59 protein-coding genes (2 of these 59 only partly in view) are annotated in these 55,738 nt (G+C 61.3%); 27 read left to right on the top strand and 32 right to left on the bottom strand.

Features of this window, described 5'->3' with window-relative positions; genetic code table 11:
• On the bottom strand, positions 1-598 hold the 5' portion of the coding sequence (gene hutC, locus N1937_RS30020; protein ID WP_017968266.1) for a histidine utilization repressor. It extends 125 nt beyond the left edge of the window; 598 of the gene's 723 nt are visible here — the first part of the coding sequence; the start codon lies at positions 596-598; its stop codon lies beyond the left edge, outside the window.
• A 95-nt stretch (positions 599-693) separates the two neighbouring features.
• Positions 694-2,040 carry a formimidoylglutamate deiminase gene (locus N1937_RS30015; RefSeq protein ID WP_260060385.1) on the bottom strand — a complete coding sequence of 449 codons (1,347 nt, stop codon included), beginning with the start codon at positions 2,038-2,040 and terminating at the stop codon, positions 694-696.
• A 123-nt stretch (positions 2,041-2,163) separates the two neighbouring features.
• On the opposite strand from N1937_RS30015, the gene hutI reads away from it, so the two are divergent.
• From hutI to N1937_RS29985, 6 genes are all read left to right on the top strand, one after another.
• A complete protein-coding gene (gene hutI, locus N1937_RS30010; protein ID WP_260060384.1) occupies positions 2,164-3,426 on the top strand; it encodes an imidazolonepropionase in 1,263 nt (420 codons plus the stop codon).
• Entirely contained in the window at positions 3,423-4,958 is a 1,536-nt protein-coding gene (hutH, locus tag N1937_RS30005) for a histidine ammonia-lyase (RefSeq protein ID WP_260060383.1), read from the top strand. The genes hutI and hutH overlap by 4 nt, the downstream gene beginning before the upstream one ends.
• A gap of 153 nt (positions 4,959-5,111) precedes the next feature.
• Positions 5,112-5,915, top strand: a complete 804-nt coding sequence (gene hutG, locus N1937_RS30000) for an N-formylglutamate deformylase (RefSeq protein WP_260060382.1) — start codon at positions 5,112-5,114, stop codon at positions 5,913-5,915.
• A 30-nt stretch (positions 5,916-5,945) separates the two neighbouring features.
• Entirely contained in the window at positions 5,946-7,619 is a 1,674-nt protein-coding gene (gene hutU / locus N1937_RS29995) for a urocanate hydratase (protein WP_017968261.1), read from the top strand.
• 5 nt (positions 7,620-7,624) lie between these two features.
• The gene (locus N1937_RS29990; RefSeq protein ID WP_170277626.1) at positions 7,625-8,200 is read left to right on the top strand and encodes a HutD/Ves family protein; all 576 of its coding nucleotides are present in this window, start codon (positions 7,625-7,627) and stop codon (positions 8,198-8,200) included.
• A 175-nt stretch (positions 8,201-8,375) separates the two neighbouring features.
• Positions 8,376-9,005 (top strand): J domain-containing protein, encoded by a 630-nt coding sequence (locus tag N1937_RS29985; RefSeq protein WP_170277625.1) that lies wholly within the window; start codon positions 8,376-8,378, stop codon positions 9,003-9,005.
• Positions 9,006-9,025: 20 nt separating this feature from the next.
• Here N1937_RS29985 and N1937_RS29980 read toward each other — a convergent pair whose 3' ends face one another.
• Positions 9,026-9,727, bottom strand: coding sequence for a DUF899 family protein (locus N1937_RS29980; protein ID WP_170277624.1), 702 nt, complete (start codon positions 9,725-9,727; stop codon positions 9,026-9,028).
• A gap of 293 nt (positions 9,728-10,020) precedes the next feature.
• A complete protein-coding gene (locus N1937_RS29975; RefSeq protein WP_017968256.1) occupies positions 10,021-10,281 on the bottom strand; it encodes a DUF982 domain-containing protein in 261 nt (86 codons plus the stop codon).
• Between the two features lie 254 nt (positions 10,282-10,535).
• On the opposite strand from N1937_RS29975, the gene N1937_RS29970 reads away from it, so the two are divergent.
• Genes N1937_RS29970 through N1937_RS29960 form a run of 3 tightly spaced genes read left to right on the top strand, consistent with a single transcriptional unit; the run spans position 10,536 to position 11,959 of the window.
• Positions 10,536-10,880: an ArsR/SmtB family transcription factor gene (locus N1937_RS29970; RefSeq protein WP_164575646.1), complete on the top strand. Its 345-nt coding sequence runs from the start codon at positions 10,536-10,538 to the stop codon at positions 10,878-10,880.
• Positions 10,861-11,346: an SRPBCC family protein gene (locus N1937_RS29965; RefSeq protein ID WP_260060381.1), complete on the top strand. Its 486-nt coding sequence runs from the start codon at positions 10,861-10,863 to the stop codon at positions 11,344-11,346. The genes N1937_RS29970 and N1937_RS29965 overlap by 20 nt, the downstream gene beginning before the upstream one ends.
• On the top strand, positions 11,339-11,959 hold the full coding sequence (locus N1937_RS29960; protein ID WP_170277621.1) for a glutathione S-transferase family protein: 621 nt from the start codon (positions 11,339-11,341) through the stop codon (positions 11,957-11,959). Before N1937_RS29965 ends, N1937_RS29960 begins: the two co-directional genes overlap by 8 nt.
• A gap of 326 nt (positions 11,960-12,285) precedes the next feature.
• Here N1937_RS29960 and N1937_RS29955 read toward each other — a convergent pair whose 3' ends face one another.
• A complete protein-coding gene (locus N1937_RS29955; protein ID WP_017968252.1) occupies positions 12,286-12,468 on the bottom strand; it encodes a hypothetical protein in 183 nt (60 codons plus the stop codon).
• Between the two features lie 71 nt (positions 12,469-12,539).
• On the opposite strand from N1937_RS29955, the gene N1937_RS29950 reads away from it, so the two are divergent.
• The gene (locus tag N1937_RS29950; RefSeq protein ID WP_170260548.1) at positions 12,540-13,181 is read left to right on the top strand and encodes an alpha/beta hydrolase family protein; all 642 of its coding nucleotides are present in this window, start codon (positions 12,540-12,542) and stop codon (positions 13,179-13,181) included.
• Positions 13,182-13,221: 40 nt separating this feature from the next.
• Here N1937_RS29950 and N1937_RS29945 read toward each other — a convergent pair whose 3' ends face one another.
• The 4 genes from N1937_RS29945 to pcaQ all read right to left on the bottom strand — a co-directional run bounded on the left by N1937_RS29945 (position 13,222) and on the right by pcaQ (position 16,132).
• Positions 13,222-13,893, bottom strand: coding sequence for an RES family NAD+ phosphorylase (locus N1937_RS29945; protein WP_017968250.1), 672 nt, complete (start codon positions 13,891-13,893; stop codon positions 13,222-13,224).
• The gene (locus N1937_RS29940; RefSeq protein WP_170277619.1) at positions 13,890-14,411 is read right to left on the bottom strand and encodes an MbcA/ParS/Xre antitoxin family protein; all 522 of its coding nucleotides are present in this window, start codon (positions 14,409-14,411) and stop codon (positions 13,890-13,892) included. Before N1937_RS29940 ends, N1937_RS29945 begins: the two co-directional genes overlap by 4 nt.
• Positions 14,412-14,505: 94 nt before the next feature.
• A complete protein-coding gene (locus N1937_RS29935) occupies positions 14,506-15,195 on the bottom strand; it encodes a methyltransferase family protein (protein ID WP_170277618.1) in 690 nt (229 codons plus the stop codon).
• A 19-nt stretch (positions 15,196-15,214) separates the two neighbouring features.
• The gene (pcaQ, locus tag N1937_RS29930) at positions 15,215-16,132 is read right to left on the bottom strand and encodes a pca operon transcription factor PcaQ (RefSeq protein ID WP_017968247.1); all 918 of its coding nucleotides are present in this window, start codon (positions 16,130-16,132) and stop codon (positions 15,215-15,217) included.
• A 453-nt stretch (positions 16,133-16,585) separates the two neighbouring features.
• Here pcaQ and pcaD point away from each other — a divergent pair, with 453 nt between their 5' ends.
• The 6 genes from pcaD (at position 16,586) to N1937_RS29900 (ending at position 21,192) form a co-directional block, all read left to right on the top strand.
• Positions 16,586-17,395: a 3-oxoadipate enol-lactonase gene (gene pcaD / locus N1937_RS29925; RefSeq protein WP_017968246.1), complete on the top strand. Its 810-nt coding sequence runs from the start codon at positions 16,586-16,588 to the stop codon at positions 17,393-17,395.
• Positions 17,392-17,796, top strand: a complete 405-nt coding sequence (pcaC, locus tag N1937_RS29920) for a 4-carboxymuconolactone decarboxylase (protein WP_017968245.1) — start codon at positions 17,392-17,394, stop codon at positions 17,794-17,796. The genes pcaD and pcaC overlap by 4 nt, the downstream gene beginning before the upstream one ends.
• Before the next feature lie 9 nt (positions 17,797-17,805).
• The gene (pcaH, locus tag N1937_RS29915) at positions 17,806-18,555 is read left to right on the top strand and encodes a protocatechuate 3,4-dioxygenase subunit beta (RefSeq protein ID WP_017968244.1); all 750 of its coding nucleotides are present in this window, start codon (positions 17,806-17,808) and stop codon (positions 18,553-18,555) included.
• 2 nt (positions 18,556-18,557) lie between these two features.
• Positions 18,558-19,169, top strand: coding sequence for a protocatechuate 3,4-dioxygenase subunit alpha (gene pcaG / locus N1937_RS29910; RefSeq protein WP_260060380.1), 612 nt, complete (start codon positions 18,558-18,560; stop codon positions 19,167-19,169).
• Positions 19,170-19,310: 141 nt separating this feature from the next.
• Positions 19,311-20,357 carry a 3-carboxy-cis,cis-muconate cycloisomerase gene (locus tag N1937_RS29905; RefSeq protein WP_017968242.1) on the top strand — a complete coding sequence of 349 codons (1,047 nt, stop codon included), beginning with the start codon at positions 19,311-19,313 and terminating at the stop codon, positions 20,355-20,357.
• A 67-nt stretch (positions 20,358-20,424) separates the two neighbouring features.
• A complete protein-coding gene (locus N1937_RS29900; protein WP_170256486.1) occupies positions 20,425-21,192 on the top strand; it encodes an SDR family oxidoreductase in 768 nt (255 codons plus the stop codon).
• 58 nt (positions 21,193-21,250) lie between these two features.
• On the opposite strand, the gene N1937_RS29895 is transcribed toward N1937_RS29900, so the two are convergent.
• The 7 genes from N1937_RS29895 to N1937_RS29865 all read right to left on the bottom strand — a co-directional run bounded on the left by N1937_RS29895 (position 21,251) and on the right by N1937_RS29865 (position 26,946).
• Positions 21,251-22,081: a shikimate dehydrogenase family protein gene (locus N1937_RS29895; protein WP_162115211.1), complete on the bottom strand. Its 831-nt coding sequence runs from the start codon at positions 22,079-22,081 to the stop codon at positions 21,251-21,253.
• A 4-nt stretch (positions 22,082-22,085) separates the two neighbouring features.
• The gene (locus tag N1937_RS29890) at positions 22,086-23,153 is read right to left on the bottom strand and encodes a Gfo/Idh/MocA family protein (protein ID WP_222313918.1); all 1,068 of its coding nucleotides are present in this window, start codon (positions 23,151-23,153) and stop codon (positions 22,086-22,088) included.
• A gap of 44 nt (positions 23,154-23,197) precedes the next feature.
• On the bottom strand, positions 23,198-23,962 hold the full coding sequence (locus N1937_RS29885) for an amino acid ABC transporter ATP-binding protein (protein ID WP_311202862.1): 765 nt from the start codon (positions 23,960-23,962) through the stop codon (positions 23,198-23,200).
• Positions 23,963-24,016: 54 nt separating this feature from the next.
• Positions 24,017-24,658 (bottom strand): amino acid ABC transporter permease, encoded by a 642-nt coding sequence (locus N1937_RS29880; RefSeq protein ID WP_162115209.1) that lies wholly within the window; start codon positions 24,656-24,658, stop codon positions 24,017-24,019.
• Between the two features lie 10 nt (positions 24,659-24,668).
• A complete protein-coding gene (locus N1937_RS29875) occupies positions 24,669-25,337 on the bottom strand; it encodes an amino acid ABC transporter permease (RefSeq protein WP_017968237.1) in 669 nt (222 codons plus the stop codon).
• 31 nt (positions 25,338-25,368) lie between these two features.
• Entirely contained in the window at positions 25,369-25,812 is a 444-nt protein-coding gene (locus tag N1937_RS29870) for a type II 3-dehydroquinate dehydratase (protein WP_170256481.1), read from the bottom strand.
• A 303-nt stretch (positions 25,813-26,115) separates the two neighbouring features.
• Complete coding sequence (locus N1937_RS29865; protein ID WP_170260558.1) at positions 26,116-26,946, bottom strand: transporter substrate-binding domain-containing protein; 831 nt, start codon at positions 26,944-26,946, stop codon at positions 26,116-26,118.
• A 248-nt stretch (positions 26,947-27,194) separates the two neighbouring features.
• Here N1937_RS29865 and N1937_RS29860 point away from each other — a divergent pair, with 248 nt between their 5' ends.
• Entirely contained in the window at positions 27,195-29,090 is a 1,896-nt protein-coding gene (locus tag N1937_RS29860; RefSeq protein ID WP_017968234.1) for a bifunctional sugar phosphate isomerase/epimerase/4-hydroxyphenylpyruvate dioxygenase family protein, read from the top strand.
• 95 nt (positions 29,091-29,185) lie between these two features.
• On the opposite strand, the gene N1937_RS29855 is transcribed toward N1937_RS29860, so the two are convergent.
• Positions 29,186-29,860 carry a GntR family transcriptional regulator gene (locus N1937_RS29855; RefSeq protein WP_017968233.1) on the bottom strand — a complete coding sequence of 225 codons (675 nt, stop codon included), beginning with the start codon at positions 29,858-29,860 and terminating at the stop codon, positions 29,186-29,188.
• A gap of 75 nt (positions 29,861-29,935) precedes the next feature.
• Positions 29,936-30,604: a GntR family transcriptional regulator gene (locus N1937_RS29850; RefSeq protein ID WP_064246802.1), complete on the bottom strand. Its 669-nt coding sequence runs from the start codon at positions 30,602-30,604 to the stop codon at positions 29,936-29,938.
• 499 nt (positions 30,605-31,103) lie between these two features.
• Between N1937_RS29850 and N1937_RS29845 the strand changes: the two genes are divergently transcribed.
• The 3 genes from N1937_RS29845 (at position 31,104) to N1937_RS29835 (ending at position 33,324) form a co-directional block, all read left to right on the top strand.
• Positions 31,104-31,934, top strand: a complete 831-nt coding sequence (locus N1937_RS29845; protein ID WP_017968230.1) for an MBL fold metallo-hydrolase — start codon at positions 31,104-31,106, stop codon at positions 31,932-31,934.
• A 128-nt stretch (positions 31,935-32,062) separates the two neighbouring features.
• Positions 32,063-32,437: a GFA family protein gene (locus N1937_RS29840; RefSeq protein WP_162115205.1), complete on the top strand. Its 375-nt coding sequence runs from the start codon at positions 32,063-32,065 to the stop codon at positions 32,435-32,437.
• A 2-nt stretch (positions 32,438-32,439) separates the two neighbouring features.
• On the top strand, positions 32,440-33,324 hold the full coding sequence (locus N1937_RS29835) for an alpha/beta fold hydrolase (RefSeq protein ID WP_260060427.1): 885 nt from the start codon (positions 32,440-32,442) through the stop codon (positions 33,322-33,324).
• Here the strand turns inward: N1937_RS29835 and N1937_RS29830 are convergent.
• Together N1937_RS29830 and N1937_RS29825 are read right to left on the bottom strand one after the other, a co-directional pair.
• Entirely contained in the window at positions 33,321-34,061 is a 741-nt protein-coding gene (locus N1937_RS29830; protein ID WP_170279384.1) for a polysaccharide deacetylase family protein, read from the bottom strand. The genes N1937_RS29835 and N1937_RS29830 overlap by 4 nt on opposite strands.
• Positions 34,061-35,149 carry a glycosyltransferase family 4 protein gene (locus N1937_RS29825; RefSeq protein WP_260060379.1) on the bottom strand — a complete coding sequence of 363 codons (1,089 nt, stop codon included), beginning with the start codon at positions 35,147-35,149 and terminating at the stop codon, positions 34,061-34,063. Before N1937_RS29825 ends, N1937_RS29830 begins: the two co-directional genes overlap by 1 nt.
• A 179-nt stretch (positions 35,150-35,328) precedes the next feature.
• On the opposite strand from N1937_RS29825, the gene N1937_RS29820 reads away from it, so the two are divergent.
• The 3 genes from N1937_RS29820 to N1937_RS29810 all read left to right on the top strand — a co-directional run bounded on the left by N1937_RS29820 (position 35,329) and on the right by N1937_RS29810 (position 39,108).
• Positions 35,329-37,047 (top strand): adenylate/guanylate cyclase domain-containing protein, encoded by a 1,719-nt coding sequence (locus N1937_RS29820; protein ID WP_260060378.1) that lies wholly within the window; start codon positions 35,329-35,331, stop codon positions 37,045-37,047.
• Entirely contained in the window at positions 37,047-37,925 is an 879-nt protein-coding gene (locus tag N1937_RS29815) for an FkbM family methyltransferase (RefSeq protein WP_260060377.1), read from the top strand. The genes N1937_RS29820 and N1937_RS29815 overlap by 1 nt, the downstream gene beginning before the upstream one ends.
• A 196-nt stretch (positions 37,926-38,121) precedes the next feature.
• A complete protein-coding gene (locus N1937_RS29810; protein ID WP_222281449.1) occupies positions 38,122-39,108 on the top strand; it encodes an IS110 family transposase in 987 nt (328 codons plus the stop codon).
• Positions 39,109-39,419: 311 nt separating this feature from the next.
• Here N1937_RS29810 and N1937_RS29805 read toward each other — a convergent pair whose 3' ends face one another.
• From N1937_RS29805 to N1937_RS29770, 8 genes are all read right to left on the bottom strand, one after another.
• On the bottom strand, positions 39,420-40,319 hold the full coding sequence (locus N1937_RS29805) for an RDD family protein (RefSeq protein WP_170256473.1): 900 nt from the start codon (positions 40,317-40,319) through the stop codon (positions 39,420-39,422).
• Positions 40,316-41,392, bottom strand: coding sequence for a stage II sporulation protein M (locus N1937_RS29800; RefSeq protein ID WP_260060376.1), 1,077 nt, complete (start codon positions 41,390-41,392; stop codon positions 40,316-40,318). Before N1937_RS29800 ends, N1937_RS29805 begins: the two co-directional genes overlap by 4 nt.
• Complete coding sequence (locus N1937_RS29795) at positions 41,392-42,711, bottom strand: DUF58 domain-containing protein (RefSeq protein WP_260060375.1); 1,320 nt, start codon at positions 42,709-42,711, stop codon at positions 41,392-41,394. The genes N1937_RS29800 and N1937_RS29795 overlap by 1 nt, the downstream gene beginning before the upstream one ends.
• The gene (locus N1937_RS29790; RefSeq protein WP_260060374.1) at positions 42,712-43,668 is read right to left on the bottom strand and encodes an AAA family ATPase; all 957 of its coding nucleotides are present in this window, start codon (positions 43,666-43,668) and stop codon (positions 42,712-42,714) included. It lies immediately after the preceding gene.
• A gap of 87 nt (positions 43,669-43,755) precedes the next feature.
• Positions 43,756-45,042 (bottom strand): hypothetical protein, encoded by a 1,287-nt coding sequence (locus N1937_RS29785; RefSeq protein WP_260060373.1) that lies wholly within the window; start codon positions 45,040-45,042, stop codon positions 43,756-43,758.
• Entirely contained in the window at positions 45,035-45,790 is a 756-nt protein-coding gene (locus N1937_RS29780) for a hypothetical protein (protein WP_260060372.1), read from the bottom strand. The genes N1937_RS29785 and N1937_RS29780 overlap by 8 nt, the downstream gene beginning before the upstream one ends.
• Positions 45,791-45,793: 3 nt before the next feature.
• On the bottom strand, positions 45,794-46,240 hold the full coding sequence (locus tag N1937_RS29775) for a DUF805 domain-containing protein (protein WP_260060371.1): 447 nt from the start codon (positions 46,238-46,240) through the stop codon (positions 45,794-45,796).
• 254 nt (positions 46,241-46,494) lie between these two features.
• The gene (locus N1937_RS29770) at positions 46,495-47,400 is read right to left on the bottom strand and encodes an NAD(P)/FAD-dependent oxidoreductase (RefSeq protein ID WP_260060370.1); all 906 of its coding nucleotides are present in this window, start codon (positions 47,398-47,400) and stop codon (positions 46,495-46,497) included.
• 131 nt (positions 47,401-47,531) lie between these two features.
• On the opposite strand from N1937_RS29770, the gene N1937_RS29765 reads away from it, so the two are divergent.
• Both N1937_RS29765 and N1937_RS29760 read left to right on the top strand, forming a co-directional pair.
• Positions 47,532-47,987 (top strand): Rrf2 family transcriptional regulator, encoded by a 456-nt coding sequence (locus N1937_RS29765; protein WP_260060369.1) that lies wholly within the window; start codon positions 47,532-47,534, stop codon positions 47,985-47,987.
• 421 nt (positions 47,988-48,408) lie between these two features.
• A complete protein-coding gene (locus N1937_RS29760; RefSeq protein ID WP_222386856.1) occupies positions 48,409-50,199 on the top strand; it encodes an ABC transporter ATP-binding protein in 1,791 nt (596 codons plus the stop codon).
• Between the two features lie 127 nt (positions 50,200-50,326).
• Here N1937_RS29760 and N1937_RS29755 read toward each other — a convergent pair whose 3' ends face one another.
• Positions 50,327-50,806: a class I SAM-dependent methyltransferase gene (locus tag N1937_RS29755; RefSeq protein ID WP_260060368.1), complete on the bottom strand. Its 480-nt coding sequence runs from the start codon at positions 50,804-50,806 to the stop codon at positions 50,327-50,329.
• Positions 50,807-51,030: 224 nt separating this feature from the next.
• On the opposite strand from N1937_RS29755, the gene N1937_RS29750 reads away from it, so the two are divergent.
• A complete protein-coding gene (locus N1937_RS29750) occupies positions 51,031-52,206 on the top strand; it encodes a DUF3095 domain-containing protein (RefSeq protein WP_260060367.1) in 1,176 nt (391 codons plus the stop codon).
• 54 nt (positions 52,207-52,260) lie between these two features.
• Here the strand turns inward: N1937_RS29750 and N1937_RS29745 are convergent, their stop codons facing one another.
• From N1937_RS29745 to N1937_RS29735, 3 genes are all read right to left on the bottom strand, one after another.
• Positions 52,261-52,533 carry a Txe/YoeB family addiction module toxin gene (locus N1937_RS29745; RefSeq protein WP_170277613.1) on the bottom strand — a complete coding sequence of 91 codons (273 nt, stop codon included), beginning with the start codon at positions 52,531-52,533 and terminating at the stop codon, positions 52,261-52,263.
• Position 52,534: 1 nt separating this feature from the next.
• Complete coding sequence (locus N1937_RS29740) at positions 52,535-52,786, bottom strand: type II toxin-antitoxin system Phd/YefM family antitoxin (RefSeq protein ID WP_162115192.1); 252 nt, start codon at positions 52,784-52,786, stop codon at positions 52,535-52,537.
• Positions 52,787-52,919: 133 nt separating this feature from the next.
• Positions 52,920-54,257 carry a nucleotide sugar dehydrogenase gene (locus tag N1937_RS29735; protein WP_260060366.1) on the bottom strand — a complete coding sequence of 446 codons (1,338 nt, stop codon included), beginning with the start codon at positions 54,255-54,257 and terminating at the stop codon, positions 52,920-52,922.
• A gap of 658 nt (positions 54,258-54,915) precedes the next feature.
• Here N1937_RS29735 and N1937_RS29730 point away from each other — a divergent pair.
• On the top strand, positions 54,916-55,738 hold the 5' portion of the coding sequence (locus N1937_RS29730; protein WP_026154574.1) for an adenylate/guanylate cyclase domain-containing protein. Its footprint extends 521 nt past the window's final position; only the first 823 of its 1,344 coding nucleotides appear in the window; the start codon lies at positions 54,916-54,918; its stop codon lies off the right edge, out of view.

Genomic DNA, 55,738 nt, shown 5'->3' with positions numbered 1-55,738 from the left:
TGCGCGCTATGTCGAGGACGGCGGCCACCTCGGCACTGGCCGAGACGGCGTGGATCCGGTGTTCGGCCGTGCTCCACGGCACTTGGTTGAGCAGCCATGGCCCCGGGGCCATCGTAAGAAAATCGGCATTGGCGGCCTCCGGCACCGTCGCAAGGCTGATCAGCCGCTCCTCTAGGCAAAAGGGCCGCATGCCGGCATTGTGGATGCAGACGATCTCGACGACCGACGACGCCACCGGCAGTTCCAGCCTTCGGCTGTCTTCTGCCTTGGCCTTACGGCTCGTCTTCTTCGATACCGCATAGGAATAGGGCAGGTTCAGCGACTGCACCTCGGCCTTGATGTCGTGGATTTCGAGAACAGCCGATTGCGCCTGCGGCTGGGTGACGAAGCTGCCGGACTTCTTGCGGCGCTCGATCAGGCCGGCCTTGGCGAGCTGGGTCAGCACCTTGTTCACCGTCATGCGCGAGCAGTCATACTGCGTGGCGAGATCGACCTCGAAGGGAATGCGGTGCCCCGGCGGCCAATCGCCCGAGACGATACGGCCCTCGATGTCGCTGAGGATGCGCTGATGCAAGGTGGGATCCCTGCCTTGGTTCATCGTCACGTTCCGATTGGTCTCCCGCTATCTCTTTGTTTTTACGCAATTCCGGACGCTAGATCTAATTCGAATGTCCGGACAGCAAAAGCTCTTTTTCAGGCGGCCAGCAATTCGCCCATGACCGCCAGGAAACGCCGGTCGATGGCGTCGCGCCTGAGATGGCGGCCGCCCTCCACTTGCTTGCGGCCATGCGCCCAGACGCAATCGACGGCGACGCCGCCGGCAAACACCCAATGGTCGAGGATCTGGTCGCCTGCGAGATAAGGAACGGCCGTCGTATCGAGCGAAACGATATCGGCGGAATGGCCCACGGCGAGTCCGGCCGGCGCCTTCAGCGAGGCGCCACCACCGGCCAGTGCATGTGTGAACAGCGAAAGCGCCGTCGAACCACCGGGTGCAGCCACGACGTTGCGAGCGCGAAGCGCCAGGCGCTGCGAATATTCGAGCTGGCGCAGTTCCTCCGGCACGGAGATCAGCACGTTGGAATCCGAGCCGATGCCGTAACGCCCGCCGTCTTCGAGGAAAAGCGGCGCGGCAAAGGCACCGTCGCCGAGATTGGCTTCGGTGATCGGGCAGAGGCCAGCGATCGCACCGCTTTTCGCCATCCGCCGCGTTTCGTCCTCGGTCATGTGCGTTGCATGGATCAGGCACCAGCGCTCATCCACAGGCGCATGATCGAGCAGCCATTCCACAGGCCGCGCGCCGGACCAGGCGACGCAGTCCTCGACCTCCTTCACCTGCTCGGCGACATGGATATGGATGGGACCGTCGCCCGCCATCGGCACGAGCTTTATAAGCTCGTCCGGTGTCGCCGCGCGCAGGCTGTGCGGCGCCAGCCCGAGCTCGGCGCCGTCGAGCCGGCCGGTGACTGCCCGGCATCCCTCCATCAGCCTTTCGAAGCTTTCGAGCGAATTGATGAAACGCCGCTGACCTTCGATGGGGGCAGCTCCGCCGAAGCCGGAATGAGCATAGAAGACCGGCAGCAACGTCAGGCCGATACCGGTCTCTTCGCTTGCCGCGCCGATGCGTTCGGCAAGCTCGGCGATATTGGCGTAAGTGCTGCCGTCCCTGTCGTGGTGAAGATAGTGGAACTCGCCGACGCGGGAAAACCCGGCCTCCAGCATTTCCGCATAAAGCTTGGCCGCGACCGCTTCGACATGCTCCGGCGTCATCGCCAGGGCAAACTTGTACATGACCGTGCGCCAGTTCCAGAAGCTGTCATTGGCCGGGCCGCGCACTTCGGCAAGGCCGGCCATCGCCCGTTGGAAGGCATGGCTGTGCAGGTTCGCCATGGCGGGAACGAGGAGAGCGTGGCGTTCATCGCCCGGCCCGGGAGAAGTCCCGATTTCGACCCGCGCGATGCGCCCGGCTTCAAGCGTCAGCCGCACATCTTTCTGCCAGCCTTGCGGCGTCAGCGCCGTGCCTGCGTGAAGTGTGGTCATGGCCTTCCCTCTCCTTTTGCCGCGTCGCCGATCTTTCTTTTCCAGAAAAGCGCGCAAAATTTCTCTTGTCACCCGTCGATTATGTATATACATGTTATTGACATAAGGAAAGGCGCAAAGCTGATGACCGGGAACAATTTTTCAGAGGAAACCTCGTCCGCAGAAGGTCGCCCAGTTCTTTGGCGCAATGCGCGGTTGGCCACGCTGGCGCCTGGCAAACAAGGACTCGGCATCGTCGAAAAGGGCGCCGTGCTGATCGAAAACGGCCGCATCGCCTTTGCCGGCGCCGAAAGCGACCTGCCGGCATCGGCCATCGAACACTCCGAAATCGTCGATCTCGAAGGCCGCTGGGTAACGCCCGGCCTCGTCGACTGCCACACCCATATCGTCCACGGCGGCAACCGCGCCCGCGAGTTCGAAATGCGGCTTGCAGGCGCCACCTATGAGGAGGTCGCCCGTGCCGGCGGCGGCATCGTCTCCTCGGTGAAGGCGACCAATGCGCTGTCCGTCGAAGAGCTCGTCGCCGAGGCGCTGCCGCGGCTCGACACGCTGCTTGCCGAAGGTGTGACGACGATCGAGGTCAAGTCCGGTTACGGGCTGAACCGAACCGGCGAAGTGAAGATGCTGCAGAGTGCCCGCCTGCTCGGCCATATCAGACCGGTCCGCGTCGCCACCAGCTATCTCGGCGCCCATGCGACGCCCGTGGAATATAAGGGTCGCAACGGCGATTATCTCGATGATGTCGTCCTGCCCGGTCTCGACGACATGCACAATCTCGGTCTTGCCGATGCGGTCGACGGCTTCTGCGAGGGCATCGCCTTTTCCACAACTGAGATCGCCCGCGTCTTCGACAAGGCGAAGGCGCTCGGCCTACCGGTCAAGCTGCATGCCGAGCAGCTCTCCAATCTTGGCGGCGCCAAGCTCGCCGCGTCATACGGCGCGCTATCGGCCGATCATCTCGAATATCTCGACGAAGATGGCGTTGCGGCGATGGCTGCAGCCGGCACCGTTGCCGTGCTGCTGCCCGGCGCCTTCTACGCTATCCATGAGAAGCAGAAGCCGCCGGTAGAGGCGTTGCGGCGGGCAGGTGTGCCGATTGCGATCGCCACCGATTGCAATCCCGGCACCTCGCCGCTCACCTCGATGCTGCTCACCATGAACATGTCGGCCACGCTTTTCGGCCTCACCGTCGAGGAATGCATCGCCGGCGCCACCCGCGAAGGCGCCCGCGCCCTCGGCCTGCTCGACAAGACGGGAACGCTCGAACCCGGCAAATTCGCCGATCTCGCCATATGGAATATCGAAAGCCTCGCCGAGCTCGTCTACCGCATCGGCTTCAATCCGCTTCACACACGCGTCTTCAAGGGCGAAAGGAACGGTCGATGACCATCACGCTCCACCCGGGCTCCGTCTCGCTCAAAGATTTGGAAACCATCTACTGGACGGGCGCACCGGCAAGGCTCGATCCCGCCTTCGATGCCGGGATCACCAAGGCCGCTGCCCGTATCGCCGAGATCGCCGCCGGCAATGCGCCGGTCTACGGTATCAATACCGGCTTCGGCAAACTCGCCTCGATCAAGATCGACAGCGCCGATGTAACCACCTTGCAGCGCAATCTCATCCTGTCGCATTGCTGCGGCGTCGGCGCGCCACTGCCTGAGAATATCGTGCGGCTGATCATGGCGCTGAAACTGGTCTCGCTCGGGCGCGGCGCCTCCGGCGTGCGGCTGGAGCTGGTGCGGCTGATCGAAGGCATGCTGGATAAGGGCATCATCCCGCTGATCCCGGAAAAGGGCTCAGTCGGCGCCTCCGGCGATCTTGCGCCCCTTGCCCATATGGCGGCGGTGATGATGGGCGAGGCCGAAGCCTTCTTCGCCGGCGAACGCCTCTCAGGCGCCGAAGCCCTCGAAAGGGCCGGCCTCAGACCGGTCGTGCTCGCCGCCAAGGAGGGCCTGGCGCTGATCAACGGCACCCAGACCTCGACGGCACTGGCGCTTGCCGGCCTCTTCCGCGCCCATCGCGCCGCGCAGGCAGCGCTGATCACCGGCGCCATGTCCACCGATGCAGCCATGGGCTCTTCAGCGCCCTTTCATCCGGATATTCACACATTGCGTGGCCACAAGGGTCAGATCGACACGGCTGCCGCGCTTCGCGCGCTCCTCGAAAACTCCATCATTCGCCAAAGCCACATCGAGGGCGACGAGCGTGTGCAGGATCCCTATTGCATTCGCTGCCAGCCGCAGGTCGACGGCGCCTGCCTCGATCTGCTGCGCTCGGTTGCCCGCACGCTTGAAATCGAGGCTAATGCGGTCACCGACAATCCGCTGGTGCTGTCGGACAATTCCGTCGTCTCCGGCGGCAATTTCCACGCCGAACCCGTGGCCTTCGCCGCCGATCAGATCGCACTTGCCGTCTGCGAGATCGGCGCGATTTCGCAGCGCCGCATCGCGCTGCTGGTCGATCCGACCCTTTCCTACGGCCTGCCGGCCTTTCTCGCCAAGAAGCCGGGCTTGAATTCCGGCCTGATGATCGCCGAGGTGACGTCTGCGGCGCTGATGTCCGAAAACAAGCAGATGTCGCACCCGGCCTCGGTCGATTCGACCCCGACATCGGCCAACCAGGAAGACCATGTCTCCATGGCCTGCCATGGTGCCCGCCGCCTGCTCGGCATGACCGAGAACCTATTCGGCATCATCGGCATCGAGGCGCTGACCGCCGCCCAAGGCGTCGAACTGCGCGCGCCGCTGTCGACGAGCCCGGAGCTTGGCAAGGCGATCGCCGCAATCCGCAGCAAGGTGCCGAGCCTCGACAGCGACCGCTATATGGCCAATGACCTCGCCGCGGCGGCCGAACTGGTGGCGACGGGCGCGCTGAACGCCGCCGTTTCGGATGGCATTCTGCCGGTTTTGGAAGGTTGAGATGATGATGGAAAAAGTCCCCTCCCCAACCCCTCCCCACAAGGGGGAGGGGCTTAACCTGCGGCCCCGGCTGCATTCAATCTTGAACGCAGAGCGTGCGGCTGGCTCTAGCCCCTCCCCCTTGTGGGGAGGGGTTGGGGAGGGGTTTTTGCCATGACCGCACCATACGAAATCCATCGGGGCACCTCCCCCGTCATCCTCGGTTTCCCCCATACCGGCACCAACGTGCCGGCTGAGATTGCCGACCGCCTCAACGACAACGGCAGGATGCTGGCCGACACCGACTGGCACATCCATCGGCTCTATGACGGGCTGCTCGACAATGTCACCACCGTGCGCGCCACCTTCCACCGCTATGTGATCGACGCAAATCGCGATCCGGCCGGCGTCAGCCTCTATCCCGGCCAAAACACCACCGGCCTTATTCCCCAGACGGATTTCGACGGCAAGGCGATCTGGAGGGATAGGCAGGCGCCTGACGAAGCCGACGTCGCGGCGCGGCTGCGGGACTTTCATGCCCCCTATCATGCGGCACTTGCCGCCGAGATCGAGCGCGTGAGAGCAATCCATGGCGTCGCAATTCTCTACGACTGCCACTCGATCCGCTCCCACATCCCCTTCCTCTTCGAAGGCAAGTTGCCGGATTTCAATATCGGCACCTACATGGGCAAGACGTGCGACAGCGCCATCGAGCAGGCGACGCTCACCGTCGTCGAAGCCGCCGAAGGTTACGACAGTGTGCTCAACGGTCGTTTCAAGGGCGGCTGGACGACACGCCACTATGGTCAGCCCGATACCGGTGTGCACGCGATCCAGATGGAGCTTGCGCAATCGACGCATCTCCAGACCGAGGCGGCGCCCTTCGCCTACGATGCCGCCAAGGCAGACAGACTCCGCGTCCATCTCAAAAACATTCTGGTGCGCATCGAACAGATCGCGCCCGACCTGAAACGCTGACGCCCGAAACCTGAGAACAGGGGAACCGCCATGAACAATCCACGCCACAATATCCGCGAAATCCGCGCGCCCCGCGGCAACGATCTCAATGCCAAGAGCTGGATGACCGAAGCGCCGCTGCGCATGCTGATGAACAATCTCGACCCTGACGTTGCCGAAAATCCGAACGAACTCGTCGTTTATGGCGGCATCGGCCGCGCCGCCCGCACCTGGGAGGATTTCGACCGCATTGTCGCGACGCTGAAGACGCTGACGGAAGAAGAAACCTTGATCGTCCAATCCGGCAAGCCGGTGGCCGTCTTCCGCACCCACAAGGATGCGCCGCGCGTGCTGATCGCCAACTCCAACCTCGTGCCGCACTGGGCGACCTGGGATCATTTCAACGAACTGGATAAGAAGGGCCTTGCCATGTACGGCCAGATGACGGCCGGCTCGTGGATCTATATCGGCACGCAGGGCATCGTGCAGGGCACCTACGAGACCTTCGTCGAGGCCGGCCGCCAGCATTACGGCGGCAATCTCAAGGGCAAATGGATCCTGACCGGCGGGCTCGGCGGCATGGGCGGCGCCCAGCCGCTCGCCGCCGTCATGGCCGGCGCCTGCTGCCTCGCCGTCGAATGCAATCCCGATTCGATCGATTTCCGCCTGCGCACCCGCTATGTCGACGCCAAGGCGGAGACGCTCGATGAAGCGCTTGAGATGATCGATCGCTGGACCAAGGCCGGCGAGGCAAAGTCCGTCGGCCTGCTCGGCAATGCCGCCGAAATCCTGCCGGAGATGGTCCGCCGCGGCATCCGCCCCGATATCGTCACCGACCAGACCTCGGCGCACGACCCGATCAACGGCTATCTGCCGAAGGGCTGGACGATGGGTGAGTGGAAAGCAAAGCGCGAAAGCGATCCGAAGGCTGTGGAAAAAGCGGCGCGCGCCTCGATGCGCGAGCATGTCGAAGCGATGATCGCCTTCTGGAATGCCGGCGTGCCGACCCTCGATTACGGCAACAACATCCGCCAGGTCGCCAAGGACGAAGGCCTCGAAAACGCCTTCGCCTTCCCGGGCTTCGTGCCGGCCTATATTCGCCCGCTGTTTTGCCGCGGCGTCGGCCCCTTCCGCTGGGCGGCCCTTTCCGGCGATCCGGAGGATATCTACAAGACCGATGCCAAGGTGAAGGAGCTGCTGCCTGACAACAAGCACCTGCACAACTGGCTCGATATGGCCAGGGAGCGCATTGCCTTCCAGGGCCTGCCGGCGCGCATCTGCTGGGTGGGCTTGGGCGACCGCCACAAGCTCGGCCTCGCCTTCAACGAGATGGTGAGAACTGGCGAACTCTCCGCCCCGATCGTCATCGGTCGCGATCATCTGGACTCCGGCTCCGTCGCCTCGCCGAACCGCGAGACCGAAGCGATGAAGGACGGTTCAGACGCCGTCTCCGACTGGCCGCTGCTCAATGCCCTGCTTAACACGGCATCGGGTGCCACCTGGGTGTCGCTGCATCACGGCGGCGGCGTCGGCATGGGCTTCTCGCAGCACTCCGGCATGGTCATCTGCGCCGATGGCACGGATGATGCCGCAAGACGCCTCGAGCGCGTACTCTGGAACGATCCGGCGACCGGCGTCATGCGCCACGCCGATGCCGGTTACGAGATCGCCATCGACTGCGCCAAGGAAAAGGGCTTGCGCTTGCCCGGCATTCTCGGGAACTGAGCCCCGTGAGGATCCTGCGCGCCGGCGATCACAAACGCATGCCCTGGAAAAACGGCAAGGGAGAGACGGTGGAGATCGCCGTCTTTCCACCCGGCGCTTCGATCAACGACTTCGACTGGCGCATCAGCATGGCGACGGTCGCAGAGGATGGCCCGTTTTCGATCTTTCCCGGCATCGACCGCACGCTGGCGATCCTTAATGGCAAGGGCATGGTGCTCGGTATCGCAGGCAGCACGCCCGTGCTTCTGACAATGGCAAGCGATCCCCTGGCCTTCCCGGCGGATATCCCCGTCGCAGCCAGGCTCCAGGACGGAGCGATCACCGATCTCAACGTGATGACGCGCCGTTACGGGCTTAGCCATACGCTGATCCGTATCGACGTCGATGGCAGCAAGACCGTGCCGCTGCCGCCCTCGACATGCCTGTTGCTTTGCCATCGCGGCGCATTGTCATTCCGGCGCGACGGCGAGACTGGCGCGCTTGCGGCCGGCGATGCGCTGCTGATCGAGGACGCGGCCGCAACCGTGCTGAAAGTCGATGGCGAAGCCAGATGTTATCTCGCTTCGATCACCACAGGCTGAGCTTAGAACAACAGATTGAAAACATTAAATAATCGAGGATTTGGCGACGCATGTGCATAAACCATCGCCATCTCGGGCCATGGACGTCATTCCTCGTTTCGGTCTAAACTTCGCCCTTCTGATGCAGAAGAAGACCTAGACTGCCCGCAACGTGTCGGGGAGCAAGGGAGCAGGCGTGACGGATCCATACGATATTCTCGGCGTTGAACGCGATGCGGACGAGGCGCAGCTGAAGGCCGCCTATCGGCGCCTGGCGAAGGTTGCCCACCCCGATTCGGGTGGTGATTCGGAAGCCTTTGCCCATCTGCAGAAAGCCTATGGGCTGCTTCTCGATCCGGTCCGGCGCAAGGTCTACGACGATACCGGCTACGACGTCGAATTCGCCGATGCGGCCGAATTGCAGGCGCTGGTGATGATCGAGAAGCTCGTCACCGATGCGGTGCTCGACGAGCGCGCACCCGGAAGTTTCGATCCCGTGGCCGTCATGCAGGACAGTCTTTCCGAAGAACTGCGAAAGGCGCGTTTCAGCAAGAGCGAGCTGGAGCGCCACGCCTCGCGCATCGGATTGCATCTGGAACGGCTGGAAAAGCAGTCCGGCCGCGATGTGCTCGCCCACATGTTCCGCGCCCGCATCGAAGCAATCTCCAAGGCGGTCGCGGAAACCGAGGCGAAGATCAAGGCGGCGGAACGCGCCGCCGACATGCTCTCCGGCTATGTCTACGACATCGATCCGCCGCCGCTGCCGGATGATGCGGTTACCAGCATCGAATGGGTCGAAGCCTCAAGAAACCGCTCCACCGGCTGACGGCGTAGACGCGGCTGATCTTAATAAGCCAGCTTCGGATACCAGTCCGGTGCCCGACCTTCGGGCGTCGCATCGAGCACGGTCCAGAGCGGCATCAGGTCGGGCGCGCCGCGCGGATCCTCACCGGGATCGGCCGTCACACCGCCCATCTCCTGGCTCCAGAAATGGCGGATGGTGCCGTCGCGCCGCGTGAATACGTTGAAGGCGGCGTCATCGCTGCCATCCCTGCCGATTGCGTGATAGTCGCGGCTGTAGTCGTCCGTCATGTCGGAATAAAGCGGCAGATGATGCCAGCCGCGCTCCTTCTTGAAGGCCAGCAGCCTTTCGATCGGCGAGCGGGCGACGACCGCAAGGGCGGCGCGCTGCTGGATGTCAGGCACTTCGCCGTCCCAGGCCGACAGCAGCGAGGTGCACATCGGGCACGGGCGCTCGCGTTGCGGGCCGAACATGTAGCTGTAGACGATCAGCGTATCCTTGTCGGCGAAGAGCTCGGCAAAGGAGATCGGCCCGTCGCTGCCTTGGAAGCGGTAGTCTTTCGTCACCTCGCCGCCCGGCGGCAGCGCCCGGCGCTGTCTTGCCACGCGCTCGATGTGCCGGCGCAAATCGATCTCTTCGGCCAGCAGCGCGTCGCGGGCGCTGCGATACGCCTCGCTCTCATTGGGAAACCGGACGCCGTTCTTGGCCGCAAGCACGGCGGCGGGCACCAGATGTTGATTATCCATGATGATATCCTCCTTCTATTGCCGCGCGTCTCAGACGCGCCAAGGACGTGCTGAAGCCACGACCGCGGTGCCAGCACATCATTACAAGGACGATCGGCTGATGCGAAAATCGACAGAGCCGACGGAAAATATTTGCCCCGCGCTTTGGCCGGCTCAGCGCCCGGATCGCCAAAGTCCAGCCGATCAAGATCTCGCGTTCCGAAATGCGGACCATCGAACCAGCTCATGATCAGCATTGCGCCCTTCCGAGAGGACGCCGCCCCGTGAACTCATTTCACCGTCGGCTGCGAAACTCAGTGAACGGTGATCACCGGAATGCCAGCTTCGTCGGCGGCACGGATAAGCGCTGCTCGCGCGTCCTGAGCCGGAATTTCCCCATGAATTGCATTTCGGCACGCTCTAATCGCTATAAGATATTCTTCTCCGTCGTCGATCGGCCAGCCAACGGTCAGCATCTCGGCAGCCTGGAAAAGGGTTGCGACAAGCTTGTATTTTTCCGACCCACTCACAACGAGCATCAGAGGGGCAAACTCTTCGGATGTGCGCCACTTCATGACATTAGGTCTCCCCACAGTAAACATATTAGTAACCGTGCAAGAACCGTTCCACGATCTTCGCTGGCATGCCGAAGCTCGTTTCTGAGGCCGCATAATGGAAAGGAGAACGTTTCTTAATGGCCGCTCTAGCCGCCCCAGCATCGCCAGCGTTAGCATGGGCACCTGTTTGCAGGGAAACGGTTGCGCAAGATGACCTTGACACGCCGCCATAAGCAATATATCTCTTCGGTTATATAGCTACATGGTGATATATGGATAGCAGCCTCGATTCGATTTTCTCCGCACTCTCAGACCCAACAAGGAGAGCAATCCTTGAGCGGCTTGCTAACGGCAAGGCGACCGTGGCCGAACTCGCAGATCCCTTCGAGTTGTCTCAGCCTGCCATCTCAAAGCATCTCAAGGTCCTGGAACAGGCCGGATTGATCCGCTCCGGCCGTGAAGCGACTTCGCGTCCCCGCGAACTTCAGCCGGACGCGTTGAAGAAAATTTCTGATTGGATTGGCGATTACAGACGCTTCTGGGATCAGAGCTTCGATCGTCTCGATGGCTATTTGTCCAAGGTACAAGGATACGAAGATGACAAATCCGAAGACTGATACCGACAATGCTCGCGATCTGGTTTTTGTACGAAGGTTCAATGCCCCATGCGATCTCGTTTTCAGGGCATGGACCGACCCGAAAGCGCTAGCGCAATGGAGCGGTCCTCTCGGTTTCAAGGCGGTGGGCGACCAGCTTGAAGTTTGGCCCGGTGGTAGACACCGCGCCTGTCTGATAGCGCCAGATGGAGAGGAGCACTGGGTTAGCGGAAAATACCTTGAGGTCGAGCCTCCGCACAGGCTTGTCTTCACACATGCCTGGGAAATCGGAACCGGCGAAACGAGCCCGGAAACGGTGGTCACGATTGCGCTAAAGGAAAGCGACGGAGGCACGGAAATGACGTTTCGGCAAAGTGGATTTGAAAGCGCATCGTCACTTGAGGGTCATCAAGGTGGTTGGTCGCAAAGCTTCGAGCGACTTGGCGTTTTTCTGGGGGCTGAATCCGAAAGGCCGGACCATGAATAAGGCGGCGATGAAGCTTTACTATTGCGAGACGCTCAATCCTCGGAAGGCCTGCGCCGCTGCCCGTTTTCTTAAAGCCGACGTGGAGTTCATAAGGATTGACCTGGCAAGCGGAGAACAGCGCACCACTGAATTCCTGGCTCTTAACCCGAACGGGAAAGTCCCTGTGCTGCAGGATGATGGCGGAACCTTGTGGGAAGCGAATGCCATCATGTGCCGGTTGTCTGACAGAGTTGCCTCGGATTTCTGGCCGCATGACCACCGGCAGATCGACGTCCTCCGGTGGCTGAGCTGGGACGCCAGTCATTTCACCCGGCACGGGGCAACACTGTGGTTTGAAACCTTGATCAAGCCGTTGTTCGGCGGAGAGCCTGACGTCGCCGTGATCGAAGATGCGAAGACGAGCTTCCGACTCCATGCTCGCGTGCTCGACGACCATTTGGCCGAGAACAGCGTCGCGGTCGGAAAGACACTGACTGTCGCAGATTTCGCGTTGGCCGCTGCACTTCCTTATGCGACTTCTGCTGAGATTCCACTTTCCGAGTTCAGGCATATACAGGCGTGGTACGAACGGCTTGAACAACTAGATGCGTGGCAAAACCCTTTCCCGGCGTAAAAAGTGCGGCCGTCTCCGCTTGGCTGGCGCGGCTGCTTTGCCGGTATTTTCTAACTAATCCGCTTCACGGGGCCTCGCTTCTCCGCCGCTGGAATCCCTTCGCCCGTCAAACGACAAGACGAAAGCGGCGGTATGCGCAAGGGCTGCAAAGCAAAAAGGGCGCTCGACCCTTGCGGGGAGCGCCCTTATCCTGTCGGACAACGAACAATTCGACGACGTCGATACCGCGCGCGTCCATTTTTCAGGCAGGACGGGTATATGGACCCTTCCCGCCGGGGTTTCAAGAGGCTGTTCAGCGGTTCTACACGATAATCGACCGTAGTCGATCAGGAGGCGACCCCGGTGATCGGATTGACCACAGGTCGTTCGCTTTTGTCCCTGACCCCAGCCGGCTGCACCGCCGGCGGCGCCATCGATTCTGCGTCGGCGGGCTCCGGCTTTTCAGGAACGACGCCGACATCCTTGGGTCGCCGCTGCTCGGGCTTTACGTTTTGATCATTCGTCGACATTGTCAGTCTCCTTTTCAGGAAGAAGTCATGGCCGTCGACATGGTTCCGGCGATGGGATGGAGGATTTACCGATGCTTGACAGGTTTCTGCTGCAGGGCCCTCAGGATGCGCACTTCACCATCCTTCTTGCGCATGGCGCCGGCGCGCCGATGGATTCGGCATCGATGACAGCAGCCGCAAATGCGCTCGCCGGCGTCGGCTTCCGTGTGGCCCGTTTCGAATTCGCCTATATGGCTGCCCGCCGCACCTCGGAAGGCCGCAAGCCGCCGCCACGGGCCGAAACGCTCAATCCCGAATACGAGGCGGCCATTGCCGAGCTCGGCGCCAGCGGTCCTCTAATCATCGGCGGCAAGTCGATGGGCGGCCGGGTCGCCAGCATGATCGCCGACGGTCTTCATCGTCGGGGTAAGATCGCCGGCCTGCTCTGCCTCGGCTATCCCTTCCATCCGCCCGGCCAGCCGGAGAAGCTGCGCACCGGCCATCTCACAGGGCTGGCGACGCCCGCCCTGATCTGCCAGGGAACGCGGGACGAATTCGGCACGCGGGACGAGGTGCCAGGCTACGATCTGTCCGACAGGATCGAGATCCTCTGGCTCGAGGATGGCGACCACGACCTCAAGCCGCGCAAGACGATCTCCGGTTTCTCCAGTGCCGATCACCTCGCTACGATGGCGACGGCGGTGAAGACATGGGCCGAACGACTGCCGGTTTGAGCATCACCCTTTTCCCGGTGCCGGCCCGCGGCTGCCGCCATCAGGCTGCAAGCTTCCTGACATCGATGCGTCGGTCGGTGGCCGAAACGGTGATTTCGAAGTGGTCGGCCTGCACCACGCCCTGAATATTGCGCGGCCGGTGGGCGACGATGGCCACTCCGCCTTTAAGCCGGACACTGTCATAGAGGATACCGGCGCCGCCGCTCGAGCGGACCTCTTCCCCCAGCACCTGCGACGCCGCATAGCTGGTGGCGTCATAAACATCGGGCCGCAGACTCTCTTCACCGCGAATGTCGAGGTAATCACCAATCAGATTGGCCGCATAGCTTCGATAGGTGCGCGCCATCGTCGCCACGCTGCGCGCGTAAGCTTCGCGCCTGAGATGATGGCCAACCTCCGCGGCGGCGGTTCTGAGATCGTCGGCGGCATACCAGGCGCCGAGATCCGGGCCGTTGAAGCGCATTCCTCCCGGCGCGACATGCAGGAATGCCGCCATCACAATACTGGCATTGGCAATGCCATAAACCCATTGGTCCTCGGGAAGCCGTTGGATGCGGTCGGCGACCAGACGGTCGTTGGTCCAGCCGACGAGCTCCATCACGGCTTCGAGATCGGCCGCCCGCGTCACCGTCTCAAAAAGCCCGATGGGCGGAAACTGCGAAGGGATCAAGCGGTACGATGGACGTGGCGCCTGGGCAAACCGATCCCTCACCGGAAGACGATGTCCGCGTCTTCGTAGGGCGTGAACGCTTCGTCGAGCGCATTCGGCTGCATATAGAGACCGCCTCGCGCGCCATCGAGAAAGCGGCGGACAGTCATCAACCCGTCCTGGGTTCCGTTCGTCGCGACATCAAGCGGCGGACGCCCGCTGAAAACGAGCGCCTGATGCGGTGTGCGCAGCCAGGCGACGCCAGCGCGTTCATCGGAAAACAGCACGCCGAGCGCCTGATGGATGCCGAGCACGGCCGAGATGCGGGTTAGCGTATCGACATCGAGCGTGAAGGCACCGTGCTCGCGCGCCTGTTTGGCCCAATTGTGGTAGGTCGACCTAGAGGGATAACCGAGCACAAGCAGACGCTGCTCTTCCGTCAGTCCCCAGAGATCGGCGATCGCCAGGAAGGTTCGGAGTGCCGGGGCGCTGAGCCTCCTGCGGTTTGCCGGAGCAAATCGCTCTACTTCCAGCCGCTGTGGCCCTTGGCCTTCTCGGCGCTCCCGTCGTGCATGCTGCATAGAGATCTCCTGTCTTGAACTAGACATAGTCCAAATATGGACATTTATCAATCAAATTTGAAGAGGTGGGTCCAGCGGACTGCCGGCTTTGGCGTCACCATAGTCCAGGCAGCAGCCGGTAGCGGACCTTGCGGCGGTATTCGGCGTAACCCGGCAGGTCTCTTGTCAGATGTTTCTCCTCATCCAGCAGCCGCGCAGCAAGTCCGCCAAAGGCAGGAGGGATGGCAAGCAGGCCCCAATAGGAGCCCAGCGATACAGGCATGCCTGAGAAGAGCACCAGCGCCGCCGCATACATCGGATGGCGCACGATGCTGTAGAGCCCGCTGGAAATGACCCGTTGGTCCCTCTGGATCTCGACTGTCGCCGAGGCGAAGCTGTTCTGACGCAGGACGAGGAAGCAGCCGTAAAAACCGGCCGCGACCAGGAGATTACCGAATATCACCATCGGCACCGGAACGGCCGACCAGCCGAACCGATGATCGAGGGCCGAGCCGATGAAGAGCGCAATCAGCGCGACACTGTTGAAAAGCTGAATACGCTTTTGCGCCGGTAGCCGCTCCGCGCCCGGCCCGACATGCAGCCGCTGTTCCAGCAAAGCGCGGTCATACTTCAGGAAATAGGCCGTCGTCGCGATGATCCAGCCGCAAAAATTGAGAAGGAACAGCCAGCCCTGCCAATAAGTCAGCGAGCCCGCCGCAACGAAGATCATCACCGCCAGAACCACGACGAATTTCACCGACGCTTCCGTCGCCCGCCTGCCCAGATCCTTGTTCTGACTCTCCATCGGTCCGACCTCCGTTACCTCAGGAAACCTCGCCTGCCGCCTCGCGGATCGTCTGCATCAGGATCGATTGCGGCAGAGACTGAACAGCATCGGCGCGCATCGTCAACCCGACCGGCCCCCTAGTCTCGCCGGTATCGACCGGCAGAAGCGCCAGCCGCCCGTCGGCGACATCGGCGGCCACCACGCCGTTGGAAATGATCCAGATCGCATCGCTCGCCCGCAGGAAAGCGCGGCCGAAGGAATCCGACACCGTCTCGATCTGGTTCGGCAGGCTGGAGACGCCGTTGGCGATGAGGAAATTTTCAACTACGGGCCGGATGATCGAACCCCGCGTCGGCATCAGCACCGTATAGTTGCCGAAGCCGGCAAAGAGCGATTGCCTGCCGTCGAGCAGCGGATGGCCGGCGCGCACGGCAAACACCACCTGTTCGGAATAAAGATGCTCAAAGGAAAAACCCGCCATCTTCTCGGCGCCTGCTAAGCGCCCGACGACGATATCGAGATCGCCGACGCGAAGCTGCTCCAGGAGCACTGCGTTCTCGCCGGTAACGATCTTCACCCGGCTCCAGGTCTTCTCCTTGAGGAAGAGTTCCATCGCCCGCGGCATGATGCGCGATGAAACCGTCGGCAGCGCACCGATCCGGATCGGCGGCGCATCGGAAAACTGCTCCTGCGAGACGGAATCGAGACCCTGTCGCAGCGCCGTCAGCGCAGCGCCAGCGTGCCGCAGGAAGACCTCGCCGTAGCGGGTGATCTTGATGCCGCGGCCGTCGCGCTCGAAAACATCGACGCCCAGCGCCTGTTCCAGTTCGCGGATCGTCTTGGTGACCGCCGGCTGGCTGACATGGAGCAATTCGGCGGCCTTCATGACGCTCTTCTGCCGCGCCACCTCGACAAAGGTTTGCAGATGGCGGAACTTGACCCGGCTGTCGATCATTGCTCGCATAACTCCAGGGTTATCTAAACTCCAATAAATATCATTTTACTTAACCGGATCAACCAGTCAATTTCCCGCCGGAACGCCACCTGTCCCGTTGGATGGGTGGCGAGAACTCTAAATTTTTAAGCGCGCATCATTCTTTGTGAAATCCTCTATGATCCAGGGAGGCTTAGTGAAGCACCGGATGCGGTGTGCCTCGATAGGCCGGGGCAAGTTTGGCAAGAGGGCTAACCCCACTCTCCGTCATCCTCGGGCTTGACCCGAGGATCCATGCCCGCTGCTGCTGGTGGATGCGTTGTGGATGCTCGGGTCAAGCCCGAGTATGACGGAGGGTGAGGCGGGCGGGAGGAGCCGTTCATGGCGCAGACGCCTGAGTCAGGAATGCCTTCCGTCAGTTAAACCAAATGCCGGTCCTCCGGCTCAACCGATTTGATGAGGGAGGAGAGTGACGTGCAGTTCGCCCGCATAAACGACGTGACGATCCATTATCAGGTCATTGGCGCCCCTGCCGACAGGCCGGTGATCGTCTTTACCAATTCGCTGGGAACGGATTTCCGCATCTGGCGCGACGTCGTGGTACGGCTTGCCGGCGAATTCGCCATCGTGCTTTACGACAAGCGCGGCCACGGCCTTTCCGATGTCGGCCAACTTCCCTCATCGATCGAGGACCATGCGACGGATCTCGCCGGCCTTCTCGATCTACTGTCGGTCAAGGATGCCGTCATCTGCGGTCTCTCGGTCGGCGGCCTCATCGCCCAATCGCTCTATCACCGCCGGCCGGACCTGATCCGCGCGCTGATCCTCTGCGACACCGCCCACAAGATCGGCACGGCGGAGAGCTGGAACGCCCGCATCGCCGCCGTCGAAAAAAACGGCATCGGCAGCATTGTCGACGCGATCATGGAACGCTGGTTCACACCCGCCTTCCGGCGGCCCGAAAACAATGCCTATGCCGGCTATTGCAACATGCTGACGCGCCAGCCCGTCGAGGGCTATCTCGCCGCCTGCGCCGCGATCCGCGATGCCGATTTCACCGAAATCGCAAAGACGATCACTGTCCCAACGATCTGCATCGTCGGCGACCAGGACGGCTCGACGCCGCCCGATCTCGTGCTTTCGACCGCGAAGCTGATATCAGGCGCCCGTTACGAGGTCATCCCTGATTGCGCGCACATTCCCTGCGTCGAGCAGCCGGAGGCGCTGACGGCGATCATCCGCGCCTTCCTCACATCCATTCCGTCCGGAGAAGTCAGCCCATGAATGAGACCGCGTCCTCCTCCGAGCGCTATCGCCAGGGCATGGCGACCCGCCGCGCCGTGCTCGGCGACGCCCATGTCGACCGCGCCGCCACCGCGTCGACGGAGTTCGACCGCCCTTTCCAGGAGTTGATCACCGAAGCCGCCTGGGGCCATGTCTGGTCGCGCCCGGCGCTGACGAAGCGCGAGCGCTCCATCGTCACGATCGCTCTGCTTGCCGCCCTCGGCCAGGACGACGAGGTCGCCATGCATGTGCGCGCCACCGCCAATACGGGCGCAACCCGCGAGGATATTTGCGAGGCGCTGCTGCATGTGGCGATCTATGCCGGCGTTCCCGCCGCCAATCACGCGATCAAGATCGCAAAGCAGGCTTTTGAACAGATGGACGCCGAAAAGGCGGCCTGAGGGAGGAACATGTCCGAACGACAGAACCGCAAGCCCGAGACCGGCGCCTTTTTCGCCCGCGACCGCGCCTGGCATGCCCCGGCGCTGACCCCCGGCTACAAGACTTCCGTGCTGCGCGCGCCGCAGCGGGCGCTGCTTTCGCTCGACGGCACGATTTCCGAGATCACCGGTCCGGTCTTTGGCCATTCGATGATCGGAGACCTCGATAACGACCTGATCCTGAACTACGCGCAGCCCGGCGAAAGCGCCATCGGCGAACGCATCATCGTCCATGGCCGCGTGCTCGACGAGCGCGCCAGGCCGGTTGCAGGCGCCTTGGTGGAGTTCTGGCAGGCCAATGCCGGCGGCCGCTATCGCCACAAGAAGGAAACCTATCTGGCGGCGATCGACCCGAATTTCGGCGGCTGCGGCCGCGCCATCACCGACGAGGACGGCCGTTATCACTTCCGCACCGTCCGCCCCGGCGCCTATCCCTGGCCGAACGGCATCAACGATTGGCGCCCCGCCCATATCCATTTCTCGATCTTCGGCCATGGCTTTGCCCAGCGCCTGATCACCCAGATGTATTTCGAAGGCGACCCGATGATCTGGAAATGTCCGATCGTCGGCACGATCCCCGATAAGGCGGCGATCGAGCAGCTGATCGCGCCGCTCGACTGGGGCAACACCATTCCGATGGATTCACGCGCCTACAAATTCGATATCGTGCTGCGCGGCCGCCGCTCGACGATGTTCGAAAACAAATTGGAGGGCAACTGACCATGCAGCAGCTCGGCTATCTCAAGGAAACTCCGTCGCAGACGGCAGGCCCCTATGTGCATATCGGCCTGACGCCGAATTTCTGCGACATCTCGGGCGTCTACGACACCGATCTCGGCATCGGGATGGTCAACGACAAGACGCTCGGCGAGCGTATCACCGTCACGGGCCGGATCTTCGACGGCGCCGGCGCATTGGTGCGCGATGCGGTCGTCGAGATCTGGCAGGCCGACAGCGCCGGCCTCTACAACAGCCCGTCTGAAATGCGCGGCGCCGCCGATCCCAATTTCACCGGCTGGGGCCGCTGCCCGACCCGTGCTGAAGACGGCGTCTATAGCTTCGAGACGGTCAAGCCCGGCCGCGTTCCCTTCAGGGACGGCCGCAGACAAGCCCCGCACATCACCTTCTGGATCGTCGCCCGCGGCATCAATATCGGCCTACACACGCGCATGTATTTTCCGGAGGAGACGGAGGCCAATGCCGCCGACCCACTGCTTTCCCGCATCGAACATCGCGAGCGCGTCGCAACGATGATCGCCACCCGCGACGGCGCGACCTGTCATTTCGACATCTACCTGCAGGGCCCGAAGGAAACGGTGTTTCTCGATATCTGAGGGCATGGTGGCGGCTTGTTTGCCGGCCACTGTGCAAGTAGCCTCCATAAATCGCGGACGCCGCCTCGAGTCCCTTCTCCCCAGTGGGGAGAAGGTGGCGGCAGCCGGATGAGGGGGCCGCCACCACAAACCGAGACGATCATGACCGCATCGCCCTTCGACCACCCCTTCCTTTCCAGCCTGCTCGGCGACGATGAAATCGCGCCCTATGTCTCCGCCGAGGCGGATATACGGGCCATGCTCTCCTTCGAGGCCGCGCTCGCCAAGGCTGAAGCCGCTCACGGCCTCATTCCTGCCGAAGCCGCAAGGCGCATCGCTGACACCTGCGCCGCCTTCTCGCCGGATATGTCCAGTCTTCGATCGGCAACGGCAAGGGACGGTGTCGTTGTTCCCGATCTCGTGAAGCAGTTGCGCGCCGATGTCGGCGAGGAAGCGGCAAAAAGCCTGCATCTCGGCGCCACCAGCCAGGATGTCATCGATACCAGCCTGATGATCCGCCTGAAGACCGTCGTCTTCCTGTTTGCCGGTCGGCTTTCCACCATTGCCGCACGGCTCGATGCGCTGGACCGCCAGTTCGGCCGGAACCGGCTGATGGGTCACACACGTATGCAGGCGGCGATCCCGATTACCGTTGCTGATCGCCTCAACGCGTGGCGCGCACCGTTGACGACCTATCGCGATCGCCTGACCGAGCAGAGTTTTCCCGTCCAGTTCGGTGGTGCGGCCGGCACCCTGGACAAGATCGGATCGCAGGCCGCCGCCATCCGCGCTTCGCTCGCCCAGGAACTCGGCCTCACCGATGCACCGCAATGGCAGAGCGGGCGTCTGCCGATCGCCGATATTGCCGGCCTGTTCGCGTCGATATCGGGCAGTCTCGGCAAGATGGGGCAGGATATCGCGCTGCTTGCCCAGGCCGGCGATGAGATCGAAATTTCAGGCGGCGGCACCTCGTCGGCCATGGCACACAAGCAGAACCCCGTCTCCGCCGAAGTCCTCGTCTCGCTCGCCCGCTTCAACGCCACTGTTCTATCGGGCATCCACCAGTCGCTTATCCACGAACAGGAACGCTCGGGCGCCGCCTGGACGCTCGAATGGCTGCTGCTGCCGCAAATGACGATGGCAACTGCCGCCAGCCTGGGACTGGCGAAGGAGCTGACGGGGAATATCAAGAGGCTTGGAGTGACCTGATTCAGCGCCTTTGCATGTAATGCCGGAAACCGGCTATGCAGAGCGCAATGAAATCAGGAGCAGCCTCGTGACCTTTCCCCTCTTCGACCTCTCCGGCCGTCGTGCCCTCGTCACCGGCTCCAGTCAGGGCATCGGCCGCGCATTGGCGGTCGGGCTTGCCGAGCATGGCGCTTCGATCATCATCAACGGCCGCAACGCGCAGAAGGCGGAGGCCGCCGCCGAGGATATCCGTCGCAGCCATCGCCATGCCGTCAGCGCCGCCTTCGACGTCACCGATGCGGAGGCCAGCCGCACCGCCATCGCCTATATCGAGGCGGAGATCGGCCCGATCGACATCCTCGTCAACAATGCCGGCATGCAGTTTCGCACACCGTTGGAGAACTTCCCGGTCGACAAGTGGGACGAGATCTTCAAGACCAATGTCTCCAGCCTGTTCTATGTCAGCCAGCCGGTCGCCCAGGCGATGATATCGCGCGGCTGCGGCAAGATCATCAACATCGCCTCCGTCCAGGCCGAACTCGCCCGTCCCGGTATCGCGCCCTATACCGCGACCAAAGGCGCGGTGAAGAACCTCACGCGCGGCATGGCCACCGACTGGGCGAAATACGGCCTGCAGGTCAATGCGATCGCGCCCGGCTATTTCCGCACGCCGCTCAACCAGGCGCTTGTCGACGATCCGAAGTTTTCTGGCTGGCTGGAAACCCGCACGCCGGCGGGCCGCTGGGGCGAGGTCAAGGAGCTCGTCGGCGCCGCCGTCTTCCTCGCCTCGGATGCCTCTTCCTTCGTCAACGGCCACATGCTGACGGTCGATGGCGGCATCACCGCCTCGCTCTAGAACAGGATGTCGTCCGAAAAACCGCTCACACTTTTCGGCATCATGCTCTGAATTCGCATCATCCGAGTTTGGCGATGGCACGGAGATTGTCGGCCGTCGTCGTCGGGAATTCGAAGAATTCGAGATAGGCGGGGATCTGTTCGAACAACATGTCCGTCCCCACCTGAAATGCGCAGCCGCGCGCCCGCACGGCCTCAAGAAAAGGGGTTATCTCCTTCGTCAACACGACTTCGCCGACGAAGGTCGATGGCGAGATGCGGTCGATATCGATCGGCAGCGGGTCACCTCGCCGCATGCCGAGAGGCGTCGCATTGACGACAATGTCGAAACCTTCAGGATCGGCGGAGCCGACCGTCACTTCAAGATGCGGATAATATTTCTTCAGCCTGTCCAGCAGCGCGGTCGCGGTCGTCTGGTTGGCATCGAAGATGGCGAGGTGGTCCACACCCGCCTGTGCCAATGACGCGGCGATCGCCGAGCCGACGCCGCCGGCGCCCGCAATGAGCGCATGGGCTCCTTCAACCTTTTTACCCTTGCGCAACACGCCGCGAACGAAGCCCTCGCCATCGAACATGTCACCGATCAGCCTGCCGTCCGAACCGAGACGCACTGCATTGCACGAGCCGGCGACTTTTGCGTTGGTCGATGTTTCGTCGAGCAGTGCCATTGTCGAAACCTTGTGCGGCATCGTGATCAGAGCACCGTGGATGTTGGACAACCGGAACAGAAGCTTCAGAAATGCCGGATAATCCTCCGGTCTGCAGCCCATCGGCACGACGACGGCATCAATTCCGTTCTTCTGAAAGTAAGGATTGTAGATCAGCGGGGCCTTGAAGGACTCCGTGGGATAGCCGAGGTGAGCGATGAGTTTGGTCGTCCCGGTGATCATGTGGTCAGACTTTCTGGGGATCGGAAGAGGCGCTGGCGTTAGAGAGGTGGATCATCTGCCCTAAGCGTGCCGATCTCTTGATCGCTTCGACGACCCTGAGCGTAGCAAGGCCCTCCCGGCCACTCACCAGAGGCGTGGCACCGCCACGAATGACGTCGCAAAAGTGTCTGAGCTGAACGCAAAGGGGATCGGCGGCTTGGTAAGGCACGCGCTCCTGGGCAAGCGGCTCCAGCCAATCGGGCTTCGAAGGGCTCGTCCAAAGCGTCAGATCGGGAATTCCGAGCGAACCCTTGGTGCCGCCGATCTGGTAGCAGAATTGATCGTAACGGGGAAAAGCGGGGTTTTCGCCGGTGGTCGTCTCCCAGCTCCAGGGCGCGGCCACGGCATCGCTGCCGTTGAGGGTTGCAAGCACCCCGCTTGCGAAACGCAGCGTGACGACAGCCGTATCCTCGACGGCATGGTTCCGCACGGCGTGGGATTCCATCGCATGGACGGCTTCGACCTCGCCGAAGAAATATCGGAAGAGATCGACATCGTGGATCAGGTTGACGAAGACCGGGCCGGCGCCCGCCTCGCGCCGCCAGGGGATGTCGAAATAGTCGTCGGGCTTGGCGACCCAGAACGTGCCGTGCACCGTGAGGATCCGGCCAAGCCTTCCGCCGTCGACGATCTGTTTGACCGCCTGGATCATCGGATTGTGGCGTCTGTGATGGCCAACCAGCAGCGGTATGCCTGCCTTCTCGCCGGCGGCAACCAGTGCTGCGGCAGCATCGACATCATCGGCGATCGGTTTCTCGATCAGAACAGGGATGCCGGCAGCGACGATCTCCATTCCGTTCTCAACGTGGAGCTGGTTCGGCGTTGCCACGATGACGCCGTCAGGCCTATCCTCGACGCGGATGCCTGAGAAGCTCCGGTACCATCGGGCGCCGACAGTCTCGGCAAAGTCGCGACCGGCGGCAGAAGGATCGATCACCGCCGAGAGAACGGTTCCGGGCTCGGACATGACACGCTCGACGTGGCGCCTGCCGATGAGGCCAGCTCCCATGACTGCAATCTCCAGCGGCTTCATTGCCTGCTCCCATAATTTGCCAGAGGCATCGACCTTGAAACGCATTACTTCCGCAGGATCTCTCCGAGGAATTTCGTGGTTCGCTCATGCTGTGGGTTTGTGAAGAACTTGGCCGGCGGGGCCTCCTCGACGATCGCGCCGCTGGCCATGAAAATCACGCGATCTGCGACCTGGCGGGCAAAGCCCATTTCGTGGGTGACGCAGATCATCGTCATGCCCTCGTCGGCGAGCGCAATCATCGTATCCAGCACCTCCTTGACCATCTCCGGATCAAGCGCCGACGTCGGCTCGTCGAACAGCATCACCTTCGGCCGCATGCAAAGCGCGCGGGCAATGGCCACGCGCTGCTGCTGGCCACCCGAAAGCTGCACCGGATATTTGTCGGCCTGCTCCAGGATCTTGACCCGCTCGAGCAGCCCGCGTGCCCGTTCCTCGGCCTCCGCCTTGCCGACGCCGGCAGCCTTCATCGGCGCCAGCATGCAGTTCTGCAGCACCGTCAGATGCGGAAACAGATTGAACTGCTGGAAGACCATGCCGACCTCACGACGGATCGCATCGATGGTCTTGGCCTGATTGCCTAGAAGAATTCCGCCGACGCGGATTTCACCTTTCTCGTAGGTCTCGAGATGGTTGATGCAGCGGATGAGCGTCGACTTCCCACTGCCGGAAGGCCCGCACAAGACGATCCTCTCGCCGCTGCGAACCGATATGTTGATGTCGTGCAGGGCTTGAAAAGCGCCATACCACTTCTCCACCCGCTCCATGGTGATCATGGTCTCTGCGCCTTGAGCAGGACTGGGACTGGTCATCAGTAGAACTCCACGTTGGCGGGCTGGACCGCGTCGAAGACGAGGGCATGCGGATCAGCGCGCAGAGGCGGCAAACTTTCGTTCGAGGCGCGCGCCAAGGATCGTCAGTGGGCAGCACATCAGGAAGTAGAGAGCGCCGACGATGCCGAAGACCGTCAGCGGTTGGAAGATCTGGTTGGAGATGATGTTGCCGGCCCGCGTCAGCTCGGTGAAGCCGACGATCGATGCAAGCGAGGTGCCTTTGATCAGTTGCACGAGGAAACCGACCGTGGCTGGCAGCGAGATGCGCAGCGCCTGCGGCAGGATGACATCCCTCATACGCGAGACGTATCTGAGGCTGAGAGCCTTTGCCGCTTCCGTCTGGCCGCGCGGCACCGCTTCGATCGATCCGCGCCAGATCTCGCCCAGATAGGCGCTCGCATGCAGGGTCAGGCCGATGGCAACGGCCACCCAGGCGTCGAGCATCAGCCCGACCAAAGCGAGGCCGTAATAGACGACGAAAAGCTGCATGAGCAGCGGGGTTCCCTGGAAGACGGCGATGTAGCCGGCCGTGACGCGTTCCAGCAGCGGTATGCCCGAGGCACGGGCAAGGGCGACACCGAGCCCTGCAATGCCGCCGCAGACGAAGCCGACGGCAGACAGGACCACGGTCCATTTCAAGCCGATGAGGAGGAAGACGAATTCGTCGTGACCCATGGAATTCCTCCTACTTGACCGGATATTTGAAGTAGCGCGCCGAAAACAGCGCGAAGATTCGCATCATCAGCCAGGAGATCACGAAATAGAAAACCGTGACCGTGAAGTAGACCTCGAAGCTGCGGAAGCTCTCCGACTCGATGCGCTGCGATACGGAGGTCAACTCGTAGGCCGAAATCGCCGATGCAATGCTGGTGGTGAGCGTCAGGAGGACGAACTGGCTGGTCAGGGACGGATAGATCGCCCGCAATGCCGGCTTGAGAATGATCAGCCGGAAGACCTGAGCCTTGTGCAGACCAAGGGCCAGCCCCGCTTCCATCTGTCCCCTGGGGATCGACTGAACGCCGCCGCGAATGATCTCGATGGCGTAGGCACCACCGTTGATGCCGAGCGCGATAATCGCCGTCGGCGTCGGATCCAGCCTGATGCCCGTGAGCGGAAGCGCAAAATAGATGAAGAAGATCTGGACCAGGAACGGCGTGTTACGGATCAATTCGACGAAGGCGATGACCAGCCATCGCGCCGGCTTGAGCGCAGAGTCGCGCAGCGCAACGCCGCCAATTCCGATGATGATCGCCAGCAACATCCCACAAATGGCAAGTAAGAATGTCCCGAGACAGCCAAGCAGAAGGCTCGGCAGGCCATCTATGACCGGGGTGAAATCCAACTTATAATTCATGGCGACCCTTCCGGTCCGTCTTCCTGAAAGTTCAGTCCCGCTTGACCATTCCAGCCATCGCCTGGATAGCCAGTTCGTAGCCGTCGGCTCCAAAGCCGATCATGATGGCGGTGGCAACGCGCGAGATCAGCGAATTGTGGTAGATGCTCTCGCGCGCATGAACATTCGAAATGTGCAGCTCGATCTTCGGCGGGTCGAACATTTTCAACGCATCCAGAAGAGCGATCGATGTGAAGGTATAACCGGCAGGATTGATGATGATGCCACAGGCGTCTGTCCTGGCCTGATGCACGCTCTCCACCAGTTCGCCCTCGAAATTGGTCTGCCGGAAGTCGATGGCAAAGCCGAGACTGTCAGCCTTTGCGAGGCACTTGTCCTTGATATTGGCCAGCGTCACCGAGCCGTAGATGGCGGGCTCGCGCTCACCGAGCAGATTCAGGTTCGGTCCGTTGAGCACAAAAATGGTTCTGGTCATGTCGCGCACCTCAGGGCCGTGGGTATGGCGGTTGCGTTGACGGGCATGGCTGCCCGCCTTCATTGGTAAGGGCTTCGTCTGGACCTCAATATTCCCGCGCCAGGAGATGGCCGCCTGCCCCTCATCCGGCTGCCGCCACCTTCTCCCCGTAAACGGGGCGAAGGGATCAAGCCGTGACCTCTCCGTCCCTCGCCAGCGTCCCGTGGAGCACGTCCCCTCTCCCCGTCCTTACGGGGAGAGGGTTAGGGTGAGGGGCAATCGGGCGGCCACCGACGCGAAAGCCAGCCATCCTTTGCCGTTCGCTCAGTTCGCCGCGAATGGAATGCCTTCCAGCTTTTCCGGGAATTCCGGTACCGGAACCTTCATCCACTTGTCGTAGACTGCCTTGAGGTCGCCGTTGGCCTTGATCTTGTCGATGAAGGTGTTGAGCGCCGCATTGATTTCCTTTTCGCCGAGACGCGTGCAAGCACCATTGTAGAGCTTCTGGAATTCAAGCTTGTTTTCGAATTCGCCCGGACGGGCCTTCTCCACCCGGTCCATGTAGAAGATATTGCCACCGAGTGTCTCGACCTGGCCGGACACCAGGGCTTGGACACTCGCGGCGTCTCCGTCATAGCGGCGGATAGTCGTGCTCGGCGGTGCGTTCTTGGTGACCTGGGTGTCCTGAGCCGCACCCTTGGCGACGCCGACCGTGAACTTGGCCATGTCGGCATTCGTCTTGATCTCAGCCGATTTCGGACCAATCAGAACGATCGCGTTGGCAACATAGGGCTTGCTGAACTGCACGGCCTTTGCGCGATCCGGCAGCATCGCCATTGTTGCGAAGAGAACGTCGACACGGCCGGCCGTCAGTGCGGGAATGCGATTGTTGACTTCAAGCGGCACGAACTCGACGGATACACCCAGTTCCTTGGCAAACAGCGTTGCGATGTCGGCGTCGAGGCCGTCCTGTTTGCCGCCGCTGGTCACAAAGCCCCAGGGCGGGTTGTCACCCTGAATTCCGACGATGATCTTGCCGCGAGCCTTGATTTCATCAGGCGTGATGGCGGCGGCCGGTTGCGCCAGGATGACGGCAGCCACCAGGGCCGCGGCTCCGAGCATCGCGTTTCGGCGCGTTAGCAAAGACTTGAACATGTAACTCCTCCTCCTTTGGCGGTCATTCGACCGGACAGCCACCTCACCTTTTGACTGTGTGAGGAATGATTGCCAGAGACGAGCACTGAAATCAACAGAGTTTTTTAAAATCATATGAGAGTTTATAATAAGACACGCTATTTGAATTCCTCACGACATTTGCCATAATAGTAACGAGCGGTTTTCTGGAATGCATCTTTGTGTTCGGCGCTCGTTCAATCCCGCACGGATATCGGAAGGGCTTTGACATGAGGACCTCGATTGCGACTGTAACGATCAGCGGCGAACTGCCGGAGAAGCTCGAGGCGATCGCCCGAGCGGGCTTCGACGGCGTCGAGATCTTTGAGAATGACTTCCTCGCCTTCGACGGCAGCCCGGCCGATGTCGGAAAACTCGTCCGCGACCACGGCCTGGAGATTACCCTGTTTCAGCCATTTCGTGATTTCGAGGGCATGCCGGAGCCGCTGCGGAGCCGCACGTTTGACCGCGCGGAACGGAAGTTCGACGTCATGCAGCAGCTGGGAACGGACCTGGTGCTCGTTTGTTCAAACGTCTCGCCGGCCGCCATCGGCGGCATCGACCGGGCGGCAGAGGACTTTCATGAACTCGGCGAGCGTGCCGCCAGGCGAGGACTGAGGGTGGGCTACGAGGCGCTTGCCTGGGGTCGCCATATCAGCGACCACCGCGACGCCTGGGAGATCGTCCGTCGCGCCGATCATCCGAATGTCGGTCTTATCCTCGACAGCTTCCACACTTTGTCGCGCAAGATCGACGTCAATTCCATCCGCTCGATTCCTAAGGAGAAGATCTTCATCGTCCAGCTTGCCGATGCGCCGCTGATTGACATGGACCTGCTCTATTGGAGCCGCCACTTCCGAAACATGCCGGGGGAAGGCGACCTTCCCGTCACGGCGTTCACCGAAGCCGTCGCGGCAACAGGTTATGACGGGTATTTCTCCCTGGAGATCTTCAACGACCAGTTTCGAGGCGGTTTATCGCGGGCGATTGCCGCCGATGGCCACCGCTCGCTAATCTATCTTGGCGATCAGGTCCGACGCCATCTCGGCATCGGCAGCATGACCGGGGCGGCGATGCCGGAAAGGCCTTCCGTCAAGGGCGTCGGCTTCGTCGAGTTTGCCACGGACGAGGAAGACGAAGTCGAACTGGTTGCATTGCTGCGCACCCTCGGGTTCAAAAAGACGGCGGTCCACCGCACGAAAAAGGTCTCCCTCTTCGAGCAGGGCGAGATCCGGATCCTCGTCAATGTCGATCAGGCAGGATTTGCGAATGCGGCCTACGCCGTTCACGGTACTTTTGCCTATGCCATGGCCCTGATCGTGGACGATGCGACAAAGGCCTATGAGCGGGCGCTCGCCTTGGATGCAGAGCCGTTCACCCAGCCTGTCGCAGACGGTGAGCTCGAGCTGCCTGCCATTCGGGGCGTGGGAGGCGGGATCATCTATCTCATCGACGACAAGAGCGCATTGGGTCGCTTCTCCGAAATCGACTTTCAGCCGGTCACGGACGACAGCGACGCGCCGTCTGCTGGTCTTTTGCGCATTGACCACGTCGCCCAGACGGTCGGCTACGATGAAATGCTCACCTGGCTTTTGTTCTACACCTCCATTTTCGAGACGCGGAAGACCCCGATGGTCGATATCATCGATCCGGCCGGGGTGGTCCGCAGTCAAGTCGTCGAGAACGACACCGGGGCGCTGCGCATCACCATGAACGGCGCCGAGAACCGCCGCACCTTGGCGGGACATTTCATGGCCGAGAAATTCGGGGCCGGCATCCAGCACCTGGCGTTCCTGACCGACGACATCTTTGCAACCGCCGAAAACCTTCGTGCCTGTGGTTTCAGATCGCTGCACATTTCGCCGAACTACTACGATGACGTCGAAGCACGCTTCGGCCTCGATCCTGCCCTGACCGAGCGGCTGAAGGCGGAGAACATCCTCTATGATCGGGACGAGCATGGCGAATATTTCCAGCTCTATAGCGGAACCTATGGAGAGGGTTTCTTTTTCGAGATCGTCGAGCGCCGCGGATATCGCGGCTACGGCGCGCCGAACGCAATTTTCCGGATCGCCGCCCTGAAGAAACAGATGCGTCCGGAAGGAATTCCGAAAGACGCCTCTTGAGGCCCTGGTTTAGAGCGGTTCAGTTTTTCATCGAGAGCAGAGCCACTCTAAGCTTTTGTTTTGAAAAACTGCTTCGCACTTTTCCCGGAATTGCTCTAGCGAATCCGGCCGCTCTTCAGCACATGCTCCACGCCGCTTTGAACGTGCCTTCTGACGACGTCGGTCGCGCCAGCGACGTCGCGCTGAATGGAAAGTTCAAACAAAAGCCTGTGGTCATCGACGACTGGCTTTCCGCGAAAACTCTCAGCCAGCATATGGTAACGAAGAAAGCGGTCGAAGACAGACGACAATGTCGCCATCAGCGTCGCTGAATTGCAGGCCGAGACGATCGCCTGATGGAACTCCCAGTCGTATCGAACCCAGTCGACGGTCCGCGAGACGTCACCCGCAAGGAGCTTGCGTTCGGCGGCAGCCAGCCTGTGATGGGCAGCGACGATGCGCCCCTCCCATTCAAGATTTCCCGCAGCGAATGCAAGGCCGATCGCATGCGTTTCAAGAACAATCCGGAGGTCGGCGAGTTCCAGAAGTTCGCGGCGCGAAGCAGGGCTGACTTCAAAGCCGCGCTGCCCCTCGGCGACAACGAGGTTTTCCGTCGTCAGGCGGCTTAGAATTTCACGCAGCGATGAAATGCCGATGGAGTAGCGCTCCTTTGCCTGCTCCAGCTTGATCTTGGCCCCCGGCGGCAATGTCCCGGATATGATATCCTGGCGGATCTGCCGGAAGACGACGTCGCTTACTGTTTCAGCCGGGTCATGGACTTGCTTGAGCATGGCTTTTCCTGGTTTTGCCGCAATGTCACCTGTGTTGGTGGACCTAAAGCTCGAAGAGCAACGTCCGGATCATTTCTATTTCAGTGTCCCTCTTGCCAGCGCATGTTCGACCCCGCCTTGGATATGCAGCACAAGCACGCGCTTGGCCGTCTCCGCATCACGTCGCAGCGCCGCATCCAAAAGCTGCTGATGTTCATTGGCGGCGACATCGCCTCGATAGGACAAGGCGACCATCTGATATCTGAGATATCTGTCGAAGATCACCGAGTGCGTCTCCATCAGGAGCTTCGATCCGCAGGCGGATATCAAGGCCTGATGGAACTCCCAGTCGTAGCGCTTCCAGTCCTCGGCTCTGCTGGTGTCGCCGGATGCCATCACCCGTTCCATCCGCGCCAATTTGTAATGCGCCGATACGAGGGGAGCCTCCCACTCTACGTCGCCATGCACGAACGACTGTTCCAGCGCATGTGTTTCCAGCAGAAGCCTCAGCGCCGCTGTCTCCTTGAGGTCCGAAACGGATACCGGAGACACTTCGAAACCTTTTTGTCCCTCGGCAACGACAAGCCCCTCGGAGGACAGCCGGTTCAGCACCTCCCGAAGTGTACTGATGCTGGTCTCGTAGGACTCCTTCAGGCTTTCCAGCTTCAATTTTTGTCCTGGAGCCAGCCGGCCAAAAATGATGTCGGCCCGAATGCGCCTGTAGCTGCTCTCGGCAATGGTCTCGTTGATAACCGGCTGCAACATGGCGAGTCTCTTATATTTTCTGTATCGTCGGATATATCTCTTTCTGGCATTCTCAATCAAGAAGACATTCGCAGAACAGGAATTAGAATTTTCTCATATGATGCTGCCGGAGAACGTGGAAGCGGCCGGCAGGGCCTGACCATAACACCGTGCCCCATGCGTGTTGGGCGAAGCCCCCTTCAAGAGGCCTTTCGTGCTGCTCTTAAAACTGGATTTTTCGGCTCAATAGGGCGGCAATTGCTTTTTCAATCGCGCGCAACCATCTAATAGGCATGACGTACGGGAAAATGTCCCGCCCTCAGCAGCCCGTTTACCGAAAACCAACCATACTGGGTTGCTTTCCGAAGCGAAAGCCGATTGCTTAGGAAAATCTACTTCTTCTTCCGCTAGCGGTTAGGAGAATGAAAGGGGCCGCAGGCAAACCCGTGGAATTCTACTGCTTCGCATCGGGATGAACAATGACTACGATGGCGATGCGGGAAGGCCGGTTTGAAGAACGATGACGACAGATTTATTTCAGGTTAAATTTTGGGGCGTCCGCGGCAGTATTCCCGTGTCGGGCCCCGAGTTCGATCGCTACGGCGGTAACACTTCCTGCATCGAAATTCGCTGCGGAGAACATCGGATGATCTTCGACGCGGGCTCCGGCCTGCGCGAGGCTGGGCTCTCGCTGCTCGCCGACAGCGTCAGCGACGTCGATCTGTTCTTCAGCCACTGCCACTACGACCACATCATCGGCCTGCCCTTCTTCAAGGCGATCTATTATCCCTCGATCAACGTCAACATCTGGTCCGGCCATCTCCATGGCAAGATGAGCACGCGGGAAATGGTCGAGCAGTTCATCAGCCCGCCCTGGTTTCCGGTTAAGACCGACATCTGCCAGGCGACGATGAACTTCCGCGATTTCCATGCCGGTCAGGTGCTGACGCCCCATGCGGGCATCGAGATCAAGACCTTCATGCTGAACCATCCGGGCGGCGCCATCGGCTACCGCATCGAATGGCAGGGCCGTTCGGTCGCTCTCGTCTATGACATCGAGCATATTCCAGGCAGCTACGATCCGGTTTCGCTGGAGATGATGCAGGGCGCCGATCTCGTCGTCTACGACTGCACTTACAATGAAGACGAGATGCAGCGTTTCAAGGGCTTCGGCCATTCGACCTGGCAGCACGGCACCGAGCTTGCGAAAATGGCGGGCGCTAAACGCTTCGCTCTGTTCCACCACGCCCCCTCCCGCACGGACGAACAGCTGGCGCAGATGGAAGCGCAGGCGCAGGACGCTTTCCCCGGCGCCTTCGCCGCCCGCGACAACCAGACTATGGTGGTCTAGAACCGACAAGTCTCCTGCACCCGCCGCGCAAGTAGGCGCGCCCGGCAGCTTGCGCCTTGCTGACGGAACAGATGTCGGATCCGACTGTTTTCCCGGCAGCGCAAGATCGATGAAACGGGGTATCAGCCATGACCGTGCTTTCCGGACAATGCCTTTGCGGGCAGGTGCAGCTTTCTGTGCGGGGCGAACCGCTGCGCGTCGGCATCTGTCATTGTACCGACTGCAGAAAAGAAAGCGGTTCGGCCTTCACCTTCTACGGGGTCTGGCCCGCCGGCCAGTTTGAACATTCCGGCGAAACCGGCGAATTCCACGGCCGACGCTTCTGCACCGGCTGCGGCGCGCGGCTGTTTTCCGCCGATGACCAGGAGGCGGAAATCAAGCTCGGCATCCTCTCGCAGGCGCCGACGCCACTGGTGCCACGCTACGAACTCTGGATCAAGCGCCGCGAAGCGTGGTTGCGACCGGTGGAGGGCGCCGAGCAGTATGAGGAGGACCGAACGTGAATGTGGCCACGCTCGTCCGACATCACTTCGTTACGGTTGCAGGCGTCGAGACTTTTTACCGCGAGGCCGGCCGAGAAGATGCTCCGGTCTTGTTGCTGCCGCACGGATATCCCTGCTCATCCTATGAATTTCGCAATCTCATGCCACGCCTTGCCGACCATTGGCGCCTGATTGCGCCGGATTTCCCGGGTGCGGGCTACAGCGGCACGCCTGATGATTTCGACTACAGCTTCGACGGATACGCTGCCTGGCTGGAGGCCTTCGTCAGCGCGATGAATGTCGACCGGTTTGTCCTCTACCTCCACGACTTCGGGTCGCCTATCGGTGCGAGGTTGGCGATCAAGGACCCCCAGCGCATCTTGGCGCTGATCATCCAGAACGGCGACATCCCCTATGATGATGCCCTCGGGCCGAAGTATGCGGAGATCGAGGCGACATGGACGCTTCCGAGATCCGAGATGAAGAAGGTGCTGGCGGAGGCAGTCAGCGAGGAGACCTTCAAGGAGGAATTCCTCAACGATCTGCCGCCGCTTCTGGCCGACACGGTCCCGCCGGATCTCTGGAAGCTGCACTGGTCGCTGATCACGCCGCGGCGCAAGGAAATCGCTACCGACCTGATCGCCGGACTGAAGGAGAACCGGGCGTGGTTCCCGGGACACCGCAAATATCTGCGCGAATATCGGCCTCCGACCTTGATCGTCTGGGGGCCGAACGACCACTACATGCCGGAAAAATCGGCGCGAGCCTACCTGCGCGATCTGCCGGATGCCGAACTGCATCTGCTCGGCGGCGGCCACTGGCTGCTCGAGACGCATCTCGATGACGTCGTAGCACTCATGCGAGAGTTTCTCGGGCGAGTTTCACGCCGCCTGATCGGCAATGTCTAAGGCTCCAGCAATTCCGACGCCGATGACCAGCGGACGGCGGGATGCCGGCCCGTCGCTGCAAACAAGGCGGACAGAAAATCCCAGGCGGCCGCATCATGAACCAGATGGTGAGTGAGCACGCCGATCGGCTCGTCGCTGCCGGCAAGCCGGTCGCGGAGTTCGGCGACCAGTTCGGCCACCAGCTCCCCCTCGCTGCGGCCGCCGCGCGTGCCGTGCCAGTCAATAATGTCGACGTGGGTGTTGAGCAGCGGGATTGGTCCGCCCTTTCTTGCCCGCCCGTAAGTCGAAAGCGCGGCAAAGCCGAGTTCGGGCAATGCAGGAATCAGGGCGGCATCGATCCGGTTCCACGGCGGCACCAGCACTGGCAGGAAGCGAGCCGGATGGAGCCGCTTCAGGCGCTGTAATCCCTCGCGCAACTCGCCGAGCACCACCTCGGACGCCCGTTCGCCGCCGAGTTCCTGCTTCTTGCGCTCAGGTCCGGCGTGATTGGTGTGGGACCAGCCGTGCACGACGACAGCGACGCCTGCTCCCCCCGCCAGCCGCGCGGCCAATGCCTCACCCGTCAGGGCGGGAATGACGGCAAGCGTCAGCGGAATTCCGTTGTCGCCGGTCAGCGACAGCAGCTTTTCCAGATCAGGCCTCGGTTCGACGGCGTCGTCGTCCCTGAGCCAGAACCGCACCACGCGGCCGGCGGCACGCCAGCGTTCAAGCTCGCGGCCCAACGGTTCCCAGTTCATCACCTCACTCCTGTTCCTGCGCTTCTGCGCAAAATCCCGTCCAAGACACGGGCAGCCCTCGCAAGCGAACGCTCCTCGAGCACGAAGCATCGTGCCGCCTGCCCCATCGCGTCACGCTTTTGACCGTCGCCGAGCAGGGTTGCGATCGCCCTTGCATAGGCAGCGACATCACCCTCCGGCGTCAGCAGGCCGGTCACGCCAGCCTCGACCACCGCTGGCACGCCTGCCGTTGCCTGCGCCACGACAGGAAGACCGGCTGCCTGGGCCTCGAGATAGGCAAGACCGTAGGCTTCGCCGCAGCCGGGCCAGACATAGATGCCGCCATGTCCGAGCAATTCGGCGATCTCGACGGCATTCCGCTCGCCCAGCCATTCGACGCGGCCGGCAAAGCCGGCAAAGAGCGCCTCCACCTCCTGGCGCATCGGCCCGTCGCCGATGACCGAAAGCGTCCACGGCCGGTCTTCGATCAGCCGCAATGCTTTTGCGAGCATCGCGTAACTGTCCATCTTGTCGCCGGCACGCATCATCGCGACCGTCATCAGCCGGCACGGATCGGGCGCCGGCGACACTTTTTCGAAGAGCGCCGTGTCGATGAAGGGTTTCAGCCTGGCAAGCCGCGCCTGCGGAAAGGCGGCTGCAAGCCCGGCCTGATCGCGCTCGGTGAAGCTGATATTGACCGCCGCCTGCGTGATCGCCTCGCCCACGCGCTTCTGGGCAGCGGCCCAGCCGGTCCGGTCGCGTTTTGCCGCATAGGAGGATTCGGCGGTGACGTAGGGAATTGCGAATTCGGCTGATATCGCCGGCCCGAAGGGATCGGGCGATTTGTAATAGGGGTGGTAGCAGAACCAGAGTTCCGGCCGCGGCGCGGATTTCCATCTTAGCCGCAGCCGCTCCAGTTCGGCGCCGATGGCGGGTTCAAGCGCCGCTGCGGCTTGCGGTGTCGAGGCATAGGTACGGAATTCGGAGGCGACGTCGACCTGATGCCCGCCAAGCTCCAGTACCCGGATCAGTAGTCGCGCCATCAGCCGGTCGCCCGACGGCACCGGATGGTTCGGCGATTTCATCGGCGCGTAGAAAGCCACCCGCATTGGGACACCTCAGGTAAGACACACTGTTTACAACTTTCACGCCAGTCGGGAAAATTCCGCTATTGTCCCTTTGCCGAAAACTTGCGCATAAGCATATGGAATGTGATCGCGATCGAAGCAATTCCGCCTCTTTCTCAATCTCTATGGGCCTGCGGTTACATCGACAAGAACGGGAATGAATGACGACGGTCTCGGCCACAGGGATTTTTTCGGAACGTACGATCAGAAGGGCGAGGCTCGGTTCCGGCCTCGTCATTTTCATCTTCGTCCTCTTGCATTTGTCGAACCATGCGATTGGCCTGATTTCCGTCGCTGCCGCCGATAAAGCCGCCCACCTCTTCCTGGCGATCTGGCGCAATCCTCTGGGGACCGCCATCTTCTATTCGTCGGTCCTCATCCATATCGCGCTGGTGCTGCGCGCCATCTACATGCGCCGCAGCCTCGTCATGCCGAAGGGGGAAATGGCGCAGATCGTGCTCGGCTTGATGATCCCGCTGCTGCTCCTCGATCATGTCATCGGTACGCGCATCGCCCACGAATTCTACGGCTACATCGATGACTACGAGACGGTCGTCGGAATGCTCTGGATCAGGAACCCGACAAACGGCGTTCGGCAGGTGTTCGCCGTTGTCGCCGTCTGGATCCACGGCTGCATCGGCATCCATTTCTGGCTGCGCTACCGCTCCTGGTATCCGGACTTCGCTCCGCTAATGCTGGCGCTCGCCATCCTCGTGCCGGTGCTCGCGCTGCTGGGCTTCGTCGAAATGGGCCGGGCGCTCGCCGACCCTTCCTACCAGCAGTCAATGACGGTCAGCGCCTACAAGGAGGGGGTCAACACCCGTTACGCCTCGAACCCGGAAGTTCACCGTCAGGTCGCCGTGATCCGCGCCGGGCTCTACGGCGCCTTCTCGGCCTCGCTGCTCGTCGTCGTCGTCGCCCGCGCCCGGCGCAAGCTGAAGGAGCGGCTCGATCAGGTCGCCGTGAATTATCCGGGCGGCGAGGTGATCCGGGTGCCGCGTGGCTTCTCGGTGCTGGAAGCGAGCCGGCTCGGTGGCCTGCCGCATTATGCCGTCTGCGGCGGCAAGGGCCAGTGCTCCACCTGCCGCGTGCAGATCTTTGGCGATTACGAAAGCCTGCCGGCCCCCGACAAGATGGAGCAGACGACGCTGAAGCGCATCAATGCCGGCCCGGATGTCCGGCTCGCCTGCCAGCTTCGTCCGAACCGCGACGTTGCGGTCGCGCCGCTTCTCGTCCCGGCGGTCGAGGCAGCCCTTCCTGCCAACAGCCAGGAAACGAGCCCCGGCCGCGAGCGTGAAATCGCCGTGCTCTTCGTCGATATCCGCCATTTCACCACGCTGACGGAAACCCGCCTGCCCTTCGACGTCGTCTTCCTGCTGAACCGCTATTTCGCCATCATCGGCAAGGCGGTGGAGCAGGCGGGCGGGCGGCTCGACAAGTTCATCGGCGACGGCGCCATGGCACTCTTCGGCCTCAATACCGCGCCGGAGGAAGCCTGCCGCCAGGCGCTCAACGCAGCAGGCGCGATCGTCGCCGAGGTCGAGAAACTCGCCGCCGAGCTGGCCGACGAACTGGCGCTGCCGCTGCGCATCGCGATCGGCATTCACACCGGCCCGGCCGTCGTCGGCACGATGGGGTACGGCCGGGTGCGCAGCATGACGGCGATCGGCGATACCGTTAATGTTGCGAGCCGGTTGGAAAGCGCTGCCAAGGAGTTCGAAGCGGCGATCGTCATCTCCGAACCGGTGGCGACCCTTTCGGGTGCTGACCTTTCCGGCATCGAAAGCCGTGATATCAGTGTGCGCGGCCGGGCCCTGCCCTTGAAAGTCTACGTCATTCCGAGAGAGAAAGCGGCGGAACCGCTCGAAGGAAAAGCCTGATGCCCGGCAAGCCCTGGCTGACCACCAAATACTGGAGCCGCCGGCTGCGCAAGGCGCGCAATAGAGCCGCTTCGCGCTTCTTCGACACCCGCTTCGGCCGCCGCTTGCTGATCGAAAATATCGGCCCGCGCGTCGTCTCGATGACGATCGACGCCGGCGACCACCTGATGACCTTCTCGCCCGCCGACTATATCGGCCGCAAGGTCTTCCGAAAGGGCCATTTCGAGCGCGAGGCCGTCGACCGGCTGATCGCCATCCTGCGCGAGCGCGGCCTCTTGCGAAAGGACGCGACGCTGCTGGAGATCGGCGGCAATATCGGCACCCAGACCGTCTATTTCGCCCTCAGCGACACTTACATCAATATTGTCAGCATCGAGCCCGATCCGCGCAATTTCCCGCTGCTTGCCCTCAATATTCGCCAGAATCGGCTGGAGGAGAAAGTCCGCCTCGTCAACTGCGCCGCCGGCGAGAGCGAAGGCGAGATCGACTTTTTCCTCAACCTCAACAATCACGGCAAGAGCAGCGCCATCCGTCAAAGCCCGACAGACAGGAAGATCAGCGTGCCGGTGAAGCCGGTTTCCGAGATCCTTGCCGGTCTTTCGGTCGATCCGGCCGCAATCGGCCTCGTCTGGATGGATATCGAAGGCTACGAGCCGGTCGCCTGCCGCTCGATGCGGCCGCTGCTTGCCCGCCGCGTGCCGCTCTATATGGAATTCACGCCGCTCTTCTACGGCCCGGAGGGAACGAAAGCCTTCATATCCATGCTGTCCGGCTTCTACGAGGATTGCCTCGTGCTGTTCGAGGATCGCGAGGTGGAGATGAAGGTGCGGGATCTGCCGGGTGAGTTTGATCAGTACAACGTGCTGTTTTTGCCGTAGAGGTGGGCCTTGTGCCGTGCAGCCCCCTTGCATGTTCAAACTGCATCCGTTGATGATGGGTGCGACCCCTGGGGGATGGCCATCCCCCAGGGGTCGGACGGGCGGGACCGTAACCCCCTTGGCGTGAACCGGGGATGAGCCTGGTCCGCCCGTCCTTCGCGTTTGTCCTGAACAGATAGTGGGGAGCAGGTCCCGTATGCAAGGCAAGGTATCGTCCGAACGCACCGCGATGGCGACAGTTTATGTCGGCATCGATGTCTGTAAAGAGTGGCTGGACATTCATCTGCATCCTCTCGGCCGCAGTTTTCGGGTGACCAACGACACGGCCGGCCTGCGCCGCCTCAAGCGGGAGCTCGATGCGCTTGACCAGATGCCGCGCTCGGCGCTGCGTATCGTCATGGAAGCGACCGGCAAGTGGCATCGCGCCGTCCAGCGCTCGCTGCATGCCGATGGCTTTTACGTGTCGGTCGTCGACCCGCTGCGCGCCCGGCTGTTTGCCAAAGCCTGCGGCTTTCTCGCCAAGACCGATCGGCTCGATGCGCGGTTTCTGGCCATCATGGGAGAAGCCCTCAAGCCCGCACAGACCCCACCGCCGGACCAAGCGCTGGAAGCCCTGCAGGAACTGGTCAATGCCCGATCTGCCGCCAATGGCGAACGCACCGCCCTGTCCAACCGGATGAAGACGGCCGTGACCGCCTTCCTGCGCAAGGAACTGACGCGCCGGCTTGCCGCGCTCGACACCCATATCGCAAGACTGGACGCCGAGATCGAGCGCAGCATCTGCGCCGATCCCGAGATGCGCCGCCGCCTCGACATCCTCATCTCCATTCCCGGCATCGGAGCCGTCACCGCCGCAAGCCTGATCGCTGGCCTTTGCGAACTTGGCGCCTGCTCCGGCAAGCAGGCCGCCATGCTGACCGGCCTTGCGCCGATTGCCTGCGAAAGTGGCGAGCGGGCCGGACATCGCTCCATCAGGGGCGGACGCCCAGCACCCAGGAACGCCATCTACATGGCCGCCCTGTCCGCCTCCCGTCACAACCCGGACCTCGCACGCTTCGCCGCAAGGCTGAAGAAAGTCGGAAAACCCAATAAGGTCGTCCTCGTCGCCGTCATGAGAAAGCTCATCGTCCTGGCAAACACCCTCATCACCAAAAACCGCATCTGGACACCAAATCCACCTTGACACCAAACACAGATGCTCATCCGACCCTTCGGGCCACCTTCTCCCCGAGGGGAGAAGGGAGAACAAGGCGAGCCGGCACTGCCGAAACGAACCCTCCTGCGCAAGGCACTCCATCCAATGGGTCGATGACGAAGCCGCATTCTCCCTCTTCTCCCCAGCGGGGAGAAGGTGGCCCGAAGGGTCGGATGAGGGGGCCGCGGGCACGCCACGCCCTTCATTGTCAGGGCAGCGGCGCCGGCGTGTCGGCGAACGTTCTGAGATAGGCGGGCCTTTTTCATTCCCAAGACGGGGCAAGTGCCAGCGAAATCACATCAAACAAGTTTCTTCGCCTCTGATCGCGAATGCTCATGATATTTGTTTTCGCGAAGCGTGCCGAAAAGCTTCAAGCTCTCGAGATGCTCGCGTTGGGCGCGATAAAACTCATTCAGGAAAACCAGTCCCCGGCCGGGCTTCACCGTGTCTTCATACCGGATCCTCCGGGTAATGGTTCGCACGATCTGTTCGATCTCTTTATGGTTGGCTGTCTTCGTCGAGTCGCGAAGCACGTCCTCCAGCGTCTGCAGCTCATATTTGCCGTAGATATCGAGATGTTCCGGCAGGAATTCGAATTCCGCCTGCGACGAGACGGCGGCAGGAGCAGACAGCGCGAGGTCGGACAAGAGCACGGAACGCGGAGTGTCGACCACCAGGGTGCCGGCAATGATGTCGCCAAGCCTTTGCCGGCGTCGGTTGGTGAAGGGGACGACGACCACCGCTAGAAGCCAGAGGCTCGTCAGACCGTTTTCCCAGACCGACTGCGTGCCGACCGAAGCCAAAAGGCCCATGGGGGCGAAAATCTCCACCTGTTTCATCAGGTTGCGTGCGGTCACCTGGTGCGGCGTGAGCCGCCGTCCGTCCATGTTGATGACGCGGATGCCGGTGATTCTCTTTCCGAGCGTGCGTCCGTTCCAGATGAGCTCCGAGAGAATGTAATAGGGGGTCTGCACCAAAAAACCGAGCATCACCATGAGCATCGCCTCCGCCGTCGTAGGCAGCACGCCTGTGAAGATGATGGCCACAGCGCAGATGAATATGATGATCGAGGTGAAGACGATGTCGAGGAATTGCGCGCCGAAACGGGTTCCGATCGAGGCAATGGCGAAGGTGATCGGGACGCCCTCCGGCGGAATGAACTGCTCGACGTGGCTGCCGTCCGTGTCTGTCCGGTTCATCGCACGGCCTCACGCGACGCTTTGCTTTCACGGCCTCCAAGCAGCAGCCAGCCTACCCAGAAGAGGCCCATCCCCCAACCGATGACGATGCGCCAGAGCGGATCCTGGATCAGCTGACGCAGGAAGCCTTCGATGAAGGCTGCCGCGACAAGCATCAGCGCCGCCAGGATGGCGAGCTTGACGGCATCATGCGCCTGGTGGCGCAAGGCTTCCTTTCGCGTTCTGGCACCGGGAAGGAGAACGGCAAGTCCGAGCCTTGCCCCGCCGGCGCAGGCAATAGCGATGGCCGCAAGCTCGGTCACGCCGTGGATCGAGAGCCAGGCGAAGACATCGTAGCCGAGCCCTCTGCGATAGAACATCGCGAAGAACGCGCCGAGGATCAGACCATTGTAAAACGTCAGGATGAAGCTCGGCACCGACAGGAAAACACCAAGGGTGAAGATCAGGATGACGATGGTGGTGTTGTGGGAAAAGAGAAAGCTGGAAAATGCGGCCAGCCGGTCGCTGTCATGCCCTTCATCGCCATAGATGGTCGAGCGGAGGTAATCGGTCGAGGCATCGGGCGTGCGCTGGTCGGCCATCTCCGGCGGCACCAAGGTATAGAACCAACTCGGATCGTTGGTGCAGAGCCTGTATCCGGCAGCCGCCCCCAGAATGAGCGCCAGAAAGCCGATGAACAAAGGCAGGACCGAGCGCCGCACCGCCTGGGGAATGCCGTGCAACAGCAAGCGCCTCATTAGGCCGCCAAGGCTTTCCTGAGGAGCGTAGACGACGAGATAGGCCCGGGCGCAGAGGCTTTCCAGATAGGCGATCAAGGCGCGATCGAGGGAAATATCGCGCGCCACGCTCAACGAGTTCATCGCCTGCCTGTATCCGGTGGCGAGATTGCGGACTTCATCATAGCCGAGCGCGGCTGCGCCCCCTTTCTCGGCACGCGTCACCAGTTCGTCCAGTTGGCGCCAGTGTGCCTCGCGCTCCAGCCGGAAGCGGGCCGAACGAAGCGTATCGTTCTGAACGGCGCCGAGATTGACTGTCGCGCCCCCATCCATCCTGCCGTCGATACCGATATCCATCATATCATCTCACGGGATTTGATTTCGATGTAGCGCGCAATGAGATCCGAAGTCAGTGCCTCCGGCGTGCTGTCGAGGCAAAGCACGCCGAGACGCGCCAGCTTTTCCATGACGGCGCGCCTCTCCTGAAGGATCTGGCGCGCCGCAACCGAGCGGGCGACGGCATCGAGCGTCGTTTCCTCAGGCTCGATGAGCTTGGCGAGTATCGGATCGCGCAAGGCGACATAGACGACGAAGTGATGCCGGGCGAGCGCCTGCATGTTCTCGATCATCAGCTCCGCCGTGATGGTGTCGACGAAATCGGAGAATATCACAATCAGCGACCGTCGCTTCAGGCGACCCGAAAGGTGGGTCAGCCCCAAGGTATGGTTGGTCTCCTGGGTTTCGTAGCGCAGCCCGGCGCACACCGTCTGCAGCCGCGGAAAAGCCGCTCGTCCGGGCAAGGCCGGCACGAACAGACGCGGACGGCTGTCGAAGCTGTAGAAGCCGACGAGATCGCCAGCAAGGCCTGCGCCCCAGCACATGGCGAGAGCCGCATTGATGGCGCGATCGAGCTTTGTGAAGCCGGCAAGCTGCTCGGCCATCAGCCGTCCGGAATCGACGCAGAGGATGATCTGGTGGTTTCGTTCGGCCCTCATCTCGCGCACGACGAGGCTGCGCATGCGCGCCGAGCGCTTCCAATCGATGCTGCGCGGATCCATGCCGCTTACAAATTCACGCAGCTGGTGGAATTCCGATCCCTCGCCGCGCAACCGCAAATCCTTCTGGCCGGCCTCCAGCGGCAGGATCTGGGTCTTGATCGCTCCAGACAGCACCGGCGATATGTCGGGCTGGACGGCGATCTCTTTCCCAACGGGCATCTTCGCGATCATCTCGAGCAGCTTCAACCGCGATGGCCACTTCAGCCACAGCGCGTTGACCCCGTATCGTCCCCGCCGGGTCAGATGAAGGTCCAGAGAGGCCTTGACCTCTCCTTCTCCGGCACCCGATGCAGGGTCGAGCCATCTGATTTCGTCGACGACCAGCTCGGGAGCGAGATTGAGCCGGATTTCGATTTTCCGGGGCAGCGCGCCCTTCTGCGGCCGGATGCCGACCGTAAACGCGGCGGTGTGGCCGACAAAGCCTTGCGGCGGCAGATCGAAATCGATCGTCATCCTCCCCGCCAGGTTGGAGATGACCAAATCGGCGACGGTCAGGGCTGCAAGCGCAAGCCACATGAGGAGCAAGAAGGAGCTCATGTCGCGCCACCACAGGCTGGTGAAGACCGTCACCGCGGCGGATATCAGAACGAGCGCGATCAGAGTGGAGGATGGCCGCATTTAACGGGGCGCATCTACGCGGTTCATGATATTGCGCAGCACCTCGTCCGGCGTGCGCCCATCAATTTCCGCCGAGGGCGAAAGCACGATGCGATGGCGCAAGGCAGGCACTAGCAACGCCTGGATATCGTCCGGCAAGCCGTAATCCCTTCCCTCGAAAGCCGCGCGCACGCGCACTGCCGACGCTACGGCGTCGGCCGCGCGGGTGGACGCGCCATAGAGAATGTCGGGATCGGAGCGCGTGGCGCGCACGAGGTCGACGATGTAGGTCAGGATCGTGTTGTCCAGATGGATCGCATCGATCAGCGCCCGCCCCGTAGCGAGTGCGGCACTCGTGACCAGCGGACGGATGCCGGCATTGCGCAGGTCTGATTTCAGCGCCTGCGTCGCGTGTTTGGACAGAATGGCAATTTCCGTATCGCGGTTGGGAAAATCGACGACAAGCTTGAACAGGAAGCGATCGAGCTGTGCTTCGGGCAAGGGATAGGTGCCCTGCTGCTCGATCGGGTTCTGCGTGGCAAGCACGAAGAAATCCGGCCCCAGGGAATAATCGGTTCCGTCAAGCGTGACCATCCGCTCGTTCATCGCCTGCAGCAGGGCGGATTGCGTCTTCGGGGGGGCGCGATTGATCTCGTCGGCGAGAAGAATGTCGGTAAAGACCGGGCCCTTGGTCAGGTGGAACTGATTGGTCTGGAAATTGAAGAGATTGACCCCCAGAACATCGCCGGGCATCAGGTCCGGCGTGAACTGGATGCGACGATATTGCAGCGCCATGGCGGCGGAGACCGACCGGGCAAGCAAGGTTTTGGCTGTACCGGGCGGACCTTCGACGAGGCAGTGGCCGCCGGCAAAAATCGAGATCAGGACGAGATCGATGATCGCATCCTGCCCCTGCACGGCTTTGCCGATTTCGCCACGAACCGCAGCGATAAGATTGCGAAATTCACCTAGATCCAAGGTCAATGCTCCCTCGAGCATGATGCCGAAAAGTGTAAGCGGTTTTCGGACGACATCATGCTCTAATTCTTTGATTTAGAACAGGATTCAGATTTTAGGCCGACCCGGCCTGAAATCATCCTGTTCTAGCGACTTTCTAAATATTTCGAGATTGCGGTGCAGATCCGCCCGCGTCATCCGATGCCCACGATCGATCAGCGCTTGCGCTGACGAGTGCAATGCCTTCGCCGCCGCCTGATCGCGGCGCGCCAGGCGTTGAAACAGCCGCTCTACGCCTGCCTCGTTTCCGGCTCCGGGGCCGAAGACCAGTTGCGCCTTGTCCGCAAGCAGATGGAGCACGAACTGTCCGGTCATCCGGCCATCATTGCCTGACAGGCGCAGCAGACGCGCCGTCGCGTCGATCGCGGCCGTCTTCGACATCTCGGTGTTTGCGGATGCCTCGGGCAAAGCAGGCCCGAAGCGATAGGCGCCGCGCCAGAAACAAATAGCGGCGACGACGAACAGCACTCCCCAGATGACGGACAGCGGATAAGCGAAAAACCGCTTGAAATCGGAGGCAGAGCGCTCGTAGGTCCGGCCTTCATCCGCCGGTTTCTTACTATCCAGAGGCAGGCCGGCCGTATCCAGATAGACCGGCCGCTTCTCGCCCGCGCCGCGCAACAGCGTGACGAGCGACGCGGCAAAGGAGGCGTTATCGGCCAGAGCCAGTCCGTGATTGTTCAACAGGTCCGGATCCGACAGCAGATAGACGTTCGGGTCGTCCTCGCCACGCAGTAGCAGCGCGCCCGACGGTGTGCCCGCCAGCTCCTCCCAACCGCTCGGCAGGCTCGACCGTTCGAACGTTTGTGCCTGATAGAGGGCGATATTGATGGGCTGGCCCGGTTTCGGCTGCGGCTGCGCCTCTTCAAAATCGGTGCTGCTACGGGCAAAGCCAAAATCTGAATAACCGAGCTTGTCGAGTTCGCCGCCGATATCGGCGAGATCGATCAGTCCCGATGTGCTGGCAATGCCATTCGTTGACACGCTGCCGCGCCATTTCGGCAAAACGATCAGCGTCGGCAGCGCATAGCGGTTTGACTCCCGGATCGGGCTTTCCGGGCCTGCGTCATCCGCTTCCTCGTTTGCCTGAGGTGCGACAGCCTCGGCTTGGTGTATCGACAGGGGAATGATGCGCAGCGAGATTTCCGAACGCGCCCGAGCGACATGAGGGTCGGATCGGACGACGGGGATACCCTTGGCTTGCAGCCACGTTTCCAACCCCTTGTTGCCAAGCGGCGAGCGGTCGAAATCGCTGCCGCGCGAAAGCGCAAAGACTGCCAGCGCCGCCAGCGGAAGCAACAACCCCAGCAACAGAAGGGGCCCCGAATTACGCATTGGCCACTCTGCCCGATGACAGCAAGCCGCGCGCGGTCGTCAGAAGGACGCCGAAATGGTTTTCCGCAAGCGTGCGGCCGCCGTAATGAACGAGCTCCACCGCCGTCAGAAAATTTTCAAGCCTATCGCGTTCGGGCATATTGCTCGGTAGACGGGCGAAAACGGCCCGTTCCGTATCCGAGCGGAAAAGCCGTGTTCCAGTCACATCGGCCGCGTGAAGCAGGCAATGTCTGAGCAGCAGGACAAGCGCCTGTCGTCGATCCGCCATAGCGGCAATGCGTTGCAGGAAGTCGCTCGGCCTTTCCTCGGCCTCGGCTGCGGACGTGCGCCAGCTTTCCGGCGCCTCCCCCTGCCGCTTGATGTCGCGTGGAGCAGACGAGAGCAAGACACCGCCATTGCCGAAGCGTATCCACAAGCCGACGGCCACGACGAGACCGACAAGCACGACGGCAACCGCCAGAGGACCGCTGACAACGGGCTCGCGCGGGATCATCAACGGTTTGCGTTGTGGCGACGATTTTGTCGTATTCGATGCCGGCTCGGCCTTTGCCGCGACGTCGCCATAGACGAGCGTGCAGCGCAATCCGTTCTGCCGGCACTGCGCGGCATACTCGGCTCCGACGGCGCTCTTTTGATGATCGCCGCCGCCCACCTGCTGACTGTCGCTGTCTTGCGCCCAAGCAGGCGAAAACTGAGCCAAGGTGGCAAGCAACAGAGCCACCAGCAGGCCGAGATTGCGGATGGTCATTGTCTAGGCAAAGACCTCTGCTCTCGCTTCGGGACGCAGCGGATCCGGCCCGAACCTGTTCGGACCATCCGTGCCCCTCATTACGGAAATAACCGTGATCGCGAGACCCGTAATGGTACCGATATAGGGAACCATGCCCAAGACGATCAGCGCGAGATACCACCAACCGGAAATGTCGCGATCGTGGAAACGGCGAACCTGAAGGGATAATATTGGTAGAAAGATTGCAAGCCCAAACAATCCGCCGATCACCATGATGGCGACCACCGCTGACGAAACTCCACCCTGTTGGTCGGAAAAGGCGCCTACCACCAAAGCCAAAATTACAAGCGCGAGCCCTACCAAGGAATAGAACAGCACGAACCACCAATATTCCGAGCGGGACGCCCTGCCGGAAAAGGTTGCGTACTTCTGCGTTAAAACTGTCCGAACAGCTTCAGTAAACCCCATTTCAATGCCCCCATTTATGCTGATGCAAGCGCGGTGATCCCCGGTCTCACCATCGTCTTGCTCGACAGTCATTTCGGGATGAAAAACAGCTACAATTCAAACGTATAAATTGCAATAAGTCGGTTGCATCGGGATCATCATTTTAAAAGCAATGATTAACGCGTTGAGATTTTTACCTCGATGACTGCGAGGTAGAGGTGAAGGTCCCTGACCTGTTGGGGGAGAATTCTACTGTTTAACTTCCTGATTCTGCCTTATGCGGCCGACTGCATGACAAGCGATTGATGGCAGTGCACGCCGGCGAGCACGCCTGAGGCGGAGGCGAGCGTGGCATTGTGCATGGCGCTTGCCGCATCGCCGGCGGCGAAGACACCCTTGATGGTGGTTTCCTTGTTATCGGCGATCCGAATGATTGGCCCGAACGGGCCGTCGTCGAAGGCGCAGCCGAGCTGTTCGGCAATCGGGCTCGCCATCGTCGTTTTCGGCGCGATGAAGACGGCATCGATCGGCAAAACGCGGCCATCGGCGAGGCGAACGGCCTCAAGCTTCGGATCGTCGCCCAAGAATTCGACGACAGGGCTGCGTTCGATCCGGACGCCACGGGCGGTCAGCTTCACCAATTGCTCTTCGTCGAGCTCGAACAGCGCCTGGGTGAAAAACGTCGTTGCGCCCCAGTCCGGAATCATCATGGCGGAATGGGCCGAATGCGGATGGATTGCGAGAACGCCGAGCTTGCCACCGCTGACCTCAAAACCGTGGCAATAGGGGCAGTGCAGCGCGGAGCGGCCCCATCGCTCCTTGAGGCCGGGGATTTCCGGCAGCGTGTCGCTGACGCCGGTTGCAAGCACGACGCGCGTGGCTCGTTCTTCGCTGCCGTCTTCGGTGCCGACAATGAATGCGTCACCATCGCTGTGCGCCCGGACGACTTTCCCCTGGCGGATGGTGATGGTCGGATAAAGCGAAAGCTGCCGTTTTCCCTCCCGCATGATCGCCGCTGGCGTTTGGCCGTCTTGGCCGAGGAACCCATGCGACGCTTCAGAAAACCGATTGCGCGGCGCGCCGGCGTCAACGAGCAGCACGCGCCGCCGCGCCCTGGCCAGCTGCATGGCGGCCGACAGGCCGGCGAAGTTTCCGCCGATGACGATGGCTTCAAACGACATGGAACTCTCCCTTGATATCGAACTCATGGCTCAACATAAGTTACATGAATTGGCGCCGTCAAGCATCATGTTACTTGTCTTGTTACGATCCGCTTGCGATAATGATCCGTCCGATCGACAGGAAGAGACCCATGCGCAATGACAGCCGCCTTTCACGCATGCTGCACGTGCTGATCCACATGGATAAGCACCAGCATTCGGCGACCTCCGAGATGATTGCCAAGATGCTGAACACCAATCCGGTCGTCGTCCGCCGCACCATGGCCGGCCTTCGCCAACAGGGCTACGTCCGCTCCGAGAAAGGCCATGGCGGCGGCTGGACGCTGGTGCGTCCGCTATCTGAGATCACTCTGCTCGACGTCTACCGCGCCATCGGCGAGCCGCATCTCTTCGCCATCGGCCCCGCCGACGATCAGCCCCAATGCCTCGTGGAACAGGCGGTGAATGTCGCCCTCGGCGACGCGATGAAGCAGGCCCAGGCCCTGCTGCTGCGACGGTTGGACAGCGTGACGCTGGACAAAATCGCCGCCGACTTCGAGACAAAACTGACCACGCTCTCCGCCAGATCCTATTCCTGCGCCTCCTGACCGGGGATTACGTCCTGCGGTAGAGAAAATAACGGCCTTTCTTGATGTCGTTATGAGCGAGCACGCCGGCCCGAACCGTCTATTCGCAAGCGCATAAGGTGTGTCGTTTAAGCATCACTTTCTGTAAGGTTGCAAATATCCGCTTGGCAATGGCGAATTGCTTCGGTACAAAACGCTCACCGCTTTAGTTCAAACATAAGGGAGGCGTTGCATGCCAGCAATCATCGAAACCTTCCCGTGCGGAATGTCCCGACGCTAGGTCATTTCCATTCGCGGCCCGCCTCAAGCGCGCCCGAGATGCGGTTTTCCCTTAATTCATAGCCCGATGATCTGACGGGATTATTTCGTCTCCCGCTTGGGCTGTGCCTTCCAACTCTCTATTTTGAGGACCGGTTGCCGAACACGGCGCCGAGCGATTAAAATGACTCGCAAGAAGCTCGATTTCCGCGCCGATGCCTATCGCCATGTGCTCGGCTTTGTTTTCCATCATTGGCGCCATCGGCCTGTATTAGTGGGCATTATCATCGTGTTGGTGATAGCAAGCACGCTGGCCGAAGTCATGGTGCCGGTGTTTTCCGGCCAGATCGTCGATGCCATTGCCGGCAGCAATGCGGCTGACCGGGCGCTGCGCGCCTTCGTCATCGTCGTGGCACTGGGCCTGACCAGCGTGGCATTGCGCTGGTTCATCTTCAACGGCATTATCCGGCTGACGCTCCGCACCATGGCGGATGTGACGAATAACGGTTTCCACAAGGTGCAGCGGTTCTCGACCGACTGGCACGCCAACAGCTTTGCCGGTTCGACGGTGCGCAAGATCACCCGCGGCATGTGGGCGCTCGACTCGCTCAACGACCTGCTGCTGGTCGCCTTGCTGCCTTCCATCGTCATGCTGGTCGGCGCCAGTATCGTGCTCGGCAGCTACTGGCCGATCATGGGCCTGATCGTGGCTGCGGGGTCGCTGATCTATATCGGGGTGACCGTGGCGCTTTCCATGGGCTTCGTATCGCCGGCGGCAAGGCTTGCCAACGCCTGGGACACCAAGCTGGGTGGTGCGCTGGCAGATGCGATCAGCTGCAATTCGGTGGTCAAGGCCTTCGGCGCTGAAAGCCGCGAAGAGACGCGACTGGGCCAGGTGCTCGCCAGATGGGACAGCCGCACGCGGCGGACATGGAAGCGCGGCACATTGAGCGGCACGATCCAAGGCTTCATGATGGTTTCGATGCAGGCAGGTATTTTGGGAACGGGCCTGGTGATGTGGCGGCAGGGGCTGGCGACGCCTGGCGACATCACCTTCGTGCTGGCCATGTTCTTCGTTCTGCAAGGTTATCTGCGCAATGTCGGCCAGGACATCCGTAACCTGCAGCGTGCCGTCAACGACATGGAAGAACTGGTGCTGCTCGACAAGATGCCGCTTGATATCGAGGACAAGCTTAGCGCCAAGCCGATCAAGATCCGCGAGGGCGAGATCGTCTTCGATCGCATCACCTTCCAGTACGGCGCTCATCCCACTCCGCTTTATCAGGATTTTTCGGTCACCATCAAGCCGGGTGAGCGCGTGGGCCTGGTGGGGCATTCGGGTTCCGGCAAGACGACCTTCGTCAAGCTCATCCAGCGCCTCTATGACGTCAACTCGGGCGCGATCCGCATCGACGGGCAGGATATTGCAGGGGTCAAGCAATCAAGCCTGCGCGGCCAGATCGCCATCGTGCAGCAGGAGCCTATCCTGTTCCACCGCACGCTGGCGGAAAACATCGCCTATTCCAGGCCTAACGCCTCGCGGCGCGAGATCGAGCAGGCGGCGAAACAGGCGAGTGCCCACGACTTCATCATGGACCTTCCCAAGGGCTATGAGACGATGGTGGGGGAACGCGGCGTCAAGCTGTCGGGCGGCGAGCGGCAGCGTGTCGCCATTGCCCGTGCCTTCCTGGCGGATGCGCCGGTGCTGATCCTGGACGAAGCGACGTCGAGCCTCGACAGCGAGAGTGAAGTGCAGATCCAGCAGGCCATGGAACGTCTGATGAACGGCCGCACGACGCTGGTCATCGCCCACCGGCTGTCCACGGTGCGGGCGCTGGACCGGCTGCTGGTCTTCGACAAGGGAAAAATCGTTGAAGAAGGCGACCACCAGGCGCTGATCCGGCTCAATAACGGTATCTATCGCCGGCTGTTCGAACGGCAGGCGCTGGAACTGACCAAGGGTCTGGTGGCGTGAACCGAAACACTACAGCGCCGCGCGTCTTTCAAGAGCCGCGGCGCTGTAGCACTTTGAATGGCTGCATAATTTTATCCTTAAATCGATTCCGATTTCAGGAATTATGCAGCAGGGCCGATGCTATCCTCTACGTCCGTCGGTAGAGGAAATAACGGCCGTCCTTGATGCCGCCAGGCAGCGGCAGCGCCACCAGCTCGGGATGCTCAAGCGGCAGCCCGCTGACGGCGACGCCGTTATGGGCGAGCACGCCGGCCATCAGCTGCGGCAGCCAGGTCAGCGTCACCGCGTCGATCTCGTCATGGCCGGTGCCGATATCGGCATGGGCAAGGGCTGCGCCGATGCCGACGAAGGCCTGGCCCGATTCGCGGATATTGCCGGTCACCATGTCTTCTGCCTGCGGTGTCGAGGCCGAATAGGAGCGCGCTTCCCAGTCGAAGGCGACGATGCGCCGGCCGGGAAAAATCTCGCGCAGATGATCATAGGTGCGGCCGTTGCCGAGGCCGAACTCCAGCACCGGGCCTTCAATTTCCCCCACCAGATCGACGATCGAGTTCAAAATGTCGCGTTGAGCCGTCAACCGGCGAATGAAGCTGTCGAGGCGGCTCATCTAATCTCTATCCGTCATGAAATCGTCGGCGGTCCTGGAGGAATTCCAGCAAAAGTGCGAGAGCGGTTTTGCATCCGGAATTGCGTAAAAACAAAAAGATAGAGCATTTCCGTGCGTCCGAAAAAGCAGGAAATGCTCTAACACATGAAACCTTGGCAAGTCGATTGCCGTAAATGGGAATTGGCGTTGCAGTGGCAACATGGGTCTGTGCTAAGCTTGATGACATGAAAACCGTGACCGACGAAGATTTTTTTGCCGAAGTGCCGCTCTTCAGCGAATTCGAGGGCGTGACCGACGCCGCCAACTACCGGCCGCTGCCGGACGGATGGGTGCTGGCGCTCGCCGACATCGTCGGCTCGACGCAGGCAATCGGCGCCGGCCGTTACAAGGACGTCAACATGGCGGGCGCCAGCGTCATTTCAGCCGTGTTGAATGCCGTCGGCAAGGGCGATTATCCCTTCGTCTTCGGCGGTGACGGCGCACTGATCGCGCTTCCGGGTTCGCTGGAGGCGGCGGCACGCGGCGCCCTTGCCGCCGTGCAGATCTGGGTCGAAGAGGATCTGGGCCTGATGCTGCGCGTCGCCATCGTGCCGGTCGCCGACACCCGCGCCGAGGGCCTCGACGTCCGTGTCGCGCGTTACTCCGCAAGCCCCTATGTGACTTATGCGATGTTCTGGGGCGGCGGCACCAGTTGGGCCGAAAGACAGATGAAGCTCGGCCGTTACGGCATCGCCCGCGCGCCCGCTGGAACTCGCCCGGATCTCACCGGTCTCTCCTGCCGCTGGAGCCCGATCGATGCGAGAAACGGCGAGATCGTCTCGATTATCGCCGTGCCTGGCGAAGGCCGGCCAGGCCGGGAATTTCAAGAGCTCGTCGGCGGCATTGTCGCCATCACCACCGAGCAGAACCGCGACAGCCATCCGGTACCGGCCGATGGTCCGGACCTTGCCTTCTCGCTACATGGTATCAATCGCGAGGCCAAAGCCACCGCCTCACCGCGCCGGCGGTTGTGGCAAAAGCTCTTCATCTTCCTGCAGCTCGCCATCACGGTTGTGTGCTACAGGCTCAGCATTCCGCTCGGCCGCTTCGATGCCCGCCGCTACAAGCGCGACGTCGCCGACAATTCCGATTTCCGCAAGTTCGACGACGGGCTGAAAATGACAATCGACGTCGACGCCGAACACCTGAAGCGCATCGAGACGCTGCTGCAACAGGCACAGGCCAAGGGTGTGGCGCGCTACGGCCTGCATCGACAATCCTCAGCGCTGATGACCTGCTTCGTGCCGACGCCGATCGCGCGCGATCACATCCATTTCATCGATGGCGCCGCCGGCGGTTATGCGGTGGCCGCTAGCCAGATCACCGGCAAATCACTTTCTACAGCGCCGAGCGTGATCTAACGCTGTAACCCCGCAATCCTTCGGACGCCGCAATCACCTGCACCACGCATGAACCTACTTTTCGTAATGAAATCGGCACTGAATGATTTCCAACTGCTGGTCGGAACCCTTGCCAGTCACGCAGTAGACGAGCCGATGCTCTCCGAGGATGCGCCTTGACCAAAATCCGGATAGATCGCCCTTCAATGGCTCTGGCTTGCCAAGAACTTTAAAGGCTGACCTTTTCGTATCTTTCAGGAGCTCGTTGATTTTCTCGACCATCTTCTGGTCGCTTTTCTGCCAGTATTCGTACTCTTTCCAGGAATTCGGCGTCCATAGCAACTTCATGTCAGAGAGTAGGATCGCTCTCTAACACCTGCCCATTGCGAAGCTGTCCGATACTTTCGCGTAGCCGGGCAGAATTAGCAGGCGTCGAAAGCAGGTGTAACGTCTCTTGCATACTCTCGTACTCGCCTTCGGCAACCAAGACCATTGCTTCCGAACCTTGACGGGTCACGAGCAGAGGCGCCCGAGAAGAGATGACTTGATCAAAATAGGCTGCAATGTTTTGCCGGAACTCCGTCAAACGAACGTGGGCCATCGACATCCTTTCCCAACTTCCAAGCGTACGGATATATGTACAGATTGCCGGAAAGTCAGTACGGAACATTAGCTCGCCCGCCATCTCGATGGGAGTCGCTGCCGAATAGCAGACTTATGCGGTGACGTTTCCGTCACGCCTTGACGACATGATCGCCCGAGAGGCCGAGCCGGTTGAAGACGTTGCGCGTGTCGATAATCAGCGCCGCACTTTTCGACAGCCCCGCATAATCCACCTTGTCGTGGTCGGTCGCCACCAGCACCGCATCGTAGCCGGCAATGGTATCAGACGTCAGCGTCACCGATTTGCGGCCCTTCAGCGCCTGGTATTCGCGCGTCGGCGGGATCTCGGCGACGAAGGGATCGTGATAATCTGCGTGTCCGCCACGCTCCTCGATGATCTCGATCAGCCGCAGCGACGGGCTTTCTCTTATATCGGCGACGTTCTTCTTGTAGGCGAGCCCAAGCACGAGCACCCGGCTGCGGCTCAGCGCCTTGCCGGCGCGGATGTCGAGCGCTTCGGCGAGCTTGCCGACGATATAACGCGGCATTGCCGAATTGATCTCGCCGGCGAGTTCGATGAAACGGGTCGGCAGCTCGTATTCGCGCGATTTCCAGGTGAGATAGAAGGGATCGATCGGGATGCAATGGCCGCCAAGACCGGGGCCGGGATAGAAGGGCATGTAGCCGAAGGGCTTGGTCTTGGCAGCGTCGATGACTTCCCAGACGTCGATACCCATCGCCGCATAGACGGTCTTCAGCTCGTTGACGAGGGCAATATTGACCGAGCGGAAGATGTTTTCGGTGAGCTTCACGGCCTCGGCCGTCGCATTCGAAGAGACCGGAACGACGGATGATACCGCCGCCCCATAGAAGGCCTTCATCAGCGCCAGCGCCTCAGGCCCGTCGCCGGCGACGACCTTGGGGATGGTGGCGGTATGATAGTGCTGGTTGCCGGGATCCTCACGCTCCGGGGAGAAGCCGACGAAGAAGTCCGAGCCGGATTTCAGCCCGGTGCCTTCGAGAATGACCTTCACCACGTCATCGGTCGTGCCGGGATAGGTGGTCGATTCCAGCACGACGAGCTGACCGGGGCGCAAATGCGCGGCAATCGACCGCGACGTCGCCTCGACGAAGGAAAGGTCGGGATCGCGATGTTTGGTGAGCGGCGTCGGCACGCAGATGATGACGACGTCGCACTCGGCAAGGCGGGCGAAATCGGTCGTCGCCTTGAAGCGGCCCGCGTCGATCTCGGCAGAAAGCGCCTCATCGCTCACCGCGTCGATATAGGAGCGGCGGGCATCGAGCGCCACCATCTTGCCTGGATCGATGTCGAAGCCGGTCACCGCAAAGCCGCTACGCGCCACCGCCATCGCCAGCGGCAGGCCGACATAACCAAGCCCGATGATGCCGGCACGGGCCGCGCGGGTTTCGATCTTCTGCAAAAGCGTATCGAAGGTGGAGGTGGCCAAGGCGCGATCTTTCAAACGGGGAACAGGGAAAGCTGATCTAATGCATGATCGCGTGGAATTAAACCCGAGGCCCTCTTCTCCCCGGCGGCAATATCGTCGGTTGACGACCCAAGACCCCTCCCCAACCCCTCCCCACAAGGGGGAGGGGCTACCGTGCCACACCGCTACGCATGACCTCCATCTAACGATCCGGAGAACGGCAACAGCCAGTAAGACCTCTCATTTAGATCACAGCCGGCGACCGCAGCTTAGCCCCTCCCCTTGTGGGGAGGAGTTGGGGAGGGATAAGCGGCAGCCGGATGACAGCTGGTCTCGCCAATCTGCTACATTGAAAATCCCTTAGCCGGGTGTGGCGAAAATGACTCAGGCCGCGACGTTTGCTGCAACTTGAGCGCACAAAAAATTACAGCTCCCATTGTTTCGCACTTGCAGCATCCCTATTTTGACTTTTGATAACGAACCAGCTGGAAAGGACAACCCGTCCGATCCCCGGATATGGGGAGCTGAGGGGCGCCACTGCCGGGCTTTCGGCAGATCCGTTGACACTATATTACCGCTCGTACATCCTGATTTCCCTGTGACCTGCGCATGAAAATGCGGCGGCCGAGGGAATTTATGGCTCTTAGGGATGGCGTGCCTTATGAGGATCATACCGAGAATGAGCACGATCGAAACCAGCGTCTCCTCCATCCTGTTGGACCGGGTCGCTGAATGGCTGACGAACTCTTCGCTGGCCGGAGACGAGCTTGAAAACATCGTCCGCGGCTTCTGCGAAAGGCTTGCGGCCGCCGGCCTGCCGATCGCGCGCGTGCACCTGACCTTTTCGATGCTGCATCCGCTCTACGATGCGCTGAGCTTCACCTGGCGGCGCGCCAGCGGCGTCACCATCGAAGGTTTTCGCATGCCGGCCGGGCAGAAGCCGGACCGCTTCCTGCAGAGCCCCTATTATTACCTGCTCGACAACAACCTGCAGCACATCCGCCGCCGGCTGACCCAAGAAGGCCCGGCCGAATTCCCGATCTTCGAGGACCTGCGCAAGGACGGCATCACCGACTACCTCGCCTTCGTGCAGCCCTTTGGCGACGGCTCGGTGCAGGGCATGATGGGTTCCTGGTCGACGGACCATAAATCCGGCTTTTCCGACGACATGATCGATGCGCTGCTCAGGATGCAGAACCATCTGGCGGTCGCTGCCAAGATGGCGGTGCTCGGCAAACTCGCCAACAACATGCTGACCACCTATCTCGGCGGCGACGCCGGCAAGCGGGTGCTGAACGGCCAGATCCGCCGCGGCGACGGAGAGACGATCCGCGCAGCCCTCGTCATGGGCGATATGCGCGAATCCACCATATATGCCGAAAAGGAAGGCCGGCAGGCTTATATCGACACGCTGAACCAGTTCTTCGACGCGATTGCCGCCCCCTTCAACCGCAATGGCGGCGAGATCCTGAGCTTCCTCGGCGATGGCTTCCTCGCCGTCT

This window comes from Rhizobium sp. WSM4643, from assembly GCF_025152745.1.
In the GTDB taxonomy this organism is placed as follows: Bacteria; Pseudomonadota; Alphaproteobacteria; order Rhizobiales; family Rhizobiaceae; genus Rhizobium; species Rhizobium leguminosarum_I.
Note: the sequence above shows the minus strand (reverse complement) of the source record. Positions and strands in the feature narration are given on the sequence as shown.

Bases quoted from the DNA above. Each gene is read 5' to 3' on its own strand.
- N1937_RS30015 (WP_260060385.1), bottom strand. From the start codon at position 2,040: ATGACCACACTTCACGCAGGCACGGCGCTGACGCCGCAAGGCTGGCAG.
- hutI (WP_260060384.1), top strand. From the start codon at position 2,164: ATGACCGGGAACAATTTTTCAGAGGAAACCTCGTCCGCAGAAGGTCGC.
- hutH (WP_260060383.1), top strand. From the start codon at position 3,423: ATGACCATCACGCTCCACCCGGGCTCCGTCTCGCTCAAAGATTTGGAA.
- hutG (WP_260060382.1), top strand. From the start codon at position 5,112: ATGACCGCACCATACGAAATCCATCGGGGCACCTCCCCCGTCATCCTC.
- hutU (WP_017968261.1), top strand. From the start codon at position 5,946: ATGAACAATCCACGCCACAATATCCGCGAAATCCGCGCGCCCCGCGGC.
- N1937_RS29980 (WP_170277624.1), bottom strand. From the start codon at position 9,727: ATGGATAATCAACATCTGGTGCCCGCCGCCGTGCTTGCGGCCAAGAAC.
- N1937_RS29975 (WP_017968256.1), bottom strand. From the start codon at position 10,281: ATGAAGTGGCGCACATCCGAAGAGTTTGCCCCTCTGATGCTCGTTGTG.
- N1937_RS29970 (WP_164575646.1), top strand. From the start codon at position 10,536: ATGGATAGCAGCCTCGATTCGATTTTCTCCGCACTCTCAGACCCAACA.
- N1937_RS29965 (WP_260060381.1), top strand. From the start codon at position 10,861: ATGACAAATCCGAAGACTGATACCGACAATGCTCGCGATCTGGTTTTT.
- N1937_RS29960 (WP_170277621.1), top strand. From the start codon at position 11,339: ATGAATAAGGCGGCGATGAAGCTTTACTATTGCGAGACGCTCAATCCT.
- N1937_RS29955 (WP_017968252.1), bottom strand. From the start codon at position 12,468: ATGTCGACGAATGATCAAAACGTAAAGCCCGAGCAGCGGCGACCCAAG.
- N1937_RS29950 (WP_170260548.1), top strand. From the start codon at position 12,540: ATGCTTGACAGGTTTCTGCTGCAGGGCCCTCAGGATGCGCACTTCACC.
- N1937_RS29940 (WP_170277619.1), bottom strand. From the start codon at position 14,411: ATGCAGCATGCACGACGGGAGCGCCGAGAAGGCCAAGGGCCACAGCGG.
- N1937_RS29935 (WP_170277618.1), bottom strand. From the start codon at position 15,195: ATGGAGAGTCAGAACAAGGATCTGGGCAGGCGGGCGACGGAAGCGTCG.
- pcaQ (WP_017968247.1), bottom strand. From the start codon at position 16,132: ATGATCGACAGCCGGGTCAAGTTCCGCCATCTGCAAACCTTTGTCGAG.
- pcaC (WP_017968245.1), top strand. From the start codon at position 17,392: ATGAATGAGACCGCGTCCTCCTCCGAGCGCTATCGCCAGGGCATGGCG.
- pcaH (WP_017968244.1), top strand. From the start codon at position 17,806: ATGTCCGAACGACAGAACCGCAAGCCCGAGACCGGCGCCTTTTTCGCC.
- pcaG (WP_260060380.1), top strand. From the start codon at position 18,558: ATGCAGCAGCTCGGCTATCTCAAGGAAACTCCGTCGCAGACGGCAGGC.
- N1937_RS29905 (WP_017968242.1), top strand. From the start codon at position 19,311: ATGACCGCATCGCCCTTCGACCACCCCTTCCTTTCCAGCCTGCTCGGC.
- N1937_RS29895 (WP_162115211.1), bottom strand. From the start codon at position 22,081: ATGATCACCGGGACGACCAAACTCATCGCTCACCTCGGCTATCCCACG.
- N1937_RS29890 (WP_222313918.1), bottom strand. From the start codon at position 23,153: ATGAAGCCGCTGGAGATTGCAGTCATGGGAGCTGGCCTCATCGGCAGG.
- N1937_RS29885 (WP_311202862.1), bottom strand. From the start codon at position 23,962: ATGACCAGTCCCAGTCCTGCTCAAGGCGCAGAGACCATGATCACCATG.
- N1937_RS29880 (WP_162115209.1), bottom strand. From the start codon at position 24,658: ATGGGTCACGACGAATTCGTCTTCCTCCTCATCGGCTTGAAATGGACC.
- N1937_RS29875 (WP_017968237.1), bottom strand. From the start codon at position 25,337: ATGAATTATAAGTTGGATTTCACCCCGGTCATAGATGGCCTGCCGAGC.
- N1937_RS29870 (WP_170256481.1), bottom strand. From the start codon at position 25,812: ATGACCAGAACCATTTTTGTGCTCAACGGACCGAACCTGAATCTGCTC.
- N1937_RS29865 (WP_170260558.1), bottom strand. From the start codon at position 26,946: ATGTTCAAGTCTTTGCTAACGCGCCGAAACGCGATGCTCGGAGCCGCG.
- N1937_RS29860 (WP_017968234.1), top strand. From the start codon at position 27,195: ATGAGGACCTCGATTGCGACTGTAACGATCAGCGGCGAACTGCCGGAG.
- N1937_RS29855 (WP_017968233.1), bottom strand. From the start codon at position 29,860: ATGCTCAAGCAAGTCCATGACCCGGCTGAAACAGTAAGCGACGTCGTC.
- N1937_RS29850 (WP_064246802.1), bottom strand. From the start codon at position 30,604: ATGTTGCAGCCGGTTATCAACGAGACCATTGCCGAGAGCAGCTACAGG.
- N1937_RS29845 (WP_017968230.1), top strand. From the start codon at position 31,104: ATGACGACAGATTTATTTCAGGTTAAATTTTGGGGCGTCCGCGGCAGT.
- N1937_RS29840 (WP_162115205.1), top strand. From the start codon at position 32,063: ATGACCGTGCTTTCCGGACAATGCCTTTGCGGGCAGGTGCAGCTTTCT.
- N1937_RS29830 (WP_170279384.1), bottom strand. From the start codon at position 34,061: ATGAACTGGGAACCGTTGGGCCGCGAGCTTGAACGCTGGCGTGCCGCC.
- N1937_RS29825 (WP_260060379.1), bottom strand. From the start codon at position 35,149: ATGCGGGTGGCTTTCTACGCGCCGATGAAATCGCCGAACCATCCGGTG.
- N1937_RS29820 (WP_260060378.1), top strand. From the start codon at position 35,329: ATGACGACGGTCTCGGCCACAGGGATTTTTTCGGAACGTACGATCAGA.
- N1937_RS29815 (WP_260060377.1), top strand. From the start codon at position 37,047: ATGCCCGGCAAGCCCTGGCTGACCACCAAATACTGGAGCCGCCGGCTG.
- N1937_RS29810 (WP_222281449.1), top strand. From the start codon at position 38,122: ATGCAAGGCAAGGTATCGTCCGAACGCACCGCGATGGCGACAGTTTAT.
- N1937_RS29805 (WP_170256473.1), bottom strand. From the start codon at position 40,319: ATGAACCGGACAGACACGGACGGCAGCCACGTCGAGCAGTTCATTCCG.
- N1937_RS29800 (WP_260060376.1), bottom strand. From the start codon at position 41,392: ATGGATATCGGTATCGACGGCAGGATGGATGGGGGCGCGACAGTCAAT.
- N1937_RS29795 (WP_260060375.1), bottom strand. From the start codon at position 42,711: ATGCGGCCATCCTCCACTCTGATCGCGCTCGTTCTGATATCCGCCGCG.
- N1937_RS29785 (WP_260060373.1), bottom strand. From the start codon at position 45,042: ATGCGTAATTCGGGGCCCCTTCTGTTGCTGGGGTTGTTGCTTCCGCTG.
- N1937_RS29780 (WP_260060372.1), bottom strand. From the start codon at position 45,790: ATGACCATCCGCAATCTCGGCCTGCTGGTGGCTCTGTTGCTTGCCACC.
- N1937_RS29775 (WP_260060371.1), bottom strand. From the start codon at position 46,240: ATGGGGTTTACTGAAGCTGTTCGGACAGTTTTAACGCAGAAGTACGCA.
- N1937_RS29770 (WP_260060370.1), bottom strand. From the start codon at position 47,400: ATGTCGTTTGAAGCCATCGTCATCGGCGGAAACTTCGCCGGCCTGTCG.
- N1937_RS29765 (WP_260060369.1), top strand. From the start codon at position 47,532: ATGCGCAATGACAGCCGCCTTTCACGCATGCTGCACGTGCTGATCCAC.
- N1937_RS29760 (WP_222386856.1), top strand. From the start codon at position 48,409: ATGACTCGCAAGAAGCTCGATTTCCGCGCCGATGCCTATCGCCATGTG.
- N1937_RS29755 (WP_260060368.1), bottom strand. From the start codon at position 50,806: ATGAGCCGCCTCGACAGCTTCATTCGCCGGTTGACGGCTCAACGCGAC.
- N1937_RS29750 (WP_260060367.1), top strand. From the start codon at position 51,031: ATGAAAACCGTGACCGACGAAGATTTTTTTGCCGAAGTGCCGCTCTTC.
- N1937_RS29745 (WP_170277613.1), bottom strand. From the start codon at position 52,533: ATGAAGTTGCTATGGACGCCGAATTCCTGGAAAGAGTACGAATACTGG.
- N1937_RS29740 (WP_162115192.1), bottom strand. From the start codon at position 52,786: ATGGCCCACGTTCGTTTGACGGAGTTCCGGCAAAACATTGCAGCCTAT.